The organism is Acidobacteriota bacterium (genome assembly GCA_020853395.1).
GTDB lineage: Bacteria > Acidobacteriota > Vicinamibacteria > Vicinamibacterales > SCN-69-37 > JADYYY01.
Genome location: JADYYY010000010.1, coordinates 57672 through 114939 on the forward strand (window position 1 = coordinate 57672; position 57268 = coordinate 114939).

Genomic DNA, 57268 nt, shown 5'->3' on the forward strand with positions numbered 1-57268 from the left:
ACGTCCGCGGCTCGAACACCGAGCCGATGCTGCGGCTGAACCTCGAGGCGCTGACGCCGGAGCTGATGGCACAGAGACGCGACGAGGTGCTCGGGGTAATCCGAGGATAGCTCGGGCCGGCCCCTGGACCTGCTATGATCGCGTGGCCCGAGCGGGCTTAGCATAGTGGTAATGCTCTGGCTTCCCAAGCCAGCTAGACGGGTTCGATTCCCGTAGCCCGCTCCACTCCGCCAGCCGAGAACACCAGCACGAACAGCAGCCCGCCTGCGACGAGAGTGACGCGGTCACACGCCGCTCGCCACGGGCGGGATCGACATCGCCGCCGGGCTCGGCGAGCGCTCTTTTCGGACTGTGTCGACGAGGTCGCGGATGACCGCGACGATCCATTCCGGCTCGTCGAGAGGGATCCAGTGTCCGCTTCGCTTCGCGATCAGGTGCGCGCCCTGCGACGACAGGCGCGCGAGCGCATCCTGCTGGTTGACACGATAAGGGGATGGATCGGCGGCTGACAACGTGATGAGCGGCAGGTCGCCGTAGCCCGAGGCGGAGGCCTCCAGCGCTTCGCGGGCGCTCGTCGCGATCGAGCCAATCTGGCTGCCAAGCGCCTCGAAGAATCTGCGCCGCGCCCAGAATCGGTGGAGCGGCCGGCGGACCTCGGCGGGCAACTTCCAGAACGGCGACAGGATGTAGTCGATCTCGCCGCCGAGGCCGCCACGCGCCAACGTGTCGGCCAGCGCCCGGGCCGGCCGCATGGCACCGAGCCCCACGAGGATCGCGACGAGGTGCGACAGCCTGAACCGCGCGGCCGCGACGCCGTAGCGGCACAGCAGCACGCCCTTGTCGATGCGCGCCTGCTCCTTGGGCGCGGGATCGGCCCAATCCTCGGGATGCGCGGGATCGACGAGCACTACACCCGCGACGTCGCGCCGGTAGCGCGCGGCGAAGATCCGCATGACCAACCCGCCGTACGAGTGGCCCACGAGCACGTACGGCGGCGGCACGCCGGCAACCCGGAGCGCGGTGTGCAGCTCGTCGGCCGAGCGGCCGGCCGTGCGAGGCAGCGGACCGGCATCGCTCCAGCCGAAGCCGGCCCGGTCGTACGCAGCGGTTCTCGCGAACCGGCTGACCGACGGCTGCACGAAGGTCCAACTGATCGAAGATCCGCCGAGCGCCGCATCGAACACGACGGCAGGCCCGCGAGTTCCTTCCGTCGCGACGTGCAACCGGAAGCCGCCGACGTCGACGAGCCGTCCCGGTGCGGGCGGCATCCATCCCATCCACCGATAGTGACAGATTCAGGAGATCGAATCATCCGCGCAGCGGTCGGCGGGATCGGCGCAGCGCGAGATCGCATCAGCCATTCGCTCGTGGTGCGAGAGGAGCAGACCGGCAACGTTCTGTTGAAGCTGCTTCAGCCGATGCAGCCGCTCGTCCGCGTGTTCCGCGCGCTGCTCTTCCGGACAGGCGAAGTGCCCCGTCACGTGCACGATCCGCCATCGGAGCCGAGCCACGGCGCCGAAGACGAAGTGCCGCCATCCCCATCCAAGCTCGGCCTCCGCGTGCCGCACGAGCGGCGCGAGCCGGCGGTTCAGAAGGAACGGGCCGTACGAGTAGTCGCCATCCGCTCCCAGCACGTGCCCGCACAGACGATTGATCGCCTCCTCTGTCGTCCGCTGGGTCTGGGGAAACGTCTCGAACGCCGGCGGCGTTCGACAGGCCAGCACCACGCCGACGTCGTCGTCGTCGGGCGCCGCGGCGAGGAACCCCGCGAGATGTTGCTGAAAGAACGTGGCCTTGTCGGGCTCCGTGTAGAGCACGAAGCGGCCGTGCTGGCGCGCCGCCTCGTCCATCGCACGCCTCACCTGCCCGACGAGCCCCGGGCCCTCGGGCTCGACCATCCGCAGCGTCCGATGCGATCGCAGGAACTCGCGGAACGACGGGACCGACGCCCCGTCAGCGACGATGGTTGGCCATCCGTGCGCGGTCAGCAGCTCGAGCGCGCGCGAGAGCAGCGCTGCCTCCTGCTCGGTACGCGCGAGCGTCATCGTCGCGACGGCCAGATCGTCGGTCCGCATCGTGTGCGCTATCGCGCCGGCCCAACGGCGCCACCGCCGCGCCGCGGCCGGACCGAAGACAGGCCGAGCAGGGCCCGGCGCACCGGTCGACGGCGCGTCGCTCGCCCGTACGCCACTCGATGTCCCACTCGGGCACGGACTGCAAGACACACGCCCTGAAAACGGCGTGAGTTCCTTGGCACGGGAACGGAGATTTTCGCTGATCCAGGCGCGGCTTCACCCCGCATGCCCAATAACGGTCGCGGAAGAGCGTACAAGACGTTGGCCCGAGGACTGCAGCGGCGTCGGGCATGGCACCTCGAATCCTCGACTCCGACGTCATCCTCCAGCATGCCGCGCCGCTCGGTAATCGTGAGCCGCACGAGATCCAGCCCTACGGGCACCTGATCAAGTCCCCGATCGCTCTGCCGGAATCGGTGTGCCGCCAGAGCGTCGAAAACCTGAACCAACTGCTCGCCGATACGATGACGCTGGCCAGCCTGTACAAGAAACATCATTGGCAGGTCACGGGCCCGACGTTCTACCCGCTGCACTTGCTCTTCGACAAGCACCACGAGGCGCAGGACGCGCTGATCGACGTCATCGCCGAGCGGATTCAACTGCTCGGCGGCATCAGCGTCGCGATGGCGCCGGACGTGGCCGAGCTGACGATCATCCCCCGGCCGCCGAAGGGACGCGAGCCGGTCTCGACGCAGATTTCACGCCTGCTGCACGCGCACGAGGTGATTCTGCGTGAGGCGCGGGCCATGGCGCACATGGCCGGCGAGCAGGGCGACGACGGTACGAACGACTTGATCGTGAGCAGCATCGTGCGCACGAACGAGATGCAGGTCTACTTCGTGTCCCAGCACGTCGTCGATGTGCCGCTCGTGGAGCACGAAACGCACCAGCACGCTCAGAAGTGACGCGTGCGCGGAGCGGGCACGTGGACCTCGCCAGGGTTCGCTCCCCGGCCCTGGCCAGGTCCTTGCCCGCCTCCGAGCGTGTCAGTCCGATCGTCACTGCCATCCTCGTATTGCCCAGGCTTGTTGGGCGGGCCCTGGACTCCCCGATCGCGATCTCGATACGCCGGGCTCGTCTTGCCCGCGCGGCGGCGCCGGCTGCGATTCGTGGACCTCCGCGGTTTCGGCCGTGTCATCGTTCCTCCTGACATCCCATCGTGAGCACGTGACGGCGTCCAATCCCCGGAACGTGCTTCCACAGAAGAGCCACCAGGCGATACAGCGCTGACGCGATGGATGCACAGCCCGTGTCGCGCTGACCTCGCTTCGGACGCGGCGAGGCGCCGCGTCCGCGTGCCGCCCTTCACGTCAGTCCTCCTCACCGCCCCCGGTTTCCTCTTCGCCACCTTCCTCCTCGTCTTCTTCGTCCTCATCCTCGAACTCATCGTCGTCCTCGTCCTCGTCGTCGTCAGCCTCCGGTTCGTCCGGCGCGGTCAGCACGATGGTCCCGACCCAGCCCTTGATGCTCTCCCAATCGATCGGTGTGTTGGTCATGCCTTGGCTCCTCCGGCCCAAGCCTTGGCAAGAGCAATACCAGCGGCGCGGCGAAGCTTTGGTTCGCGTGCCTCACGGACGCGCCCAGCCTGAGCAACAATCGTCTGTGGCGAGAGGCGTGCCCGACCTCAACGCGCTCATCAGCGGTCTGCTGCGCGACCTGGCGTCGGTGCAGGCGGACAAACCGAAGCAGTGGGGCTACAAGGGCGCCGCTGCCGTCATCCAAGAACTCGACGCACAGGTGACCGACCTCATCGATCGCGAAGGGCGGCTGCAGGCCATTCCGTTCGTCGGCCCGGCGTCGTTGCGGGTGATCAACGAGGTCATGGCGACGGGACGATCCGAGCTCGTCGAGCGGGCGGTCCAGAGCAGCGGCCGCACGGCGGACGTGGAGCGCCGCCGTGCGCTGCGCGGTGGCGTGCTCAGCCGCGCCGAAGTCGTGCGCGTGCTTCGCCTGCCGTTGCGCGGTGTCGTGCGCACCGCCGACTATCGTGGCGATCTTCAGATGCACTCGACGTGGAGCGATGGCGCCGAGCCGATTCGGGCGCTCGCCGGCGCCTGCGCAGCACGCGGCTACGAGTTCATGGCCGTGACCGATCACTCCAAGGGCCTGCCGATCGCCGGCGGGTTGTCCGACGCCGAGCTGCAGGCGCAGCATCGCGAGATCGACGCGCTGAACGGTGAGGATGCGCTGAGCTGCCGAATCCTCAAAGGGCTGGAAGCGAACATCCTGCTCGACGGCAGCCTCGATGTGTCGCGTGCGGACTGCCACGGCGTCGAAATCGTCCTGGCCGCCCCTCACGCCAAGCTCAGAACGCCGGCGGACCAGACGGAAAGGCTCGTGAACGCGGTTCGCACGCCGTGGGTACACGTGCTGGCGCACCCGCGCGGCCGGATGGCCGGCTCACGACCGGGCGTCACGGCCGATTGGGATGCGGTGTTCGAGACGGCCGCCCGCAGCCACGTCGCCGTCGAGCTCGACGGCGATCCCGCCCGGCAGGACCTCGACCACGCTCTCGCCGCCCGCGCTCTCGCGGCGGGCTGCACGTTCGCCCTCGACAGCGACGCCCACTCCAGCCGTCAGCTCGGCTATGCCGACACTGCCCTTGCGCACGCTCGCCTCGCTGGAATTCCCGCGGACCGCATCATCAACTGCTGGCCGCTCGAACGGCTCCTCGATTGGCTGGAACGATGAGGGCCTGGCCCACGTTTTGCTGACGTACGCCGCCATGGCAGCGCGCTCGAGCTGGAAGGGATCGCTGAAGCTCAGCCTGGTCACGATCCCCGTCCGTGCCTACCCTGCGACGAATCCCGGCAGCGACGTCTCGTTCCATCAGCTCCATCGGAAGTGCCACACCCGCATCCAGTTGAAGAAATGGTGTCCGCACTGCCATGAGGAGGTTGGAAAGGACGACATCGTGAAGGGCTACGAGTCGTCCAAGGGCCAGTACGTGATCGTCGAAGAGGAGGAGATCGCGCGGCTGCGGCCCAAGTCGTCCGGGCTCGTCGACGTCTCGCACGTCGTCGATGCCGCCGCGGTCGATCCGATCTTCATCGAGCGCGCGTACTACCTGGCGCCTGACGGCAAGGCGGCCGGGCCGGCGTTCGCAGTCGTTCGCGCCGGGCTCGACGGGCGCGCCGCGATCGGCCGGGTCGCGCTCCACGGCCGCGAGTACCTCGTCGCCGTGACACCGCGTGAGAGCGCGCTCATCCTGTACACCCTGCGGACCGCCGGCGAGGTTCGCGACATGGACGACGTCGAAGAGCTGTCGTCCGCAGCGAAGGCTCGGCCCGAGGAAGTGAAGCTCGCGCGGCAGATTCTCGACAGCTTCGAGTCCACCGCTGATCTCTCGACGTTCGTGGACAACTACGAGGTCGCGCTGAAGCAAATGCTCCGGACGAAAGGCACGAAGGCCGTTTCGGAACCCGAAGCGCCGGCCAAGCCGGCCCGCGTCGTCAACCTCATGGATGCGCTGCGGCAGAGCCTGGAGCGCGTCAGCGCCGGCAAGAAGCCTCCCGCGGTGGCGCGGCCGAAAGCCACCACGAGCCATGCGGCCCGTCCGGCCGGAAAGCACGTGGAGCGGCGTTCGCGGCGCGCCAGTTGAGCGCTTTCGCCCGCACGGCTATCCGGTCGCGCGTTCGTGCGCGGTCAACCGGTCGACCATGTCGCGAAGTGCGCGCGCGTTTCGTCGCAGCTCTGGATCCCGGCTACTGAACGATGCGGAATGGCAGCAGACGCCGTTCGGTGTCGTCCCCGCGGCCGGCGACGACCTCGAGCACGTAGTCTCCCGGCGCCAACTGGGTCAACGCAAACGTCGTGGACATCGTCGGCGTTCCGGCGGTCACGCCATCCGTGAGGGTCAAGGTCACGGGCGTCGGCTCGCCGGTACGTCTGAGCAGGCGCGCGGTGCGGCGATCGGCAGGCTGTACGACCGCCCATTCGACGAAGAGCCGTTCGGACCGCGAGAACTGGTACTCGGCGGTGGGTTGCAGGGGCGAGCGCGCCGATCCCTGCCCACGCCACACGCGGGCGGCACCGAGCCACGCCCCGCCCGTCGACGCCTGGGCGGCGTCCTCGAGCACTGCGCCCTCCGCCCGGATCTTCACGGCGGCACGGAACGGACCGCGGCTCGCCGGGAGGGGCTGGCCGGCGGCATCGTTCAGCGGAATGCCGACCATCACGGCCCTCGTGCCCTTCTCGATGCGGCCGGCCGCGGTGCCGACGAGGGCGCCGGCGCTGTCCGTAACCGCGACGTCCACGTCCGCGCCGGCCGTCCACTTCGCCGCGTATTCCCGCGACGAGATCTCGGCGACGACCGCAACGAAGCCGCGCTGCGCCGAGGCGCTCACGAACGTTCGCCGGCTCTCGAGCGCACGGCCGAGGGCGGTCACGGCGGCATCGACCGGCGCGTCGAAAGCCGGCGCTTCACCCTTGACCATGTCGGGCGGACCGGGCGCGACGTACGACCGCCGGAAGCGCAGGCTGACGCCGCCACGGCGCACCTTGACGTCGAGCTTGTGCGGCTTGCCATCGCGCGGCGCGGCCGGCTCGAACCCGATGAGATAGTAGGAAGCGTTCTCCGCAAGGACCTGGCGCACGCCACTCTCGAGCTGCGCGTAGCCGATCGCGCGGCCGCCCGTGTTCTCGGCGAGCGCCAGCAGCGTGCCCTGTCCGCTGCGGTCGACCGGGCCGCCGACGTCGAAGCCGAAGATGCCGATGCCCGCCGCCTGCGCCGCGCGGATGAGATCTTCGAGCCGATCGGCCGTCGAGGAGAGCCAGCGCCGCGCGAAGTCCACCTCCGGCGGCAGGCCCACGTACACCACCACCTTCTTCTGCTGCGGCATTTGGTCCATGTAGCCGATCACCTGTCGCAGCGTTGCGATCATGCCGACGCGGCCGCGCGCCGTCTGCATCAGCGCCATCGCCTCGGCTTCCCCGGGAGGACGGAACTGCTCGATGGCGGCCGTCAGCTTCGACGACATGTTCGTGAAATCGGGGTAGCCTCGCAGGTCCCGCGTCAGCACGACCGCGCCGAAGTCCTTCGGACCGAGCGACTGCACGATCTGCCGGGCGACCTTCTTGGCCTCGGGGATGTAGATCGAATTGCCGGCCGGCGTGCTCGCGTTGCCGAACGGCAGCCCGAAGTCGTCCAACACGATCGCGACGAGGCGGCGGTCGGCGAACTGCGGCGCGCTCAGATCGGGCGCCGCGATCTCGTCCGCCATCACGATCGGCCCATCGCGCGCCGGGACCTCGACTTCCGAGAACTGCACGATGCGCTGGGGCGTCCCGTCCTCGAGAAGCGTGAAGTCATCGGCCGACAGGCCACGGACCGGCTGCCGATTGCGGTCCACCACGGCGATGCCGAGCTCGATCAGCTCGACGCCGCTCCGGAACACCGGAGGACGCTGCTCGCCCTGCGCCAGAGCGATCGTGGCGCCCGCGGCCGCCAGCCCGATCGCGGCCCACGACGTCGAACGGCGCGGCATCGGCATCCCTTCCCTACCGCGGCGAGGGCACCTCGATCAGATCCTCGGCCGCCGCGGTACCCTCGAGGTAGCGCACGAAGCGGTTCTGATCGTTCACGACGATCATCTGCGGGTCGACCGGCTCATCGGTCAAACAGAACGCGGCGACGATGATCCGGTCGCCGGGACTGAAATGGTGCGCGGCCGCACCGTTGACGATGACGGCGCCGGAGCCGGCGGCGAGCGGGATCGCGTACGTCTCGATCCGCCGGCCGTTGTTGACGTTCCAGACGGCCACCTGCTCGCCGCGCACGATGCCGGTCAGGTCCATGAGCGTGGCGTCGATGCCGATGCTCCCCACGTAGTCCAGGTCCGCGGCCGTGACGATCGCGTGATGGATCTTGGACTCGCAGATGACCCGCAGCTTCATACCAGCCATTGTCCTACGGGACGCGCGCGACGCCACCCGGCGATGACGCGTCGAGCCGATCGCCTCGTATCGACGCCGCGAGGATCTCGATCGGATGCAGCACGGGGACCTTCGCGCCCAGGCTCGCGCAGGCGCCGCCGATCTGCATCGTGCAGCCGGGATTCGCCGTCGCCACGGCGTCCGGCGCCAGCGTCTGGATCTGCTGGCCCTTCCGGCGTCCGAGGTCCTCGGCCGCCCGCGGCTGGACGAGATTGTAGATGCCGGCGCTGCCACAGCAGATCTCGGGTTCCGGCAGCTCGAGCAGCTCGATGCCGGGAATCGACCGCAGCAGATCCCGCGGCTCGGCCCGGATCCCCTGCGCGTGCGCGAGGTGGCAGGCGTCGTGATACGCGACCCTCGCGGCGATCGGATGGCGCGCGGCGCGCGGCGGCCCCAGCTCCCCAACGAGCTCGGAGACGTCGCGCACCTTCGCCGCGAAGGCACGCGCGCGCACGGTCCACGTCGCATCACCCTCGAACAGCTCGCCGTACTCCTTCATCGACGACCCGCAGCCGGCCGCGTTGACGACGATGCGGTCGACGCCGGCTTGCTCGAACGTCTCGATGGTGCGGCGGGCGAACGCGCGCGCCTCCTCGAGCCGTCCCGCGTGGCGCGAGAGCGCACCACAGCATCCCTGCCCCGCTGGCGCGAGAACGGTGCACCCCTCGGCGGAGAGGACGTCGAGCGTCGCGCGATGGACCTGCGGAAACACGACACGCTGCACGCACCCGGTGAGCAACCCGACCGTGAGCCTCGGGCTCCCCGCGGCGGCCGTGCGTTCCGGGATCGCGCCCGTGATGCCGCTCCACGTGACGCTCGGGGCCAGCCGCAGGATCGCCGACACACGTGCCGGCAGCCACCGGATCTGGCCGATCGCCCGCACGAGGCCACCAGCCACAACGAGCGGCGCGAGCAGCAGGCGCATCACGCCGGGATACGGCAGCGTGCGGAACAGCGCGCCTCGAAACAACCGATCTGCCGTGCCGCGCTCGTAGTGCCGCTCGATCTGGGCGCGCGTGCGTTCGATGAGCGGGCCGTACTGCACGCCCGACGGGCAGGCGGTGACGCACGATAGACACCCGAGACACGCGTCGAAGTGTCCGACCATCGTGTTCGACAGCGTCGCGCGCCCGTCGAGCGCGCTCCGCATCAGGTAGACGCGTCCTCGCGGCGAGTCCATCTCCTCGCCCCACAAGACGTAGGTCGGACAGGTCGGCAGGCAGAACCCGCAGTGCACGCACGTGTCGAGCAGCTCGCGCGGAGGCGTGTCGACGCCGTGAAATGCCGGCCGCCCGACCGGCGCGGTCGTCGTTGCCATCAGATGGGCCCTCGCCCGGCATTCAGCACGCCGGCGGGATCGAGCGACTGCTTCAACAGCCGGCTCACCGCCGCGGTGCCGTCCGAGAGACCCCAGACGTCCACGGCACGCCGTACTTCGGCGGACGCGTGCACGAGCACGACGTTGCCGACGACCGCGCGGCGTTCGCGCAGCATGGCGATCGCACTTGGAATGCTGGCCCCCTCGCCGGCCAGCCGCAAAAGGCCCACTCCAAGCGCCGCACGTCCGGTCAAATGCACATCGTCGAATCGCTGGCCGGCCAACTCCTCGAGCAGCGCCAGGACCGCCGCCAGATCGTTCGGCATCCAGCTCAGCTTCACGACGGTCCCGTCATCGCGCCACACCTGCTCCGCGTGCTCTCGCCACCATCGATCGTCGTCGTCGCCGCTGAGCTGGCGCGCGTCCACGGGCGCCCACGCGTCGGCCAGCCGCACGGCGGAAGCGATCTGCGCGTCGACGGGCACCGCCATGCCGGCCATGCGCACGATCAGCCGATGCGTCGCGTGGCCCGCCCTCACTCGCGTCTCGACGTCGAGCGCGACGGGATCGAGCTGGCTCGCGGCAAGCTCGGCGGCTGCGGCCGCGATCGACTCGCGCGTCCCAAACGTCAACAGCAGCGTGGTCGCTGCCGCCGGCACCGGCGACAGCTTGAAGGCGGCGCCGACGATGACGGCGAGGCTGCCGAAGGATCCGGCGACGAGCCGGCCGAGGTCGTACCCGGCGACGTTCTTCACGACGCTGCCGCCAGCCGACGCGATGCGGCCGTCGGCAGTTGCGATCCGGATGCCGATGAGGACGTCGCGCGGCGCCCCGTAGCGATGCCGGAGTGGCCCGCTCTCGTTCGTCGCCACGACGCCGCCGATCGTCGCGGCCTCGCCGCGGGCGTCGAGCGGCAGCCACTGACGATGGCGCGCCAGCTCGGAGTTGAGATCGGCGATCCGCATCCCCGCTTCGACCGCGACCGTCAGATCGCCCGGTTCGTACCTCGTGAGCCTGTTGAGCGCGCGCGTGGAGAGCAGGACGTCCACGCGCTCGGGCGGCCGGCCCCAGGACAACTTCGTGCCGCCGCCGCGGGCCAGGACGGATCGCCGTTCGCGCGCGCACCACGAGAGCACCTCGCCGACCGCTTCGGCGGTGGCCGGCTCGACGACGACCGACGGCCGGATGCCGTCCACCAGATCCGCCGGCGCCGGATCGCGCACGCACGCCGGCCCGACGATCTGCGCGAGATCGATCACGGACGCGGCCGCGGAGCGCATCAGAAGCGCTCCGCCAGGCCGGCGGCTTCGACCGGGTGCTGCTTGTAGGGGCCCGGCACTTCGCCGCACAGCCTCGGCGTCGGCAGGACCTTGCCAGGATTGCAGATGTCCGTCGGGTCGAGCGCGCGCCGCACGTCGCGCATCACCGCGAGATCGATCGCACTGAACATCTTCGGCATCGAGTCACGCTTGTCGCACCCGACGCCGTGTTCGCCGGTGATCGACCCGCCGGCTTCGACGCAGTAGCCGAGGATCTCCGCGGCGACCTCGGCAGCGCGCTGCGACTGGCCCGGAATGCGCTCGTCGTAGCAGATGAGCGGGTGCAGGTTGCCGTCGCCCGCATGGAAGACGTTGCCGATCCTCAGGCCGGAGCGCACCTCCAGGTCGCGGATCCGGCCGAGCACGTGCGGGAGCTTCGTCCGGGGCACGACCCCGTCCTGCACGTAGTAGTTCGGCGAGATGCGGCCCATCGCGGCGAACGCCGCCTTGCGGCCCTTCCAGATGCGGGCGCGCTGCGCTTCGTGCTCCGCCACCTCGACGGCGCTCGCCCCGAGCGATCGGAAGATGCCCAGCACGACGTCGGAGAGCGCCCGTACTTCCGGGGCTGGGCCGTCGAGCTCGACGATCAGCACCGTGTTGGCTTTTGGAAAGTTCGGATGGACGGCCGCTTCGGCCGCCTCGATGGCCAGCGCGTCCATCATCTCGATCGCGCCCGGCACGATGCCGGCCGCGATGATCTCGGACACCGCCTGCCCGCCCGCTTCGATCGTGTCGAACGCCGCGAGGAACGTCTGCACCGCCTCGGGCTTCCGCACGATCCGCACCACGGCTTTCGTCGCGATGCCGAGCGTCCCTTCGGAGCCGACGACGAGCCCGAGCAGATCCGGACCAGGCGCGTCGAGCCGGCGATCGCCGATCGTGACCAGCTCGCCGTCCGGCAGCACGAGCTCGAGCGCGAGCACGTGGTGCACGGTGAAGCCATACTTGAGGCAGTGCGCGCCACCCGAGTTCTCCGCGATGTTCCCGCCGATCGAGCACACCTGCTGGCTCGACGGGTCCGGCGCGTAGTAGTAGCCGTAGGGCGCGACGTGCTTCGAGATCGACAGATTGGTCACGCCAGGCTCGACGGTCACGCGCCGGTTCGGGATGTCGATGTCGAGCACGCGGTTCAAGCGGCTGAGGCCGATGACCACACCGCCCGGCACCGGCAGCGCGCCACCCGACAGCCCGGTGCCGTGGCCGCGTGCGACGAACGGCAGCCCTTCGCGATGACAGAATCGGACGACGGCCTGGACCTCTGCGGCGCTCGACGGCAGCACGACGGCCGCGGGCGAGGCGCGAAGGTGTTCGAGCGCATCGCACTCGTAGGCGAGCAGGGCGGGCGGCGTCGACAGCACCGACCCCGGCGCGCACAGGCGCTCGAGCTCCGCAATCTGACGTGAGTCCAGAGTGGTACCCGTGAGTCCGCGAACTTCAGGGAGTATATCGTGGGCCCGCGCGGCCGGCATCCTGACGGCCGCCGTCGCGCTGCGCGCCGCGCACCTCGGCACCGAGAGCCTCTGGTTCGACGAGGCCTATTCGGTTCGGCTCGCGTCGCGGCCCGTGTCGGCCATCCTTGCCGAACGATGGATCGACATCCATCCACCGCTCTACTACCTGCTCTTGCACGCCTGGGTCGGCGTCGCCGGCACGTCCGAGGTCGCGGTCCGTTCGCTCTCCCTCCTCCTCGACGTCGCCGCCATCGTCGCGGCCTGGCGCGTCGCGTCGCGCCTGCTCGGCCGCGACACCGGCGCGCTCGCAGCCCTGTTGCTGGCGCTATCTCCGTTCCGCGTGGAGTACGCGCAGGAAACCCGGATGTACGCCCTGCTGGGGCTGCTGAGCACCGTGTCGATGGGAGCGCTGCTGTCGCTGATCGCGGCGCCGCGCCGCCGCACTCGAGTCGTGTACGCGGTGTCCACGGCGCTCATGCTCTACACGCACGCGTACGGCGCGTTCGTCGCGGCGGCCCAGCTCGTCGTGCTGGCCGGCGGGCGCCTCGCCGACCGTGCGCGCTTCGATCGCGCGTGGCGGCCCTGGCTCACCGCCGCTGCCGGCGCGGCGCTCCTGTACGCGCCGTGGCTGCCGACGCTGATCGACCAGGCCGGCCGCGTGCAGTCGGCGTTCTGGATCGATCGGCCGGGCTGGCTCGCGATCGCCGAGCCGTTTCGCGCGTACGCCGGGTCCAGCCTGCTGCTCGTGATCTCGGCGGGGCTGTGCGCCGCCGGCGTCTGGTCGCTGGCCCGCCGGCCCCAGCCAGACCGTGCACTGCTCCCCTGGATCCTGCTCGCCTGGATCGGCATGCCGACGATCGTCCCGTTCGTGCTCTCACGGCTCAGCGCACCGATCTTCCTCCCGAAGTACACGATCGCCGCGTCGGTGCCGTTCGCGATGCTGGTGGCCGCGGGCGTCATCGCGGCTCGCCGGCGCGCCTGGCGCGTCGTGCTCATCGGCGCGCTCGTGCTGCCGCTCCTGCCCGTGTATCGCTCGTACTACGGCACGCCGCAGAAGGACGGCTGGCGCCGTGCAGTCGCACGGCTGGAGGCCGACGCACGGCCCGGCGATCTCGTGGTGTTCTACCCGTGGTACAACCAGGTGCCGTACGACTACTATCATCGCCGCGACGATCTCACGCGCGAGCCGCTGATTCCCGACATCCACATCGTCCTCGCCGATCCGCGCGACGTTCCGGAGATCGTCGCGCGCGTCGCCGGCCATCAGCGCCTCTGGTTCGTCGTCCTCCAAGGCACGCCACGGCGCGACGTCATCGTCGAGGAGCTCTCGCGCGTCATGCGTCCAGCGGCGCATACCGTCGCCGAGCACGTGGAACTGTGGCGGTTCGAAGCGTCCGGCGCGCGACTTGGCACTGCCGCTCCCCGGTGATCTTTGTCTATAGTCATCGGATGGAATATCCAATCCTGATCTTCCTGCACGTCGCGGCCGGCATCCTCTGGGCCGGTGGAGCGGTTTCGACGGGGCTCTTCATCGTTCCCGCGCTGATCGAGGCCGGCCCGGCGGCCGGTGCCGTCATGGCCGGCGTGGCGCGACGGAAGTATCCGGCGTTGATGACCGCGCTCGGCATCGTCGCCGTCCTCACCGGCGCCCGACTCTACATGCTGCGGTTCAGCACCGCGTGGCTCGCCTCCCCCGCCGGCATCGTCATCACGCTCGGCGCGATCCTCGGGCTCGGAGGGTTGGCGATCGGCATGTTCGTGCAGAAGCCGTTGGCGCAGCGGCTCGGCCGGATGGCCGCGCAGGCCGCCGCCTCCGATCAGCCGCCATCACCGGCACAGATCGCGGAGATGCAGGCCATGCGCGCCCGGTTCCAGCGCGTCGCGCGTTTGACCGCGTTCCACCTGCTCGGCGCAGCGGTGCTGATGGCCGCGTATCGCCTCGCGGCCGCGATCTGAAGGGCGCCGGCCCGACACCCCGCCGCGTCAGAACAACGTCTGCGCGATGTGGGCGAGCTCGGCGATCCAGGGGCCCGGATAGATCCCGACGGCGACGACGCCGAACGAACAGATGGCGATCGCCACGCCGAGCGCGCGCGGTACTGCAATGGGCTCGGGTCGGACCGGCTCGTCGATGTACATCCGGCTCGCGACCACGAGGTAGTAGTAGAGCGCGACGACGGTGAGGAGCGCGCCGAGGAAGACCAGCCCGTACATCCCGCGATCGACGGCGGCCCAGAACACGTAGAGCTTCGCCCAGAAGCCCGCGACGAAGGGGATCCCGCCGAGCGAGAGCAGGAACAGGAGCATGGCCAGCGCGAGCACCGGCGACCGCTGGGCCAGGCCGCGGTACGCGTCGAGATGATCGGACTGCTCGGCCGTTCCGACGGCCTGCACGACGAAGAACGCGCCCATGTTTCCGAACAGGTACGCGACGAGATAGAAGAGCACCGTCGCGACGCCGGCGCTCGACATCGCGGCAAGGCCGATCAGCATGTAGCCGATGTGGGCGATGCCCGAGTACGCGAGCAGGCGCTTGATGTTCTGCTGGGGAATCGCCATCAAATTGCCGGCCACGATGGTCACGCCCGCCAGCGCGGCCACGACGGGCAGCCACACCAACACCGCGGATCCGACCCCTTCGACGTACAGCCGCAGGATGACGACGAACCCCGCCGCCTTCGGCGCGACCGACAGCCAGGCCACGAACGGCGGCGCGCCGGCCTCGTAGGCGTCCGGCACCCACATGTGGAACGGCACCGTCGCGATCTTGAACCCGAGGCCGGCCAAGACGAGCGCCATGCCGAGGCGCATCAGCGGGCTGCCGTCCTCGAGCGCACGCGGGATGGCGTCGACCGCCGTCGTCCCGGTGACGCCGTACACGAACGAGAAGCCGTACAGCACGATCGCCGACGACACGGTACCGACGACGAAGAACTTCAACGCCGCCTCTGCTGCGACGTCCTCCCGCTTCCGGAAGCCCGTCAGGAAGTACAGCGGAATCGACATCAGCTCGAACGAGACGAACAACAGGATCAGCTCGCGTGACGACGCGAGGACGAGCATGCCGAGAAGTGACGCCAGCAGCGCGAAATGGTACTCAGGCGCGCGGCGCACGAAGGGCCCGCGGTCGAAGGCCATCGACGCGAGCACGCTGACGGCCGACGACGCCAGGAAGAGGCGCTTGATGAACAGCGCGAGCGCGTCCACCACGAACGCGCCGCCGAACGCGGTCTGGCCCGGCTCGATCCAGCACGAGCCGACGAGCAGCGCCGCCAGGCCCGCCACCGTGATCCCTGCCACGGCGCGGCCGGCCCGTACTCCCGCGATGCCCAGAATCAACGCGAGCAGCGCCAGCGCGAGGACCCCGATCTCGAGCCAGAGCGGCGCGAGCCATGCCGATGCCGCGGTCACGGAGCGCCTCCCAGACCGCGAAGCAGCGGGACCGTCGCCGTGTCGATCGGGTCGATCGCGAGGCTGGGCACGACGCCGAACACCACGATGACGACGACGAGGATCCCGAGCGCGACCCACTCGGTGCCCTGCGCATCCGGCAGGTGCTGGAAGTGCGGGTCGGCGCTCTTCGGTCCCCAGAAGATGCGTTTGGTCACGCGCAGCACGTACACCGACGTGAGGAACGCTCCCGCGACGGCGGGAAAGAGCCACCAGCCGTGAGCCGACTGCCAACTGCCGAGGAACGTCAGGAACTCCGCCACGAACCCCGCAGTCGCCGGCAGCCCGAGCGACGACAGGCCGCCGATCGTGAACGCCGTCGCGATCCCCGGCATCATCGTCGCGAACCCGCCCATCTTCAGAATCTCGCGCGAGTGCGCCTTCTCGTAGACGAGCCCGACCAGCGCGAAGAAGAGGGCCGTCATGACGCCGTGGGCGAACATCTGGAACACGGATCCGTTCAGCCCCGACTCGGTGAGCGTCGCCGCCCCGAGCATGACGACGCCCATGTGCGAGACGGACGAATAGGCGATGACGTACTTCAAGTCCGTCTGGGCCATCGCGCTGAGCGCGCCGTAGACGATGTTGACGCAGGCGATGGTGCCGACGAGCCACGCCCAGTCCACGGTGCCCTCCGGCAGCAGGCCCATACCGAGCCGGACGACGCCGTACGCGCCGAGCTTCATGAGGACGCCGGCGTGCAGCATCGACACCGCGGTCGGCGCCGAGGCGTGGCCATCGGGCGACCACGTGTGGAGCGGCCAGATGCCGGCCAGGATGCCGAAGCCGACGTAGAACGCCAGGAACACCCACGACTGGAGCGCCGGATCGAACCGAACCATCCGGAGCGCACCGAACGAGAACGTCGTCGATCCGTTCGCCACGAAGAGCGCCAGGATCCCGACCAGGATGAAGGCAGACCCGAAGAGCAGGTACAGGGTCAGCTTCATCGCGGCGTACTCCTTCGTGCCGACGCCGGTACGTCCGAACGCCCAGCCGAAGAGCCCCTGCGGCCTGACGTGGCCGCTCGATCCCCAGATCCCGATCAGCAGGTACATCGGGAGCACGGCGATCTCGTAGAACAGGAAGAACAGAAAGAGATCGAGCGACACGAACACGCCGAAGACGCCCGTGACGAGCACGAGCAGCAGCGCGTAGAACTCCTGGCCGCGCGCCTTGATCGTCCACGAGGCGAACGCGCCGGCGAACATGATGATGGCCGTGAGCAGCACGAGCAGCAGGCTCATGCCGTCCACCGCCAGTTCATACGAGATGCCGAGCGTCGGAACGAGTGGAAACACCTCGCGGAACTGGAAGCCCGCCACCGTCCGGTCGTAGGCGGCGTACAACCAGAGCGACAGGACGAGCGACACGCCGGTACCGGCGACCGACGTCCAGCGCACGAGCTGCGGCCGATGGCGCGCGGCGAACATGATGACGAGCGCGCTCACGAACGGCGCCCACGTGATGATCGACAGCACCGGCAGCCCGCTCATCGCGCCCACCCGAGCCAGACGATGACGGCGAGCACGCCGAAGGCGACGGCGTACACGTAGTCCTGCACCCGTCCGGTCTGCACGCGGCGCAAGCGGTCGCCGGCCACGAGCACCCAGGCGCTCACCACGTTGAGCAGCCCGTCCACGAGATACCGATCGATCCAGCCAACGACACGCGAGCCACCGAGCAACACGCGCGAGTAGAACGCGATCGCCATGTCGTCGATCCAGAAGCGATGGAGGGCGGCCGTCCGCAGCGGTCCCATCGCGAGGGCAAGGGCCCGAGGCTGGACGAGACGACGCTGATAGGTCGACCATGCCAGCCCGATGCCGCCCAGGGCGAGGCCGATCGCCAGCGGCGTGAGCCACGCCGGCGCCGGCTGCTCTTCGATCGGCGCGTGGTGCCACGTGAAGAACAGGCCGATCGCCAGCGAGAGCAGCGCGAGAACCCAGAGAGGTCCGCCCATGACAGCCGGCGCGTCGTGCGCGCCATGAGACGCGCCGTGCGCATCGGCGCCGTTGTCCACGGCGGCAACCACGGGCGCGCCGCCGAAGAACGTGAGAAACACGACACGGAACATGTAGAAGGCCGTGAGGAACGCCGCGATGGCCAGCAACGCGAACGGCCCCGGCAACCCGCCAGCCCACACGCCGCCGAGAATCTCTTCCTTGGACAGGAACCCGCCGAAGAACGGCACGCCGGCCAGCGACAACGTGCCGATCAGGAAGACGGCCGTCGTCTGTGGCATGCGGCGGCCAAGGCCGCCCATCTGCCGGATGTCATTGGTCCCGACGGCGTGGATCACGGCGCCGGCCGCCAGGAACAGGAGCGCCTTGAAGACGCCGTGCGTCAGCAGGTGGAAGAAGCCGGCGTCGGCGGCGCCGGCGCCGATGGCCGTCATCATGAAGCCGAGCTGCGAGACGGTGGAGTACGCGAGCACGCGCTTGATGTCGTCCTGCGCGCAGGCGAGGATGGCGGCGACGAGCGCCGTTCCGGCGCCGATCCAGCCGACGAGATGCAGAATCTCCGGCGTGAGCGCGAACAGCCAGGCCGTGCGGACCAGCAGGTACACGCCCGCCGTCACCATCGTCGCCGCGTGGATCAACGCGGAGACCGGCGTGGGCCCTTCCATCGCATCCGGCAGCCAGATGTGGAACGGGAACTGAGCCGACTTGCCCGCCGCGCCGAGGTACAGACAGAACGTGATTGCCGACAAGCCTGCGAGCGGGACGAGCCCGGCTCCAGCCAGGCGCTGCAACTCGCCGAGATCGTACGTGCCGGCGTGCTTCCACAGGAGGACGAGACCGATCAGCAGGCCGACGTCGCCGGCCTTGGTGATCCAGAACGCCTTCACCGCCGCACGCGCGGCCTCCGGCTTCTGATACCAGTAGCCGATCAGCAGGTACGAACAGAGGCCGACGAGCTCCCAACAAAGGAACATCTGCAGGAGGTTCGGCGCCAGCACGAGGCCCATCATCGAGAACGCGAACAGCGACTGATAGGCGTAGTAGCGGCCGAGCGAAGCCGGCGGTTCGTGATCGAGATAGCCGAGCGAGTAGACCTGCACGAGCGTCGCGACGAGCGCGACGAGCACGAGCATGATCGAGGACTGGCCGTCGACGAGCACGCCCACCGTCGCGATCGCGCCGTGCGACGACGGCAGCCAGTCCACCGCCAGCCGCCGGGCGTCGTCCGCGTCTCCGGCGAGGCGGACAGCGGACAGCGCCGCGGCGAGCGCGCCCAGGGCGCAGAGCGCCGAGAACAGGCCCGCGGGGCGGCCGAGCCGTCTGAACGGCGCGAGGATCGCGAGCACGAGGAACGCCGCCGCGGGCAGCAGCAGCGCGATCAGCGCGGGGGTCGCCGGGTCGCCCATCATCCCTTGAGCAGGTCGATGTGGTCGGCCAGCACGGTCCGGCGCGTCCGGAACAGCAGGATGACGATCGCCAGGCCGAGCGCCACCTCGGCCACGGTCACGGAGATGGCGAACAGCGTGAAGACCATGCCGTCGGTGTCGCCGTGGAACCGCCCGAACGCCACGAAGTTGATGTTCACCGCGTTGAGCATCAGCTCGATGCCGAGCAGCATGCCGACCGTGTTCCGCCGGGTGATGACGCCGAAGAGCCCGATGGCGAACACGACGGCCGCCAGCACGAGATACGCCGAGAGCGCCACTCAGTCCTCCGGACGCGCGAAGTAGATCGCCCCGACGAGCGACACGAGCAGCAGCACGCCGAGCAGCTCGAACGCGAGCGCGAAGCGCGTCAACACCGCATCGCCAAGCTCGCGCGTGACGTCGCCGGTCAGCGCCGGCGACGCGCCGCCGAACGCGCTCCGCGCGACCACGTTCACGATCAGCAGGCCGAGCGCGACGGAAGCCACCGCGCCGAGACCGATGCGCCGGTTGGTCTGCGACAGGCGCTCCCCCACGAGCCGCTCGGTGACGACGATGGCGAAGACGACGACGGTGACGACGCCGCCGGCGTACAAGAGCAGTTGCACGGCGGCGAGAAACTCCGCGTCGAGCGACAGGAAGATCCCGGCCGTACCGGTGAGGGCGAGCGCCAGCCACAGCACGGAATGGAACAGGTTCTTCGACAACACGACCGCCAGCGCCGAACCCACCAGCACCACGGCAAGGCCGCCGAACACGACCGGCGATCCGATCACGCGCCGCCTCCGTGTTTCGGCGCGCTTTCGCCTTTCTCTTTCTTCGGCGGCGCCTGCATGTCGCGCAGCCGGTTGCCGGTCGCCCACGACGGCAGGAACTGCCTGCCGAGCGCGTGCAGCCGGTCCTTGTCGAGCAGGAGCTCCCGGCGGTCGGCCGTCGCCAGGTCGAACGATCGGGTCATGACGATCGCATCGGTCGGGCAGACCTGAACGCACAGCTCGCAGAACTCGCAGGCGTACAGCTCGAGCGTGAAGGTCTTCGCGTAGTTCCGCTTCTCGCCCTTGAGCATCTCGACCTTGATGACCGCCGGCGGACAGACGTACTCGCAGAGGCGGCAGCCGATGCAGGCCTCCTCGCCGGTGTCCGGTTCGTAGACGAGCGCGAGCAGCCCGCGGTACCGGTCGGGGTAGGGTCGCGGCCGATCCGGGTAGTGCACGGTGACCGGCGCGCGGAACAGGTTCACGAGCGTGACTCGCATCGCGCGCAGCACGGCGAGCAGCACCGACACCGGCGTCTGGTCCGCCCCACGCACCGCCGGGGTGCGGGTCATCGTCCCCTCCCGACCACGTAGGTCGCCGTCGCAACGAGCAGCAGCAGCGTGCCGGGCAAGAGCAGCTTCCACGACACGGCGAGGATCTGATCGACGCGGATCCGGATGAAGCTCCAGCGAATCCAGGTGAGCAGCAGGAAGAGGAGCAGCGCCTTCAGCAGGAACCACGCGGGCCCGAGCCATGCCGGGCCAGGGCCCGCCCAGGCGCCGAAGAACAGCAGCGCGCCGAGAAACGACGTGCCCAGCACGTGCGAGTACTCGCCGAGCTGGATGAGCGCGAACTTCATCCCGGAGTACTCGATGCGGAAGCCGGCGACCAGCTCCGACTCGGCCTCGAGGATGTCGAACGGCACGCGGTTCTCGCCGGCCACGGCGGCGATCACGAATGCCGCGAAGGCGAGCTGTCCGAGCACGGGCACGAACACGAACCAGAGCCCGGCCTGCGCGGCCGCGATGTCGGACATGCGCAGCGACCCGGCGAGCAGCACCGGCACGAGCGCGGCGAAGATGAGCGGCAGGTCGTAGGAGATGATCTGATTCACGGCGCGCATGGCCGAGAGCAGCGCGTACTTGTTGTTCGAGCCCCAGCCGGCCATGAACAGCCCGACGATCTCCATCGACGAAACCGCGAGGAAGAACAGCACGCCGATGTTCAGGTCCGCGACGCCGAGGCCGGGCGCGAACGGGATCGACGCGAAGATGAGCATGCAGGGCACGAGGAAGACGATCGGCGCCAGGTTGAACACGCGGCGATCCGCCGCGCGCGGCACGACGTCCTCCTTCATCATCAGCTTGAGCGCGTCGGCGATCGGCTGCAGCAGGCCGTGCGGGCCGACGCGATACGGGCCGACGCGCGACTGCATCCGCGCCGCGAACTTCCGCTCGAGGAGCGTCACGTACGTCACGACCGCGATGAGCGCGTTCAGCACGATGAAGCCGGCGATGAACGCCACGGCCGCCGGCGGCAGGGCCATCAGCGTCGCGGGCATCTCGGCCATCAGCGGTCCACCTCGCCGAAGACCGGGTCCACCGAGCCGATGATCGCGACGACGTCGGCCACCTTGTGCCCCGGGATGATGTGCGGCAGGACCGAGAGGTTGGAGAACGACGCGCCACGCCACTTCATCCGGTACGGCTTCGGCCCACCGTCGCCGATGAGGTAGCACCCGACCTCACCGCGCGGCCCTTCGGCCCGCGCGTACGCGTCGCCCTTCGGGATGCGAACCTGCGCGACCGACTTCAAGCCGGGCCGCGACGAGATCGGCCCCTCGGGCAGGCCGTCGAGAACCTGCCGGACGATGCGGATCGACTCGCGAAACTCGACCATGCGCACGCGGTAGCGCGCGAAGCAGTCGCCGGCCGTCTCGACCGGCACCGTGAAGGCGAAGTCCTCGTACGAGGAGTAGGGCGCGGCGCGGCGGATGTCGAACGCGACGCCCGAGCCGCGCAGCAGCGGCCCGCTCACGCCCACCGTCCCGGCCACCTCGCGCGAGATCACGCCCACGCCCTCCGTGCGCATGCGGAAGAACGGGTTCTCGCCGAGCATCGCCTCGTACTCGGCCACGCGCGCCTCGATCACGTCCATCGTCTCGCGGCACTGATTCGTCCAGCCGGCGGGCACGTCGTACCGGACGCCGCCGACCTGATGGAAGCCGTACAGCAGGCGGGCCCCGACCAGCGACTCGAACAGGTCCAGCACGAGCTCGCGCTCGCGGATGCAGTACAGGAAGATCGTCGCGCCGCCGCCGAGCGCGCCGCCCATGTCCATGCACCACGTGCCCAGCCACAGGCAGTGCGAGGCGATCCGCTGCAGCTCGGCCACGAGAACCCGGAGGTACTGCGCCCGCTTCGGCACGTCGATCGCGCCGATGCGCTCGGCCGCCATCACGTACGCCAGCTCGCTCGTCATCGCCGCGACGTAGTCCGTCTTCGACGCGATGGTGGGGTACTGCGCGTAGGTCAGCGTCTCGGCGAGCTTCTCGTGGCAGCGGTGCAGGTAACCGAGCACCGACTCGACGGCCACGACGGTCTCGCCTTCGAGCGTGAGCACCGCGCGGAACACGCCGTGCGCCGACGGGTGCTGCGGGCCCATGTTCATCGTGAGCCGCTCGCTCCCCGTGTAGTCGAGCACCCGGACGACGCGGTCGGCCACGGACGCGTCGGGCAGCAACTGGGAAGGCTCGTGGAGGGCCATGGTCAGCGATACGGCGGATGCGGCGTGTCCACCGCGTAGCTCTTCAAGAGAGGATGCCCGACCCAGTCGTCCGGCAGCAGGATCCGCCGGAGATCGGGATGACCGTCGAAACGGATCCCGAACAGGTCGAAGCACTCCCGCTCCATCCAGTCGGCGCCGCGGTAGACCGGCACGATCGATGGACAGACGGCCTCGGCCGCCGGCCCGACGCGCGTGCGCATCATCACCGCGAAGCCGGCGTCGCACGATTCCACGCGGGCGACGACCTCCAGCCCGCCATCCTTCCAGTCGACGGCCGAGAGGAACGAGAAGAAGGCACACCCGAGCGTGTGGCGGGCGAACTCGCCGAACGCGGCCCACCGCTCGACCGGCACGTCGACCTCGAGCGTGGCCGGCGTCGCCGCGGCGACGGTGGGCGACACGCCGACGTGCTGCTGGATGAGCGCCGGCGCCTGATCGAGCGTCACGTCAATCCACCTTGGGGCCGGGCGGCGGCCGCTGCCCGGTGCGGCGGAAGTGCCCGATCTGATCCTGGAGCAGCAGCAACCCGTTCAGCAGCGATTCGGGCGGCGGCGGACAGCCCGGCACGTACACGTCGACCGGGATGATCCGATCGACGCCCTTGACGACGTGGTAGCCGTGGCGAAAGGGCCCGCCGGAGTTGGCGCAGGAGCCCATCGACAGCGCCCATTTCGGATCCGGCATCTGGTCGTAGATGCGCGTGAGCATCGGCGCCATCTTGATCGTGACGGTCCCGGACACGATCATCAGGTCCGCGTGACGCGGCGAAGCCCACGGCACCATGCCGAGCCGCTCGACGTCGAAGCGCGACGCGAACGTCGCCATCATCTCGATCGCGCAGCACGCCAGGCCGAACGTCAGCGGCCACACCGACGACTTGCGCGCCCAGTTCAGGAAGCCGTCCGCGACCGTCGTGACGAGGAACCCGCCGGGAAACGCGTGGATGCCCTCGGTCAGCGCCTCGAACGTCCGCGAATGCCTGTCACCCGAGTCCGGCCGCCGGCGATGATGGGTTTCCCATTCCTGCAGGTCTTTCAGGTCGCGCCAGACCGGAGCCGGCACGACCGGCGCCTTCACTTCCAATCGAGCACCCCCTCACGACGCGCGTACAGCCATCCCAACGACAGCACCGCGAGGAACGCGAGCATCACCAGCAGCCCCCACACGCCGAGACCGCCGAGCGAAAGCGCCCAGGGAAAGAGGAACACCGCGAGCGCGTCGAACAGGAGGAAGACGAGCGCCACGAGGTAGAACCCGACGGGAAACTGCACCCACGCCTCGCCGATCGGCTCGGCGCCGCACTCGTAGGTGTCCAACTTGGCGGGATAGGGGCGGGACGGGCGCAGGAGCCACGCCGCGGCCAGCGACACCACGGCGAAGGCGACGATCAGGGCGAGGAAGATCAACACGCCAAGGTATCCGCTCATCGCTGTGTGGGCCCCCCGACCGCGCGGCCGGGCCGAGTATACAGCACGGCGGTCCTCAGTCTCGGGTCCCGAGCCTCGTCCGACGCCGCGAACCGCAAGCCGTCACGCGGCCGGTGTCTGCGCTGCGCGCTTTCATCTGCCGAACGTGAGGCCGCCGTACAGCGCTCGACCCGCCGACGGTTCGTAAAATCGATCGCCGAAGGCATTCGGCACGATCGACCCGTTGTACCGCTCGTCGAAAAGGTTGTCGATCCCAAGGAAGGGCCGCGCGCCGAGCCAGCCGATCCCGCGCGTCCAGGCGAGCCGCACGTCCACGACCGTGAATGCCCAGTTCGAGAACGTGTTCGCGTTGTTCGCCGGATACGCGTCCACCCACCGTGCGTCCGCGGTGGCGCGCAGCCCCCACGCGGCTTCGTAGGAGAGGCTGCCGAAGAGCTGCTGCGGCGGCGCGCCGGGCTCGCGGTGACCCGAGTAGTCGCCGGCGTCGGTCGCGAACCGCACGAACCGGAACCGTTGATACGTGTAGGCGATTCGCGCCGCCAGCCGCGGCGCCGGCCGCCACTCCAGCACGAGCTCGACGCCCTTGCGCGACGACTCGCCGGCGTTCCGGTAGAAGTCCTGCTCGTCTTCGCGCTGGTACTGCACGAGCGCGTTCTTCAGCGTCGAGACGTAACCGGCCACGTCGAACCGCAACCGCCAGCGCGGAACGAACCCGCGCACGCCGCCCTCGTAGGAGACGAGATCCTCAGGCTCCAGCTCCGTGTTGAAGCCGCCCTCCCCCGTCGGCCGGTTCGACAGCTCCTGCGTCGTCGGCGTTTCGTAGGCGGTCGCGGCGTTGCCGTAGACGTTGAGCCCCGACATCGCCGCGTAGGTGACGCCCACGGTCGGGCTGAACGCGTCGAGCGTGCGGCCGCCCGACTGGTCGCCGTTCGCCAACAGATGATCGTCCGCCTCGAACCGGTAGTTGTCGTAGCGGAGACCCGCCGTGATCGTCCAACGGGCGTGCGGCGCCAGCGTGACTTGCCCGAACGGCGCGAGCGATCGCACGCGCTCGAGCTGATCGACGAGCAGGTCGCCGGTGCGCGTGCGGCCGCCGCCGGCGACGCCCTCGTTGGCGAGCTCGAGCGAGTCGTCGCGCTGGAGCGACGTGTCGATCCCGGCGATCCACGTGATCGGCACGGCGGTGCGCGTGGTCGATCCGCCGAGCTCCGTACGGAATCCTCCGCCAGTCCGCCAGAGATCGACCACGCGACCGGGGATCGGATTCCAGACGTCTCGCCACATGCCCCAACCGGTCGCGCGCAGCACACCTCCCGCGGCAAAGCGATGTTCCATCGTCAGGCCGCCCTGCCCTTGTGTGGACGCTTCGCCGAACCCCTGGTCGATCGCGATCTGCCGGACGGCTCGCGGCCGAAGGCGCGCGTCCTCGAGACCGACGGTGCTGGGGCTCTCGGCAAACGGCATGTCGAAGAGGTTGAACACGCCTCGCACGTCGGTCGACGCGGACATCGCCGCGCGGACGACGACGTTCGCCTGGCGGGACTCGGCATGGCTGTGCTGCCGGAAGCCATCGGTCTCCATGCGGCTCGCGTTCACGAGATAGCCTACCCGGCCCGACGTGCCGGCCAGCTTCACCTGCTGCCGCTGATAGCCCTCGCTGCCGAACTGGAGATCGGGCTGCACGAGGAGCGCGCGGGCCGGTGGGATCTCGCTCGACAGCGTCACGACGCCGCCCGCCGAGTTGCCGTAGAGCACGGCGCTCGGACCGCGGATGACTTCGATGCGGCCCGCAGATCCCAGGTCGATGTTCGTCGGTTGCGTCGTTCCGTCCGCCAATGTGAGCGGCACACCGTCCTGCACCATCTGGACGCCACGCACGCCAATCCCGACGCCGCGCACCGGTGCGCGCAGCGACAGCCTGACGCCGAACGACTCGCTGTAGTTGCCGCGGTCGTGAGCGAACACGCCAGGGATGCCACGCAGGCTTTCGCTGAGCGATACGCGACGCTGCCCCGGCTGCACGTCGACCTCGGTCACGACGTCGATCGCCTGAGGGACGACCGCCAACTCCTGATCGGCGCGCGTGACCGTCACGGTTTCGGCGACCGACGCGACCGCAACGGTGAGGTCGAGCGTGCGTGACTCGGCGGCACCGATCGAGATCCGCATCGGCTCGCTGCGAAAGCCGGGGCGGCTAGCCTCCACCACGTAGTCGCCCGCCACGAGCGCAGGCACGCGGTACGCCCCTCGACCGTCCGTGACGGCCGTCGCCGCCACGCCGGAAGCGACCGACCGGACGGTGACGACGGCGCCAACGACTGCCCCACCGCTGTCGTCCCTGATCGTGCCGGCAAGCTCGGCCTGACGCGGCTGCGACAGCGCCGGGCCCGCGATCGCAAGGCAGCACATCAAGAGAACGGCACCGGCGCGAATCCTCATGACGAGCCTCCGTGAACGAGCCAGAGGTGGGGACTCGATCGCCTGTCGGGGTGCAAGAAGCGCACCTCGCCGCAACCGCGCGCGCCTTGCGCCGGCAGCACGCCTGCAGCGCGGACTGCGGGGTTTCACGCGGTCGTCCAGCCAAGGAGCGTGGATGCCTGGCTGCGCGAATGGCGTCGGTCAGGTTGAGGACCTCGCCGTCGGCGGCCAGAAGTCGGACGTATGATTCGGGGCCGTGAAGATCGACTTCAGCGATGTCCGTCTCGTCGCCGCGACGCCCGGCGATGCGGAGGCGATTGCGGCGCTGCACACGGAGAGCTGGCGCAGCGCCTATCGCGGGCTCGTCCCGGACGCCTACCTCGCCGGTCCGATCGTCGAGGACCGGCGGCAGGTCTGGACGGCGCGCCTGGCCGTGCCGGACGCCGCGCAGTTGGTGCTGAAGGCCGTCGAGGACGACCAGCTCGTCGGCTTCACCTGCGTGCTGCGCGACGCCGATCCGGCCTGGGGACCCCTCCTCGACAACCTGCACGTGCGCCCCGGCCGCCGCGGCCGCGGCATCGGCGCCGCGCTTCTCCACGCCGCACGCCAGTGGTCGGCCACCGTCTCGCCGGGCCAGCCCATGCACCTCTGGGTCATCGAAGGGAACGTCCGCGCGCGGCGCTTCTACGACCGCGAGCACGGTCGCGTCGTGGAGCGCCGCGACATCGAGCTGACTGCCGGCATCGTCACGCCGGCGCTGCGGTATGTGTGGGAGTGAGCACGCGCTGGCGCCCCGGGCGCCCTACTTGCAGACGGTCCCGGTGGCCAAGATCGTCGTCGTGGTCGTGACGGAACCGGCGCCGTAGTTCTGGAGCAGCGTCACGGGGTTGCCGTTGGCGTCGTACGTCGCCACCTGAACACCGAGGCCCGTGATGGTCGTCGTCGCCGTGCGCGCGGCGTCGTTGTAGACAATCGTCAGCGCCCCAGTGGCCGAGCCGCTGCCGGCCGTGGGACGGCCCGACGAATCCCACGCTGTGTACACCGTGTTGATCGCACCGCCGCTGCTGCTGTTCGTGAAGCCGGTCAGCCGACGCTGGCCGTCGTAGCCGTTCACCAACGAGAACGCCGTGCCTCCGCTCGCGGTCGTGCCGATCGACAGCGTCAACGGCGGCACGACCTTCACTTCGTCCACGAACTCGGCGACCGAACGGTAAGACGTCACCTGCGTGTAGGAGAACGCCGGTCCGGCGCTGTCCACGTAGCTGGTGTTGAGCGTCGTCTGCATCGACGAGGTATTGAACGTACCGGAATACGTGAGCGTGACGACGGAGCCGCCCCCCGTGGTGATGTCCCTGCCCGACGTGATGTAGGTACGACAGGTGCTGCCGCCCGGACCGGTCGGATTGTTCGTGTTCGAATTCGTTCCGGAAGTGCTCTTCTTGCTGCAGCCGGCCACGGCTGTCAGCGCGATCAGCACGATGCCAAGAGCTGACCGGCAGGCATTCGATATCGCGCTCGCGACCGATCTCCGTCCTGCAGCCATCCTGAACCCCGTCTTGCCGTCGTGGGAGCACGTCGCCAGACGCCGCATCGGCGAGGCGCCTGAGTCGTGGAGACAGGCCGACATTCTACCCAGATCCGCTGCGGGCCGCGAAGCAGCGGCCGTATCGAGCCTCCTCGCAGGACTCCGGAGAGCGTCAGCGGGCTTGGTGAGTCAGCACTTCGCAAGCGCACGTTCCTCGCGGTGACTGCAGCGGCGGCGCGGCGCCTTCGATCACCCCGATCACCCCAGCGTGTCGCCCAGCACGTTCGCAATCCCGGATCGTGTTCCAGTTGCGGGTGGTGACCGGCGTTCCGAAGAGCCGATCGACTCTGCCCAGGTAGCGGACAGCCTCTGGGTGTCGTCGATAGAGCCGAGCGGCGATCTCGGTGCGCAAGGCGGTTCGTCCGGTCGGCTGGCGAACGACGAAGGTACCGGCGGCGCCGATGCTGACGACGTCGAGGTGCGGAAGCTGCTCTCTCAGCTTCGACGGCCGGAACGCTCTCCGGCCGCCGATGTTGACTCCCCATAGAAAGACCACCAGTGCCATGGTGCGGTGGCGATTGATCGCGTTGCCGTTCGGAAGCCCGCCGATGCTCGCCGTACTGTTCCTACACGACGTGCAGCACACCGGCGGACGGGCGCCGTCGCCGCAAGACGATCAGCAACAGGGCGCCGAGCAGCCCGCCGACGAACCCGGCAAGATACGCCGCCGTGAGCAATCGGTACTGCACGACGACGACAGCGGCGGCCATGACGAGCCCGAGGCCGCCGACACCGGCGACCCGGACGTGCGCGATGTTGACGACGTCCAAGAGCCGGAAGTCGCGCGCGAACGGATCCGGCACGACGAGCCGTGACGGCGACCACCCCGCCCTGAAGGCTGCGGCGACGAGCGCGCCGGCAGCTCCACCGATCGGTCCGATCAAGAACAGCGCGTCCGTTGCCGTCATCACGCCTCCTTTGCCTGGCTCGCAGGCTTGTTCTCGACCCCCGTCACGACGTCGCCGCCCGTGAGCGTCGCCTGCCGCAGCGCCGCCGCGCCCATCAGGCCGCCCATCCCCATGGATTCGACCGCGCTGCTCGGCACCAGCATCAGCGCGCCCTTCTCCTTCAGCCCTTCGTACAGCATGTTCATGGCCCTGAGGTGCAGGGCGGTGGGGTTCTCGTGGTACGACTTGGCCGCCTCGGCGAACGACTGGGCGATCTCGAGCTCGGCCTGGCCGAGAATGATGCGGGCCTGCTTCTCGCGTGCGGCCTGAGCCTCGCGCAACATCGCGTCCTGAAGCGCGCCCGGAATCACGACGTCGCGCATTTCGACCGACGACACGGTGACGCCCCACGGATTGGAGCGCGTGTCGATGAGCTGCTGCAGCTCGCCCTCGATGCGCTCGCGGCCGCGCAGCAGATCGGTCAGGGTCGTGCGGCCGATGATGTCGCGCAACGCGGTCTGCGCGGCCCAGCTCACCGCCTGCGAGTAGTCCTGGACTTCGAGCGCCGCCTTCTCGGCATCGTGCACCATCCAGAACAGCACCGCGTCGACGTTGACCGGTACGGTGTCGGACGTGAGCGTCTGTTCGGCGGCGAAGCTCGTCGTGATCGTACGCTGATCGATCCACGTCGGCACACGATCCACGAACGGCGCGATCCAGAACAACCCGGGGCCGCGCAAGCCGACGAACCGCCCCAGCCGCAGCACCACGGCCCGCTCCCACTGTGAGGCGACCTGCGGCGACTGCATCAGCACGAGGCCGAGCGCTGCGAACACCAGGATCGGCAGCGGGGTACCGGCCGCCAACGACCAGGCACCGCCGGCGGCGACCGTGAGCATCAGGATTGCGACGCCGATGACGTTGACTCGCGGGCCGGCCGGTCGATCCTCGGCGCGACGAAGCAGCACAGTCGGAAGCATCTACGTCCCTTCCTTTCGGTGAGAGTCGAGCGTCGCCATCAGCTCGTCGATCGTGAGGCCGGCGCGATCGGCGTCGGCCAGCACGCGCGTGACGAACGCATGCAGCCGGCGCTGGTGCTCGCGCGGCGGATGGGCCTGCGCCGGCGTCGCGGCGACGAACGAGCCGACGCCCCGCCGCGTCTCGATCACGCCCGCCCGCTCGAGGTCCACGTAGACCCGCGCGACCGTGTTGGCGTTGATGCGCAGCTCGACGGCGAGCTGCCGGACGGTTGGAAGCTGGTCGCCAGGCCGGAGCCGGCCGGTGGCGATCGCCGCGCGCAACCCGCGTTCGAGCTGCGCGTAGATGGGCGTTCGGTCGCCCGGATCCAGCGTGATCAGCGCCACGCGACCTATTATACTAGTTCATTAGTACAAGTCAACAGCGCGAGGCGTGTGAGGCTTTCGAGGGCTTGCTGGCTCCGCGCCTACACCCACCGCCGATGCACGACCAGGAAACCGGCACCGACGACGAAGATGCTGATCGGCAACGCCTGCGGCCAAGGGCCGAGATGCCCGAGCAGCCAGTGCGCCGCGATGGCCGTGAGCAGCGCCAGCCCGAGGCACGCCAGGCCGGCGAACCAGAGGCCGCGCCGGACTTCCGCGCGCTCGGCGACGACCGCATCTCTGGCCTTCGTCGCATACTGCAGCCGGATGATCCAGAGCACGCCTGCGCCGATCACCAGGATGAAGAGCCCACCGGAGATGAACGCGGGCGCGAGGTTCCGCGCCTGCACCTGATGGCGCTGCCATGCGGGCTCCGGCACGGCGCCGCGCTGGATCTCGAACTGCGCCATCAGGGTCGCGCCTTCGCCTGGCGGCAGGCTGTCGCGCGCGGCGAACAGTCCCCGCGGACGCCGCTCGACCGTCCACCCCGCCTCGGCCACGCCGGACCCGTCGAGCGGCTCGATGCCGATTGGCAGCTCGAGCGTCCCCGTCACGTGCCCGATCGCTTCGCGCCGATCGGCGCGAACGATCGGCAGCGTCAGCAGGCCGCGCGGCCCCTCCAATCCGACACCGCCCTCGACTCGGTACCGAAGCGCGATCTCGCGCGCCACGGTGGACGGCCCGCGCGCCGTCACGCGGACGCCCAGCGCTTTGCCGGCCGACGCCGCGAACTGCACATCGCCGGCTGCGGCAAGCGGCGCGCCGTCAATCGTCGCGGACATGAGCGACATCTCGTCGGCCCACGTGCCGTCGATGGCCCGCTCGAACACCGCACCCGCGACCGGGAATCGGGCCGTCGCGGTCTCGACGACCTCGACACCGCCATCGGCAGTGACGCCGACGTGCACGTCGAGCCGCTCGAGGAGCGCCGCGGGCGCGGGGCGGCACGCGACGGCACCCAGCGCGGCGAGCATCGCCGCGCGGCCCACGCAACCAAGCTGGCGGATCATCGGCCGGGCCGGCCGTCTTTCGGCGTGGTCGGACCGCGCGGCCGCGCTTTCACCTGACGTTCGGGCGTCTCCCGCGCGCGCTCTTCGCGGCGGCGCTCGATCTCGGTCTGCTCGGCCTGCAGCTTCAGGAAGTTGGCGTAGCGGTGTGCGTCGAGCGCGCCGGCTTCGACGGCCGCCTTGACGGCGCATCCCGGCTCACGGTCGTGCCGGCAGTCGCGGAAGCGGCACGACGCGGACAGCTCGGCCACGTCCTCGAACGCATCGGCGACGCCTTCCGGATCCCAGAGCTGCAACTCGCGCATGCCGGGCGTGTCGATGATCAGCCCGCCAGCCGCCCGCCGCACGAGCTGCCGGTGGACGCTCGTGTGGCGGCCGCGCGCGTCCCAGGTGCGGACGTCGCCGGTCGGCAGCATCTCGGCGCCGACGAGGCGGTTGACGAGCGACGACTTGCCGACGCCCGATGGCCCGAGGAGCGCCGCGGTCCGACCGTCGACCAGGTACGCCTCCAGCGCGTCCAGCCCGGCGCCTGTCCGAGCGCTGACCGTGCAGACTCGCACGTCACCGACGGTGCGACGCACGTCGTCGCGCAACGCGGCTGGATCGCCGGCGAGATCGGCTTTGTTGAGCACGATCACCGGCACGGCACCGCTGAGACGCGCCGCGACGAGGTACCGTTCGATCGCGCGCACGCTGAACCGCTCGTCGAGCGCGAAGACGACGAAGACGGTGTCGATGTTGGCGGCCACGATCTGCGCCTCCGTCGTGCGGCCGGCGCTCTTGCGCGCGAAGGCGCTCGTGCGCGGCAGCACGGCGCGGATCTGGCTGCGCGGTCCGGCCGGCTCGAGACGGAGCGCGACCCAGTCGCCGACGACCGGCAGGTGCGCGCGCGCCTGCGCCTCGTGTTTGAGCCGCCCGGCCGCCTCCGCCAGGACCTCGCCGTCCGCCGTCAGCACCCGGTAGACATGGTTGTGTTCGAGCGAAACCCGACCGGGCACGAGCTCCTCGCGCCGCCACGGCTCGAACGCCTCGGCCCGCGCCGCCGTCCAGCCGAGCGGGCCCAGGGCGTCGTCAGCCATCGAGCACGGAGATGTCCGGGAGGTTCCGGAAGCGGCTGTCGAAGTCCATGCCGTAGCCGACGACGAAGCGGTCCGGGATGACGAAGCCGACGTAGTCGACGTGGACGTCCACTTCGCGGCGCGATCGTTTGTCGAGCAGACACGCCGTGCGCAACGATCGCGGCCCCCGCGCCCGCAGCGTCGCGAGCAGGAACGACAGCGTCCGCCCCGTGTCCACGATGTCTTCGACGATGACGACGTCGCGGTCCTCGATCGACTGGTCGAGGTCCTTCGTGATGCGGACTTCTCCCGACGATCGCTGCCCCGCGCCGTAGCTGGCGACCGCAAGGAAGTCACAGGTCACCGGCCCGTCGCACGCCCGCATCAGATCCGCGAGGAAGATGAACGCACCGTTCAGCACCGCCACGCAATGGACCGGACCGCCGATGTCGCGGCACATCGCCGAGGCGATGGCCGACACGCGATCAGCGATCGCCGCGCGGGAGATCAGCAGGTCGGGCATACGACGGGTACGACGGGTACGACTGGTACGTCGGGTACGACTGGTCCCAGGAACGAACTGACGCAGTCGTCTTCTTCGACGGGTACGACCGGTTCGTCGGGTACGACGGGTTCAAGGAACGAACTGACGCAGTCATCTTCTTTCGACAGGTACGACAGGTACGACCGGTACGACGGGTCCGAGGAACGAACTGACGCGGTCACCCTCTTTGGAATGGGCACAACAGGTACGGACGGCGCTGCTGGATGACGGCGGCGGACGGTGGGTTCCACGGGGGAACTCATGGCGTCGCGCTCTCTCGAGAGAAGAAGATGGCCAGCGGCGCCCCTGTCGTGGACCCGTCGTCCTTGGTGTCCTGTCGAGCCAGAAAGGTTGGTGGGCGCTAGTGGACTCGAACCACTGACCCCCGCCGTGTGAAGGCGATGCTCTACCAACTGAGCCAAGCGCCCAACCGTTCGCGAAGCGGTCCCAGCTTATCGTAGTCGCCGCGTCTCGGCCAAGCCGTGGCGAAGCCACGGCGACCCATCACGAGGTGGCGAAGTCGCGGCCAGCCATCACGACGCGGCGAAGCCACGGTCAGCGATCACGGCGAGGCCAGCCATGGCGGCCAATCACGATGCCGCAACGCCGCGGCGGGCCGATGAAGACGAAGCGACGCCGCGGTCAGCCGACGAACAGCGTGTCTTCGTCGTCGTGCCGGCCGCGGCCGGCCGGCGCCGGCGTGCGGCGCAGCGCCGAGAGGATCGCCTTGATGGCCATGACGACGGCCGCGCCCTGACGAATCGGGCCGCCCATGGCGGCGCGGAGGACCGTGGCGGCCTCGTCGACGCGGGCGGCCGTGGCCGCCATCGCCTGGTCGATGCGCTCGACCTGCAGCGTCGCGAGCGAGGCCGCCTTCGCCGCGTCGTCGGCGATGCGATTGACCTTGTCGAGCAGGGGCCGGAGCTCCTTGCGGGCATCCTCGATCGTCGCCGACATCCGGAGGACCAGCCGGATGCCCGCGGCGATCAGCGCGATCTGGATGATCGCCATGAGCGCGAGCGACACCGCCATGACGCCCAGCCAGACCACCGCCCAGTCGGTCACAGGCTCTCCTTCCGCACCTTCTCGTACGCCTCGCGGCCACGCTCGACGGCGGACGCGATCGTGTCGCGCTGACGATCGAAGAACTCGCGCCCTTCCTCGGCCAGCGCCTCGGCTCGCTCCCGGCCTTCGCGGGCTTTCTCGGCGAGCTTCCGCCGCAGATCCTCGCCGGCGGCCGGCGCGTACAGCAGCGCCACCGCTGCGCCGGCAATCGCGCCGAGGACGAACGAGACGAGCACCGTCCCTGCGGAACTTCCGTGGTTCGACATGGTCACCTCTCAGCGGCTCTCGTGCCGTCAGAAGATGCTGACGTTGACGCGCAGGTATTTCCGCGGATCCTTCTTGATCTCCCCGAGCAGATCTCGCAACTCGGTGACCGCGCGGTTCATGTTCTCATAAAGGGCCCGGTCCTGCAGCAGTTGGCCGGCCGTGCCGCGCCCCGCGTTGAGGCCGTTGACGACCTCGTCCACGCGGCCGGCCATGCTGTTGAGCCGGTCGTACAGTTGCTGGTCGGTGAGCAGCTTGCCGGCCGTCCCTTCGCCCCGAGTCAGCCTGCCGGTGATCTGCTCGACGTTGGACGAGGCGGCCGACATCGACCGTCCCATCGCCTCGTCGTTCAGGAAACGGCCGAGCGCGCCCTGCCCGCTGTTGATGCGCGCGGTCATGGTCTGGACGTTGGCGAGCGAGGCGCGCAGCGTGTCGTGCACGGACGGGTCCTTCAGGAGCGCCCCGAGCGTCCCCCGCCCGCTGTTGAGCGTCCGCGTGAGGTCACCGGCCGAGGTGACGAACGCCTGCATCTCGTTGTACAGCGCATCGTCGGCCACGAGCTTGCCGAGCGTGCCGCGGCCCGCGCGCGCGTCGGCGAGCAGTTGGTTCAACTGCTCGAGGCTCGCCGACGCCGTGCTCGTCAGATCCGCCATCGATGCGGCCGACGCGCTCGCCTTCACGTACTCCCAGTCGTTCAGCGGCCGGCCGCCTGGCCGTCCTTTCAGATCGATGATGGGCTCGCCGAGCAGGCTGAGCGATCCGACGGCCGCCGTGGCCTCGGTCGTCACGAGCGGCCGCACTGCCTCGAGCAGCTCGAAGACCGCCTCGAGCTGCGTGCCGGCGAACTCCACGCTCGTCACGGTCCCCACCTCTTTGCCGTTGAGCCGGACCACGGCACCGGCCTTGAGGCCGGCGATGTCGGTGAACCGCGCCTTCAGGGGATAGCGGCTCTGCCAGAATCCTCCCTCACCGCCCACCTGGAAGATCAGGAAGCTGGTGAGCGCGAAGGCAACGACCCCGATGATGCCGACTTTCAACTGGGACCAGGCGATGGAACGTGTGCGTGGCATGTGCGCGTCCTACTCCCGGAACGTCCTCAACGTGATATGGGCGATGGCGCCGGCGCGTGCGCTCGCCCGGCGCGCTCCGGCGCGTTGGTCCCACATCATCGCCAGCGACCTTCCGTCTAGCTCAAGAACTCCCTCAGGTACGTGTCGGTCGTGGCCCGCAGCTCGCCGGCGGTTCCCTCGAACGCAATGCGGCCGTCGCGCAGCACGATGAACTCCGAGCGCTCGGCGTGGTCCGGCGCCACGGGCACGATCGCAATCGCGTCGCCGCGCCGAACGGCCTCGTGCGTCGCCACGAAGAACGCATCGCGCAACTGGTGCGTGACCACGATCGAGCTGACGCCCTCGAGATCGCGGAGCTTGATGATCTCCTGGTCCACGGTGAGCGCCGTGATCGGATCGAGGCCGGTCGTCGCCTCGTCGTACAGCATGATCTGCGGCCGCGAGGTCATGGCGCGGGCGATCGCCACACGTCGCCGCTGGCCGCCCGACAGCTCCGACGGCATCCGGTCGGCGAACTCCGCGAGCCCGACGAAGCCCAGCACCTCCATGACGCGCGCGTCCACCTCGGCGAGCGGCTGATCGGTCTCCTCGTACAGCCGGTAGCCGACGTTCTCGCGCACGGTGAGCGAGTCGAAGAGGGCGCCCTCCTGAAAGACCATGCCGAGCCGCTGGCGCACGGCCATGAGGGCCGACTCGCTCAGCTCGTCCACGCGTTCGCCATGGACGAAGATGCGCCCGGCGTCCGGCCGCAGCAGGCCCAGCAACAGCCGCAGAATCGTGGACTTCCCCGCCCCGCTCGCGCCGAGAATGACCTTCAGCCGGCCGGGCAGCAGCGTGAAGCTCACGTCGCGAAGGATCACCTTGTCGTCGAAGGCCAGCGTGACGCGATCGAACCGGACGGCCGGAATCGGCGCGTCGTCGGCTGCCGGTGCGGCCACGGCGGCGGCGCGAGGCGCGGACGTCATCAGTACAGGACCGCCATGAGGAACTTCGTGATCAGGAAGTCGAGCACGAGCACGGCCACCGACGCCGCGACCACCGCTTGCGTCGTCGCCCGGCCGACGCCCTGGGTGCCGCCGTGCGCGCGCAGGCCGAGGTAGCAGCCGATCGACACGAGCGCGAACCCGAAGATCACGGGCTTGACCAGCCCCATCCAGATGTCGTCGAGGTACAGGCCCTCGTAGACGTTCGCCCAGTAGATGCTCGCCGCCACGCGAAGCTGCATGACCGAGATGACCATCCCGCCGATCATCCCCACGGCATCGCTGACGACCGTGAGCACCGGCACCATCACGAGCCCGGCCACGACGCGCGGCACGACGAGCTTGCGGATCGGATCGGTGCCGAGCGACCGCAGCGCCGCGATCTGCTCGGTCACGACCATCGACCCGAGCTCCGCTGCGATGCCGGACCCGACGCGGCCCGTGACCATCAGGGCCGTCAGCACCGGGCCGAGCTCGCGCAGCATGGACGCGCTCACGAGCTGGCCGACGACCGACCGGGCGCCGAACCGGTCGAGCGTCATCCCGGTCTGGAGCGCCAGGACCATGCCGGTGAACAAGCCCGTCAGGACGACGACGGTGAGCGAGCCGATCCCGATCGTGTCGAGCTGCTCGACGATGTCACGCGCGTAGATCGGCCGCGTGACGAGCGCGCGGCCCACCTGCCCGACGAGCAGCAGGTACTCCTGCACCTCCAACACGGCACGCTTGAGCCAGCCGCCCGCCGTCGCCACGGGGCTCACGCGCGCGGCTCCTCGACCACCGCCCCCGCCGCGACGACGGCATCGGGGCTGCGCAGTTTCCTGAGCCGATCGCGGATCTTCGCCGCCCGCTCGAACTCGAGGTTCGCCGCCGCCGCACGCATCTCGGCCTCGAGCGACGCGATGAACGCCTCGAGATCCGCCGGCGTGCGGAAGCGCTCGCGCTCGTCGGCGACCGTCGGGATGGTGACGTAGTCGCGCTCGTACACGCTCGACAGCACGTCGTCGATGTGCTTGACGATCGACGCCGGCGTGATGCCGTGCTCGTCGTTGTAGGCCTGCTGCACGCGGCGACGCCGGTCGGTTTCCGCCATCGCCTGCCGCATGGAGTCGGTCATGACGTCGGCGTAGAGGATGGCGCGGCCGCGGACATGGCGCGCGGCGCGCCCCACGGTCTGGATGAGCGCACCCGACGAGCGGAGGAACCCTTCCTTGTCGGCGTCGAGCACCGCGACGAGCGACACCTCCGGCAGGTCGAGGCCCTCGCGGAGCAGGTTGATGCCGATGAGCACGTCGAAGTTGCCCAGCCGGAGGTCGCGCAGGATCTGCACGCGCTCCAGCGTGTCGATGTCGGAATGCAGGTACCGTACCCGGACGCCGAGCTCCTGATAGTACTGCGACAGGTCTTCGGCCATCCGCTTGGTGAGGGTCGTGACGAGCACACGCTCGCCGCGTGCCACGGTCGCGCGGATCTCGGCCAGCAGATCGTCGACCTGGCCCTTGACGGGGCGCACCTCGATCGCCGGGTCGACGAGGCCCGTCGGCCGGATGATCTGCTCCACGACGACGCCGCCCGCCTGCCGCAGCTCGTACGGCCCGGGCGTGGCGCTCACGTAGACGACCTGGCCGACGCGACCTTCCCATTCCGCGAAGCTGAGCGGCCGGTTGTCGAGCGCCGATGGCAGCCGGAAGCCGTAGGAGACGAGCACCTCTTTGCGTGCCCGATCGCCGTGGTACATGCCTCGCAACTGCGGGACGGTCTGGTGGCTCTCGTCGACGATGATGAGCGCATCGGACGGCAGGTAGTCGAGCAGGGTGGGCGGCGGCTCACCCGGCGCCCGGCCGGAGAAATGGCGCGAGTAGTTCTCGATGCCGTGGCAGTAGCCGATCTCCTTGATCATCTCGAGGTCGAACATCGTCCGCTGGTGCAACCGCTGCGCCTCGAGCACGCGGCCTTCGCGTTCGAGCTCGGCGAGGCGCTCCGCGAGCTCCGCCTTGATGGCATCCACGGCTTGCGTTGCGCGCGCGCGCGGCATGACGAAGTGCGACTTGGGGTACACCGCGAGCCGCTCGTGCCGGCGCAGCTCGCGGCCCGTCAGCGGATCGAACGACACGAGCTCGTCGATCTCGTCGCCGAAGAACCCGATCCGGATCCCGATGTCCTCGTAGGCCGGATAGACCTCGACGATGTCGCCGCGGACGCGGAACGTCCCGCGGACGAACTCATGGTCGTTGCGCTCGTACTGGATCTCCACGAGCTTGCGGAGCACCTGGTCGCGCTCCATGCGCACGCCCCGCTGCAGCGCCAGCATCAGCCCGTAGTACGCCTCCGGCGACCCGAGGCCGTAGATGCACGACACGCTGGCGACGATCAGCACGTCGCGGCGCTCGAACAGCGAGCGCGTCGCCGACAGCCGCAGCCGGTCGATCTCGTCGTTGATGATCGCTTCCTTCTCGATGTACGAGTCGGTGGCCGGCATGTAGGCTTCCGGCTGGTAGTAGTCGTAGTAGCTGACGAAGAACTCGACGGCGTTGTGCGGAAAGAAGCGCCGGAACTCCTGGAAGAGCTGCGCGGCGAGCGTCTTGTTGTGGGCCAGGACGAGCGCGGGACGGTTCACGCGCGCGAGCACCTGCGCCATCGTGAAGGTCTTGCCCGATCCGGTGACACCCAACAGGACCTGCGCCCGGTCTTCGCGCTCGAGGCCGGCCACCAGCTCGTCGATCGCGCGCGGCTGGTCGCCTTTCAGCTCGAAGTCGGTTTCGATGAGGAAACGATCGGCGGCTCCGGCGCGCATATCCAGAACATTCAATGGTACTACGAGCCCCCGGGAGCCCGGCCGCCCGGCCGCGGCCCGGTCCGCCGGACGTCCGCGTATAATCGGGGATTGTGCGTGCGCTGGCTGTCTGCCAGGACGAGCTGGTCATCCGGCTGTTGCACCGGGTGCTGGCGTCATCGTTCGACCTCGAATTCCTCGTCGAGAGCCGCCCGCTGGCGCGGCGGCTCGTCGACGACGGCATCGCCGCGACGTTCGGGGATCCCCGCCGGGTCGACGCCTATCTGCGCGTCGATCTCACGCCGAACACCTGCGTCATCGTCGAGGACAACGCGCGCCGTGGCCTGAAGCGGATCCTGACCTCGATCCGCGACGCCGGCGGCAACCTGATCTACCTGCTGCACGTCGACGGGCACGCGGCCCGCCGCGGCGCCGACGAGCTGCGCGCCGTCGTGCCGGAGCTCGCGCACCTCGATCTGGCGGAGCTGCTCGCGCCGACGCTGACGTCCGAGCTCGGGCGGTCGCTGACGCGTGCGCGCGTCCAGCAGTACCAGCGGTACTTCGCGGACGCCGACCGCGTGCTGATCCTGCTCCACAACGAGCCGGACCCGGACGCGCTGGCCGCCGGCCTCGCGCTGCGCAACGTGCTGCGCCGCACGCGGACGACCGCCATCATCGGCGCGCTCCAGGGCATCACGCGCCCGGAGAACCTCCGCATGGCGGACCTGCTCGACATCCAGCTCGAGACGATCACGGCCGACGAGTTCCCGAGCTTCGACCGCATCGCGACCGTCGACGTGCAGCCGCACTACTTCGGCGGCCTGCTGCCGCGCGTCGATCTCGTCGTCGACCACCATCCCGAGCAGCCCGGCTACACCGCGGTGTTCAAGGACATCCGGGCCGATTACGGCTCGACCTGCACGATCCTGACGGAGCACCTCCGGGCGGTCGACGTGAACATCTCGGAGCGCACGGCCACCGCGATGCTCTACGCGATCAAGTCGGACACCCTGTTCTTCGCCCGGCAGACGAACCGCGTCGACCTCGAGGCGTTTTCGTTCCTGTATCCGTTGGCCGATGCCGCGCTCATCCGCAAGATGGAGGGATCGGACCTCACGCTCGAGCGGCTCGAGCACGTCACGCGCGCGTTGTCGGCCAGCCGCCTGAAGAACCAGGTCTTCTCTGCGTTCCTCGGCGAGACGTCGCGCGAGGACTTCATCCCCTACACCGCCGATTTCCTGCTGCAGGTCGACGACGTGAAGTGGACGATCGTGTCGGGGATCGTCGGCGGCCAGCTCATCGTGAGCGTGCGGAACCTGGGCTACAGCCGCAACGCCGGCGAGTTCGTGAAGGCCTGCTTCTCGGACATCGGCAACGCCGGCGGCCATCGCGCCATGGCCAAGGCCGTCGTGCCGATCGATCGGTTCCGCGCCAAGTTCGGCGATCTCTCCGCGGTCGGCATCGCGGCGCGCATCGGGGACCTCGCCGAGGAGTTCCTTCGCGAGCCGGCACCCGAACGCAAGGCCGCCGTCAAGCTCGCTGAGTGAGCTCCTCGAGGCTGAACCGTTCGCCCGCCGCCACGGTGGGCTCGATGAACGTCCGGTACGCGTCGGCGTAACCCTGCGCGGTCAGCTCCCCGATCGTGCGCTGCCGGTCCGACGCCTCGTCGTACACCGCGCCGAAGTCGAACGGCCCGATCGGATTGTGGTCCGGCCGGACGACGAAGACGCCGGAGAACCGGCCCGCGGCAAAGGCCACCGCATCCGACAGCGCGGCCGTTTCGAGCGATCGCAACACCTCGCCGAGCCGGCCGCGCAGGTCCGCACGGCGGGCGCGCATGGCGTGCGGCCCGGCGGGCGCGGGCGCCGCGGCGACGATGACGACCTGCTCGACGCCGATGGCGGCCAGCTCCTCGACGAGCCGCACGGCCAGCTCGGGCCGATCGCAGAGGTGATGACGCTCGCCGCGCCAGTAGCTGTCGCTCGCGAACTGCACGGGCGCCGGCAGCGTGGCGACCGGCAGACGCAGCGCGCCCTGCAGCACGCCGACCAGCAGCTCGCGCTGAGGGCCGGTGAAGTCGAGGATCTCGGCCTCGCGCGGCGCGCCGCGCCGCCGGCCCTCGAACGCGCCGCGGGCCGGCGCGGCCAGCACCGCGCCGACCAGATCCCGGCGGCTGTCGAGGTCGTGCGCGCCGACGAGCACCTCGTGAAAGCCGGGCTGACCGAAGTTGTCCGACAGGATCTCGACGTACCGGCGCCCGATGTCGGCCGCCGCCGGCCGCGGCTCGTGCGACGCGCCGCGGACGAGCGTCCACAGCGTCTCGACCATCGTCGCGCCCGGCTCGGCCGCATCGAGCGGCGCGCCCACGAGGTGCCACCAGAAGGTGCCGCGCCGGCGCCGCGGGGATCGCTCCTCCCGCGCGGCCCGGATCGCGGCGAACGCGAGCACGGCCACGATCGCGCCGACGGCCAGCACCAGCGCGCGCGGCAGCATCGTCGGCAGAATCGGCGGCGTGAAGAGCGACTGGACGAGCGTCCCGTAGAGCGCGACGAGCCGCGCGGAGACGTCGACGAGATTGACGAGCGCCGCGAGGAAGCTGAGCGCGTAGACGACCGCGGCCGCGGCGAGCATCAGCAGCGGCGACGCGAGGAGCAGCACGACGGCCGCACCGCCCCAGGCGGCGATTCGCAAAGAGCGGCGCCAGCGGTAGGCGCGCGCAAGCCGCGGCGACGCCCAGACGCTGTCGGGGCCCCAGACGCGCGGGCCGCCGTCGATGGCGGCCGCGAGCGCCGTCATGACGCCGGCGCCGTGCGCCGCGACGACATCGATCTTGATGCCGGCTTCGGTGAGCGCCTGCAGCACGCCGGCGTGGTACGCGCCGGCGGTGCCGCTGCCGCACAGCACGACGCCGGTGCGCAGCTTCGGCGAGTACGTGGACTGCGGCATCGGCGGCGCCGGGCTACTCGTCCTCGTCGTGCACGGTCACCAGCTTGACGATCTCCAGCGTGCGCGAGCCGCCCGGCGTCGGGACGACGACCTCGTCGCCGGCTTCCTTGCCGACGAGAGCGCGGCCGATCGGCGAGGCCACCGAGACGAACCCGGCGTCGGGATTCGCGTCCTCGGGCAGCACCAGCTCGTACACGAACTGGCGGTCGCCCTCGCGCAGCGTCAGCTTCGCGCCGAATCCCGCCCGATCCTTCGGGATCTTGTCGAGGTTCATCAACTGGATCTGCGACACGCGCGTACGCAACATCGACACGCGCGCCTCGACGAAGCGCTGCCGCTCCTTCGCGGCCGCGTACTCGGCATTCTCGCGGAGATCGCCCAGCTCGCGGGCGCGCTGGATCTCCTTCGGCAGCTCCATGGTGAGCTCGCGCTCCAGTTGCACGATCTCGAGTTCGAACCGCTTGATCAGTCGAGCTTTCATGAGGGCACGCCAAGAATAGCAAAAGTAAGATAGGCGTGTGCGGATCGCCAGCCGACAGCATCCGGTGATCGCGCGGTTCCGCGCGCTCGCCACGCGCACGCCGGCGGGCATCGCGCTGCTCGACGGCGACCATCTCGTCGCCGAGGCCCTCGCGGCCGGCGTGCCGCTCGAGGTCGTCCTGGGCGACGAGCGGGCGGCGCCGTTGCTCGCGCGGGCGCGCGCCGCGGGCGCCGCCACATTCGAAGCCTCCGCCGCGGTGCTGAGCGCCGCGCGGCCAGTGCGCGGCGCGGCCGGCGGCGCGGTCGCGCTCGCGGCCTGGTCGGCGCGGTCGCTCGACGCGGTGTTCCGCACGACACCGCCGGTCGTGCTCGGCTTGGTCGACGTGCAGGATCCCGGCAATCTCGGCAGCGCGATCCGCAGCGCCGACGCGCTCGACGCGGGCGCGGTGCTCGCGCTCGGCGACTCGGCTCACCCGGGCGGCTGGAAGGCGTTGCGCGGCGCGATGGGCAGCACCTTTCACCTGCCGGTCGGCCGCGGCTCGACGGCCGACGCCCTGGCGCTCGCGCGCCAGCACGGCCTAGCCGTGGCTGCCACGGTCGCTGAAGGCGGAACGCCGATCGAGGAAGCCAACCTCACGCAGCCGCTTCTCGTCCTCGTCGGCAACGAGGGCGCCGGGCTGCCGGCCGAGATCGTCGGCCACGCCGACCTCCGCCTCACCATCCCGATGCGCCCGAGCGTGAACTCCCTGAACGTCTCGGTGACCGCCGCGCTCGTGCTCTGGGTGCGCCGTCACCAGGCGCAACGTCGCGCCAGGACGCCGCTGTGAGCGAAACGCTCTTCCCGGACGACGAGGTTCCGGCGCGAGCGCCAGCGGCGTCCACACCGCTCGCCGAGCGCATGCGCCCGCGCACGCTCGACGAGTACGTCGGGCAGGCGCAGATCGTCGGCGAGGGCCGCCCGCTGCGGCAGGCGATCGATCGGGGCCGGCTGCACTCGCTGATCCTCTGGGGACCGCCAGGCACCGGCAAGACGACGCTGGCGCGGCTGCTGGCGTCGACGGCCGGCGCCGACTTCGTCGCCTTCAGCGCCGTCACGTCCGGGATCAAGGACATCAAGGACGTCATCGCCGCGGCCGAGCGACGCCGCCGGTACGACGGGCGGCAGACCATCCTGTTCGTCGACGAGATCCATCGCTTCAACAAGGCGCAGCAGGACGCCTTCCTGCCGCACGTCGAGGGCGGAACGATCATCCTCATCGGCGCGACCACCGAGAACCCCTCGTTCGAGGTCAACTCGGCGCTGCTCTCGCGCGCGAAGGTGTACGTCCTCCAGCCGCTCACGACCGAGGACGTGGTGGCAATCCTGAGGCGGGCGTTGACGGACTCCGATCGCGGGCTCGGCCGCACGGGGCTCACGGCCGGCGACGACGTGCTGAGCGCTCTGGCCGTGCATGCGAACGGCGACGCGCGCGTATCGCTGAATCTGCTCGAGCAGCTCGCCACGGCGCTCGCCGATCCGGCCGGCGCCCCGAAGACGGTCGACCACGCGATGCTCGCGGCGTTTCTCGAACGGCGCACGCTCGTCTACGACAAGTCCGGCGAGGAGCACTTCAACCTCGTCTCGGCGCTTCACAAGTCGATCCGCAACAGCGACGCCGATGCGGGTCTCTACTGGCTCGCGCGGATGATCGAAGCCGGCGAAGATCCGCTGTACGTCGCCCGGCGGCTCGTCCGATTCGCGTCGGAGGACGTGGGCCTGGCGGACCCGCGCGCGCTCGAGATCGCGCTCGCGGCGAAAGACGCGGTGCACTTCCTCGGCATGCCAGAAGGCAACACGGCGCTGGCGCAGTGCGTGGCGTACCTCGCCGCCGCGCCGAAGAGCAACGCCATCTACGTGGCCTACGGCGCGGCCGCCGCCGACGCGCTCGAGGACGTCGCGTCCCCGGTGCCGCTTCACCTGCGCAACGCGCCGACCTCGCTCATGAAAGGGCTCGGCTACGGCCGGGGGTACAAGTACGCGCACGACGAGGCCGAGGGCGTCGCAGAGATGACGTGCCTGCCCGAGCACTTGAAGGATCGCCGCTACTATCGACCGACGGATCGAGGCGTGGAAGCCCGCGTCAAGGCCGCGCTGGAGCACGCGAGCCGGAAACGGCGGCCCGATCCCTCTTCTTGATGGGAGCGGCCGCGCAGGCGGCCGCCGCGATCAGGTCCGCTCGAAGCTCCGCTCGATTTCGCGCCGGGTGAGCCGCAGCACCACCGGCCGCCCATGCGGGCAGACGGACGAGTGCGCGGTGCGGCGCAACTCGTCGAGCAGGTACTGCATCTTCTCGCGGGTGAGCGGGTCGTTCGCCTTGACGGCGGCGTGACACGCCATCGTCGCCGCCAGCCGCCGCAGCAGCGCGTCGACGCCATCTCCCGGCGACAGATCGTCCAGGTCGATCGCCGCGGCACGCAGCGCCGCTTCGCTCCTGCGCCAGTCGAGGATCGCCGGCACGGCCGCGACCGACAGCGACGTGCCGCCGAAGTCGTCCAGATCGAATCCGAACCGCGCCAGCGCGGCGCGATGGCCCAGGAGCGTCTGATGCTCGCCGGCCGTCAGCTCGAGCACGACCGGGCTCAGCAGGCGCTGCGACTCGAGGGCGCGCGACGTCAGACGCTCCGAGATCTGCTCGAACAGGATGCGTTCGTGCGCGACGTGCTGATCCACGATCGCCATGCCCTCGTCGTCGACCGCGACGATGAACGTGTTGCGGAACTGCCCGAGCGGCGTCATCGGCTGGATGAGCGTCGCGACCGACACGTCGCCGGGCGCGGTGCGCAGGTGGGGATCCGGCGCGAACGCCGGCGTGCCGGCCAGCGGCGGCGGCGCGGGATCCGGCGTCGGCCCGGCGCTCCAGACGTGCGCCATGCCGAGCGGCAGCGCCGGCGCCGTCGCGTCCGAGGAGCGAGGGGGCACCGCCGGCGCGAGCACGAGTTGAGGCGCCCCGGTGGCGCCGAGCGCGTCGATGACGGCGCGGCGCAGGATCTCGTGGACGAGCCCCTGATCGAGGAAGCGCACTTCGGCTTTCGTCGGGTGCACGTTGACGTCCACGCGATCGGGCGCGATGTCGAGGAACAGGTGGACCTCCGGGCTGCGCTCCTTGATGGTCGCGACGCTGTAAGCCTGCTGGATCGCGTGGGCGATCGTCCGGTCGCGGACGATCCGGCCGTTGACGAAGACGTGCTGCGGGCCGCGCACCGGGCCCTGCTCGCCGAGCGCCGCGACGTAGCCCTGCACCGAGATCCCCGCGGCGTGCTTCTCGACGCGCAGCAGATCCGGCCGATCGCCGTAGATCTGATAGAACCGCTCGTCGAGCGACGCGGCCGGCGGCGCCTCCAGCAGCAGCCGGTCGGCGCTCCGCAGCGTGAAGCCGATCTGCGGTGCGCCGAGCGCCAGTTGCGTCACGAGGCGCGAGACCTGGGCCGCCTCGGCCGTGTCGGCCTTGAGGAACTTCCGCCGTGCCGGCAGGTTGTAGAAGAGATCCGCGACCTCGACGAGCGTGCCCTCCGGCGCGCCGACCTCCCGCACCGAGGCGAGGGCGCCGCCCTCCACGCGCACGTCGGTCCCGACGAGCGTCCCGCGCGCCCGCGTCCGCAGGCGAAACCGCGACACCGAGGCGATCGACGGCAGCGCCTCACCGCGGAACCCGAGGGTGCGAATGGCGGCGAGGTCGGTCGCGCTCGCGATCTTGCTCGTCGCGTGGCGCTCGATCGCGAGCGACGCGTCCTCGCCCGTCATGCCTTCGCCGTTGTCCTCGACGGCCACGAGCGTCTTGCCGCCGAACGCGATCGCGATCGCCACGCGCGTGGCGCCCGCGTCGATCGCGTTCTCGACGAGCTCTTTGGCGACCGACGCCGGCCGCTCGACGACCTCGCCCGCCGCGATCTGATTGGCGAGCGCGGGCGGCAGACGATGCACGCGGTTCACAGCCATCGCATCCTGCGGAACACCCACAGCATGACACCGCCGAGCGTGCCCATGATCGCCATCACCCACCAGAACTGCGCGGCCTCGCCGCCGGGCAGGTGCGGCAGCGGCACGTTCATGCCGTAGAGCCCGGTGAGCACGGTGAGCGGCATGAAGATCGTCGCGATCACCGTGAGCACCTTCATGACCTGGTTCATGCGGTTGGACTGCGTCGACAGGTGCGCGTCGAGCAGGCCGGTGAGCCGATCGTGGAAGAACGCGCTTTCTTCGGTCAGCCGCACGAGATGGTCGTACACGTCGCGGAACCGGTAGGCGATCGGCTCGGGGATCTCCGCGAACTCGCGCCGCGCCAGCCGCGAGACGACGTCGCGCTCCGGCACCGCCACGCGCCGCAGCGCCGCGACGTCACGTTTGAGCGACAGAATCGCGCGCAGCGGGTCGGTGCTCGGGTCCTCGAACACGACTTTCTCGAGAGCTTCGAGCCGCGCCTCGAGAACGTCGACGACCGGCTGATAGGCGTCCACCATGTCGTCGACGATCCGGTGCATCAGCGCGACCGGCCCTTCGGCGAGCACGAGGTGATGCCTGAGGCAGACGGCCTGCTGCGCCTCGATCGCCGCGGAGCGGGCGGTGTGCACCGTCACGAGCGCGTTGGCCGTGACGAAGAAGTCGACGTCGCGCGTGCCCGGCCCCGACAGCTCCTCGAACGGCACCATCTCGTGCAGGATCACGTAGAGGAACCCGTTGTAGCTCTCGATCTTGGGGTGGTGGATCGCCGCGAGCGCGTCCTCGACCGCCAGATCGTGGAAGCCGAACGTCTCCTGCAGCAACGGCCGATCCTCTTCGGTCGGACCGTCGATGTTCACCCACACGCGCTCGGGCGCGCCCGGAGCGAGCCACGCCGGATCCAGCGAATCCACTCGCCGCGTGACGCCGTTGGCGTGGACGAGGATGCTTCTCATCGAGCGCGGCGCGATGCCTGACGCGTCCGATCGGCGCCGGCGGCGTCAGCCCCCTGATCGCGGGGCGCACGCCCCGCGATCGGGAGCCGGGCCGCCCGCGCGCGGACGGCGGCTCGACGCCATCAGCCTCGAGCCCGTCTCAAGGCCGCCTGCGCGGCCGCGAGCCGGGCCACCGGCACGCGGAACGGCGAGCAGCTCACGTAGTCGAGCCCGACCTTCTCGAAGAACTCGATCGAGGCCGGATCGCCGCCGTGCTCGCCGCAGATGCCCAGCTTGATGCCCGGCCGGGCGCGGCGGCCCTTCTGCACGGCCATCTCGACGAGCTGCCCGACGCCCGCGGCGTCGATCGTCGCGAACGGGTTCTTGGTCACGATCTCGAGCTCGGCGTACTGCGGCAGGAACGACCCCGAGTCGTCGCGCGACATGCCGAGCCCGGTCTGCGTGAGGTCGTTCGTACCGAAGCTGAAGAACTCCGCCGACTGCGCGATCTCGTCCGCCGTGAGGGCGCCGCGCGGCACCTCGATCATCGTGCCGACCATGTAGCTCAGCTTGACCTTCTGCTCCGCCTGGACCTCGCGGGCCGCCTGATGCACGACCTCGAGCTGCAGGTCGAGCTCCTTCTTGAACCCGACGAGCGGAATCATGATCTCGGGCCGGACCTTGATCCGTTCCTTCTGGACGATGGCCGCGGCCTCGAACACGGCGCGCGCCTGCATCGCCGAGATCTCCGGGTAGCCGATGCCGAGCCGGCAGCCGCGGAAGCCGAGCATCGGGTTGAACTCGTGGAGCTGCTCGACGCGCGTCTTGATCCGGTCGACCGGCATCTTCAGTTTCTTGGCGAGGTCCGCCTGCTGCTCCGGCGTGTGCGGCAGGAACTCGTGCAGCGGCGGGTCGAGGAAGCGGATGGTCGCGGGATAGCCGTTCAGCGCGCGGAAGATCCCCGCGAAGTCCTCCCGTTGGTACGGCAGCAGCTTCGCGAGCGCCGCCTTGCGCGCCTCGAGCGTCTCGGCGAGGATCATCTCGCGCATCGCGTCGATGCGATCGCCCTCGAAGAACATGTGCTCCGTGCGGCACAGCCCGATGCCGATCGCCCCGAAGGCGATCGCGTTCCGCGTCTGCTCCGGCGTGTCGGCGTTCGTGCGAACCGACATGCGGGTCGCCTCCGAGCACCACTTCATGAGCTGCTGGAAGTGCCGGAACTTCTCGGTCCGCTTCGCGGGCTCGTCGCCCTCGATCAGGCCCGCGACGATCTCCGACGGCGCGGTCTTCACCTGGCCGGCATAGACGGCGCCGGCCGTGCCGTCGATCGACATCCAGTCGCCTTCCTTGAACGTCTGGCCGTCGACCCGCACGGTCCGCGCCTGGTAGTCGATCTCGAGCGCCGCGGCGCCGCACACGCACACCTTGCCCATCTGCCGGGCCACGAGCGCGGCGTGCGACGAGACGCCGCCGCGCGCCGTCAGGATGCCTTCGGCCGCGATCATCCCGCGCAGGTCCTCGGGCGACGTCTCCACGCGCGCGAGCAGCACGGCCTGGCCCTTGTCGGCCGCCGCGACCGCGCGATCCGCGTTGAGGTAGATCTGCCCGGACGCTGCGCCCGGCCCGGCCGGCAGGCCGGTCGCGATCACCTTCGCCTTCCTGACCTCCGCCGCGTCGAACACCGGCGCGAGCAACTGGTCGAGCTGATCGGCCGGATTGCGCATCACCGCCGTCTGCCAGTCGATGAGCTTCTCGCGGTGCATGTCCATCGAGAACTTCAGCGCCGCCATCGCGGTGCGCTTGCCGTTGCGCGTCTGCAGCATGTAGACGACGCCGTCCTCGATCGTGAACTCGAAGTCCTGCACGTCCCGGAAGTGCTTCTCGAGCACCTGCCGGATCCGCTCGAGCTCGTGATACGCCTTCGGCATCTCCGCTTCGAGCTGGGCGACCGGCTCCGGCGTCCGCACGCCGGCGACGACGTCCTCGCCCTGGGCATTGATCAGGAACTCGCCGTAGAACTCCTTGACGCCGTTGGCCGGGTTCCGCGTGAACGCCACGCCCGATCCCGACGTGTCGCCGGTATTGCCGTACACCATCGCCTGGACGTTGACGGCCGTGCCCCACTCGGTCGGGATGTTGTACTTGCGGCGGTAGACGATCGCCCGGTCGTTCATCCACGAGCCGAAGACCGCGCCCACCGCGCCCATGAGCTGATCCCACGGCGAGGACGGGAAGGCCTTGCCGACGCGTTCCTGCACCAGCGCCTTGAACCGGGCGACGAGCTCCTGGAGATCCTCCACGGTCAGCTTCGTGTCCTCGATGTCGCGGTGATAGCGCTCGTGCTTCAGGGCGTGGATCACGGTCTCGAACGGCTCGTGGTCCTCGTCCGGCCGCTTCTGCACGCCCAGCACGACGTCGCCGTACATCTGGACGAATCGGCGATAGCAGTCCCAGGCGAACCGGGGGTTGCTCGTCTTGCGCGCGAGCGCGCCGACCGTCTGGTCGTTCAGGCCGAGGTTGAGGATCGTGTCCATCATCCCGGGCATCGAGTCGCGCGCGCCCGACCGCACCGAGACGAGCAGCGGGTTCTTCAGGTCGCCGAACGCCTTGCCGGTCTGACGCTCGATGGCCGCGACGCCCTCCTGCATCTGCGCTTTCAGTTGCGCGGGATAGGTGCGGCCGTGCGCGTAGTAGTACGTGCAGACCTCGGTCGTGATCGTGAACCCGGGCGGCACGGGCAGGCCGATGCGGCACATCTCCGCGAGATTGGCGCCCTTGCCGCCGAGCAGCGGCTTCATCTGGCCGTTGCCGTCGGTCTTCCTGCCGAAGAGATAGACGTACTTCGCCGCCCCCGCGCTCGCCGCCTTCGCGCCTGCGCGCGTCGACGTGGCCGTGCTCCGTGCCTTCGCTGCCGACTGCTTTCCTGATTTCGCCATCTGCCTCTCTACTCCGATGCCACGATCTCCGAGATGTCACCCAGCCGCAGGATCAACGTTTCCAGCCGCTTCAACAGCCGTAGCCGCGCCTGCCGCAGCCGCATATCATCGCTCATCACGAACACCTCTTCAAAGAAGCGGGCGACGACCGGCTCGAACTGGGAGGCTTCGACGTAGGCTTCGCGGAACCTGGTGCCGCTCGACACCGCGCGCTCGATCACGCCGCGGCGGCGCTCGATCTCCTCGAGCAGCGCCCGCTCGGCGGGCTCGGTGAGCACCGTCTCGAGCGCGGGCCCGGTCCGCTCGTCGTCGGCGAACGTCTCCGGCCGGTACTCGCGCCCGATGTTGCGCACGCGCTTGAACGCCGTCGCGAGCTGGCGGAACGGGGCGGACCGCGCGAACTCCGGCAGCGCCCGCGCATTCTGCTCGAGGTCGGCGAGCGGGCGCTCGAGCGCGGCGCTCGCGTCCGGCACGGCGGCCCGCAGCGCGCTGCGCTCGGCGCCGCGCGTCTCGAGCACGTTGTGCAGCCGCTCGAACAGGAACTCGCGCAGGCTGGCCTCGCCGTCGGCCGCCGGCTCGAGCCCGCCGGCCAGGCCGGCGAACCCTTCGCGGGTCTTGGCGATCAGCGCCGCGAGCGGCGTGCGGATCCGGACGCCGGCGAGCGGCTCGGCGTCGAGCAGGATGCGCAGAATCCCGTGCGCCTGCCGCCGCAGGCCGTACGGATCGCGCGATCCGGTCGGCCGTTCGCCGGCGAGCAACAGCCCCACGAGCGTATCGAGCTTGTCGGCGAGCGCCACGGCCGCCCACGTCACGGCGCCGCCCCCGAGGCTCGCGGTCGACGGCGCGCCGTTCGCTTCGACGGCCGTCGGCAGGTACTGGCAGTAGATCGCCTTCCACACCGCCTCGGGCTCGCCGGCACCGCGCGCGTAGATGCCGCCCATCGTGCCCTGCAGCTCCGTGAACTCGCGCACCATGTCGGTCGCCAGATCGGCCTTGGCCAAGCGCGCCGCCCGCGCGGCATCGGCGGCCGCGTCCGGCCGTCCCAGCACGTCACGCGCAATCCAGTCGGCGAGCTGCTCGATGCGCGCCGCCTTGGCTCCGTACGATCCAAGCTGCTTGTGGAACAACACCGTCTCGAGCCGGGGCAGCCGCGCCTCGAGCGGGATCTTGCGGTCCGCGTCCCAGAAGAAGCGCGCGTCGCGCAGCCGCGCGGCGACGACGCGCTCGGCGTTCGTGCTGATCGCGCGCTCGTTGCTCGTCTGCGTGTTCGTCACCGCGAGGAACGCCGGCATCAGCGCGCCCGACGGTGCGAGCACGGGGAAGAACTTCTGATGATGAATCAGCGTCGTCGTCAGCACCTCCTCGGGCAGCTCGAGGAACTCGGCGCTGAACGCCCCGGAGACGACGGCCGGGAACTCGACGAGATCCGGCACTTCATCGAGCAGCGCTTCGGCCTGGACGCGCTGCTGCAGCATGGCACGGCCGCCGAGACGGCGCGCGTGCGCCTCGAGGTCGCGCAGGATCCGGTCGTGCCGTTCGATCCGCGAGAGCACGACGAAGTTCTCGGCGAGCTTGCGCCGGTACTCGTCGAAGCTCCGCACTTTGATCGCGCGGCCGGCGCGGCCGCTCGTCGCGAGGAACCGGTGGCCGTACGTCACGGCGCCGGACGTCACGTCCTGGACGCGCGGGCTCGACGCGAGCGCCTGCCGCGCGATCGTGAATGGCACGACGCGGCCGCCGTACAGGAAGAGGAGCCAGCGAATCGGCCGGCCGAACACGAACTCCCCTTTCCCTTCGAGCTCGGCGTCCCAGTGCATCTGCTTCGGGAAGGCGAGGTCGCGCAGCACGCGGCCGAGAATCTCCGGCAGCACGTCGACGGTGGCCTTGCCGCGATGCCGGCGCGTGTACGAGAGGTACTTCCCTCGAGGCGTGTCGACCTGGACGAGGGCGTCGAAGTCCACCTCGAGCTTGCGCGCGAAGCCCAGCCCGGCGTTCGTCGGATGCCCCTCGGCATCGAACGCCGCCGAGACCGGCGGGCCCATCAGCGTCTCGTCGCGATCCTCCTGGCGATCGACGAGGCCCGGCACGCACGCGGCGAGCCGCCGCGGCGTCGAATGCCCTTCGATCGGCAGCTTGATCGGCAGCCCTGCCTCGGTCAGGCGCGCGTGCAGCTTCGTGGTCAACTGCTCGGTCAGGCCGGGCAGCCACGAGGCCGGCATCTCCTCGACGCCGATCTCGAGCAGCAGTTCACGATCCATGCTGAGCTCCCTCCGCCGCCTCGGCGCCGACCCAGGCTTTCGCGATGTCGACGGCCAACTGCCGCACGCGCAGAATGTAGGCGGTGCGTTCGGTCACACCGATGCTCCCGCTCGCGTCGAGCACGTTGAACAAGTGCGAGCACTTGAGACAGTAGTCGAGCGCCGGGAGCACGAGGCCCGAGTCGACGAGCGCGCGCGCGAAGTCGTAGTGCTTCGTGAACATCTCGCGGTGGAATTCCGCGAAGCGTCCGGGCGGCAGGTTCACCTGTCCGAAGGCGTATTTCGACTGCTCGATCTCGTCGCGCAACCGCACCTCCCGGTAGGACACGCCCGGCGCCCACTGGAGGTCGTACACGTTGTCCACCCCTTGCAGCGCCATCGCGAAGCGCTCGAGCCCGTAGGTGAGCTCCACCGAGATCGGCGAGAGATCCTGGCCGCCGGCCTGCTGGAAGTAGGTGAACTGCGTGATCTCCAGGCCGTCGTAGAGGACCTGCCACCCGATGCCCCAGGCCCCGAGCGTCGGCGACTCCCAGTTGTCCTCCTCGAAGCGGACGTCGTGCGCGCGAAGGTCGATGCCGCAGGCTTCGAGGCTCTGCAAGTAGAGGTCCTGCACGTCGTCGGGCGCCGGCTTGAGGATCACCTGGAACTGGTGATGCTTGAAGAGCCGGTTCGGGTTCTCGCCGAATCGGCCGTCGGCCGGCCGGCGCGACGGCTGCACGTAGGCGACGTTCCAGGCCTGCGGCCCGAGCACCCGCAGGAACGTCTCCGGGTGCATCGTCCCGGCGCCCATCTCGATGTCCAGCGGCTGCTGGACCAGGCAGCCCTGCGCGGCCCAGTAGTCGGACAGCTTGCCGATCAAGTCCTGCAACGTCACGATTCCGCCCTCAGTTCTTTGAGCACCCTCGCCGACCGCACCTCTTTGTCGAGGTGGAGCGCGATGAGCGCCTGATGTGCCTGCTCCAGCTCCCGCAGCGCTCCCGCGGGAACGTCGGCCGCGCCGGCCTCGGCCGGCGTTCGCCGTCCGGCCTGCCGCAAGAACGCCATCGCGGCGGCCGAAACGCGGCCCCCTCCGTCGGCGCAGCGGTCGCAGACGTAGGCCCGGTCGCGCGCCGCCAGCACGGCACCGGCCGCCAGGCGGCCATCGCCGCAGCGAGGACAGCGATCGACGGCCGGGTACACGCCTTCGAGCCGCAACAGCCAGTACTCGAAGTACCGCGCCAGCGCGTCCACCGACGCCGCGCCGCCGAGCGCGCCGGCGACGCCGGCCCCCAGCCGGAACAGCCGCTCGTTCGGCTGATCGTCCGGCGCCCATTCGTCGATCAGCTCCGCGAAGTACGCCGCGTGCCCGAGCATCCGGGCCCCGTCGCCACCGGTCGCGGCGTCGAGCCAGCGCAGCGGGCTGTCGTGCGGCTCGATCCGATCGAGCCGCACGAGATCACGGCGCTCGCGCTCGAGGTACGTGACGCGGCCGCGCGTCAGCGATTCGAGCGCCGCGCCGAACCGGCGCCGCGACGCCGTCGCGTTGAGCGCCACGCCCCGCTTCTTGCCCCGGTCCTCCGTTAGGAACACCACAATCCGGTTCGCTTCGCCGTAGCGATACGAACGCAGCACCAGGGCATCAGCGACATGGACGGGCATGGCATGTCAACCCGCGGCAGGGGAACGGAGGCCGCTGGCCCGCGATTTGCCCGATCATCATACCTGTAAATGCAGGATGGACGCGCGCGGCGGCCTATCCGTGAAGCAGGAAGCGCACGAACACCGTCGCGAGGCCGAGGAACGACAGGAACCCGAACACGTCGGTGAACGTCGTGATGAAGACCGAGGACGCGAGCGCCGGATCGACCTTCAGCGCGCGCAGCCCGAGCGGAATCATCGTGCCGGCGACGGCGGCCACGAACATGTTGATGATCATCGCGGCCATGAGGATCAGCCCGAGCGGCCAGTTGCCCCGCGTGATGACCGTGACGACGAGCGCGCCGACCACGCCGACCGCCAGGCCGTTGGCCAGCCCGACGATGCCCTCCTTGAACAGCGCCTGGCGGGCGTTGGTCCACGTCAGCTCGCCGAGCGCGAGACCGCGCACGATGACGGCGAGCGTCTGCGTCGCCGCGTTGCCGCCCATGCCGGCGACGACGGGCATGAACGTGGCCAGCGCGACCACCTGGTTGATCGTACCTTCGAAGAACGCGACCACCGACGCGGCGAGGAACGCCGTCACGAGGTTGACGAGCAGCCAGGGCAGCCGCCGCCGCAGCGAATCGCGTGGCGGCGTGAGCACGCCATCGTCGGCCGACACGCCGGCGAGCCGGTAGACGTCCTCGGTGGCCTCGTCCTTGATGACGTCGATCACGTCGTCGACGGTGATGACGCCGACGAGCTTGTTCTCGGTGTCCACGACCGGGATGGCGAGCAGGTTGTAGGACGCCACTTGGCGCGCCACTTCTTCCTGGTCGGTGTCGGCGCGCACGCTGTAGACGTCCGACGTCATGATGCGCTTGAGCGGCGTGTCGGGCGGGACGAGGAGCAGCCGCCGGAGCGAGACGACGCCGACGAGGTGACGCCGCTCGTCCACGACGTAGAGGTAGAACACCATCTCGACGTCGCGCGCCGCCTGCAGCGCCGTGATGGCTTCGCCGGCCGTGAGGTCCTCCGGCAGGGCGAAGACGTTCGGATTCATCAGGCGGCCGGCGGTCTGCTCGTCGTACTCGAGCAGCTCGCTGACGCCGCCGCCGGGTTTCGGCCGGATCAACTCCAGGACCGCCGCCGACAGCTCCGCCGGCAGGTAGTCGATCAGCGCGGCCGCGTCGTCGGACGGAATCTCCTGCGTGAGGCGCGCGATCTCCTCGGCGGATCGCAGCGCGAGCAGCTCGGCGCCTTTCTCTGCGCCGAGCTCGCTCACGGCCTCCATCGCGAGCTTGCCGTTCTTCTCGACGAGCAGATTGAACGCGGCGTGCCGTTCCTTCTCGGGCAGCTCGGCGAAGATCTGCGCGAGGTCGGCCGGATGCTGCTTCTGGAGCAGGTTGAGCAGGTTCGGCATCGCGCCCATGCGCATCAAGCGACGCACCGACTCGAGGATGAGATCGATTCTTCGCTGGGTGGCCATGGCGCTCCTCGCGCGCGGACCGTCCCGTCAGATCCGGCGGACGCCGGGACGAGAACGAGACAGACGAACCGTTATTAGTAGCACACTAGCCGCGGTCTCCGAGGCCGAGTTCGTCGAGCAGACGGTCGTCGTCGCGCCATCGCTCCCGCACCTTGACGTGCAGATCGAGGAACACGCGGCCACCGAGCATCTCCTCGAGATCGTGCCGCGCCTCGGTGCCGATCCGCTTGATCATCTCGCCGCGTTCGCCGACGACGATCGGCTTCTGCGAGTCGTGATCGACCAGGATCGACGCGTAGATCCGCGTGAGCGCGCCCTCCGCCTCCGGCTCCTCGAACCGGTCGACGATGACGGCCGTGGAATAGGGCAGCTCGTCGCGCGTGTGCCGCAGCACCTTCTCCCGAATCAGCTCGGCGGCCAGCACGCGCTGCGTCTGATCGGTCAGGTACTCCTCGGGGTAGAGCGGTGGTGCCTCGGGCAAGTGCCGCACGATCTCGCCTTCGAGCGCCTCGACGCCGTCGCCGGTGAGCGCCGAGATCGGCACGATGGCCGCGAACACGCCGGTGGCGCCGTAGCGTTCGAGGATCGGCAGCAGGCGTGGCTTGCGGACGAGATCCACTTTGTTCAGCGCCAGCACTGCGGGGGTCTTGGCCCGGCCGATGAGGTCGAGCACGAACTGGTCGCCGCGTCCCGTCGGCAGGCTGGCGTCCACGACGAGCACGACCAGGTCCACGTCGCGCAGCGTGCTCGTGGCCGTCGCCACCATCCGGCGGTTCATCCGGTGCATCGGCTTGTGGATGCCGGGCGTGTCGATGAAGACGAGCTGCGCGCCGGGCACGTTGCGCACGCCGAGAATCCGGTGGCGCGTGGTCTGCGGCTTGTCGGACACGATCGCGAGCTTCTGCCCCGCGAAGCGGTTCAGGAGGGTGGACTTGCCGGCGTTCGGACGGCCGAGCAGGGCGACGAGCCCGCTTCTCACGGCGTCACGTCCGCCGGCGAGGGCTGCCGTCGGCGGACCCGCACCTTGTGGATGCGCCGCCGCTCCGCCTCCAACACCTCCACCTCGAGGCCGTCGGCGTCGACGCGCTCACCGACGGCCGGCACGCGCCCGGCCCGCGCCAGCACGTAACCGCCGACCGTCTCGAAGCCGCCGTCCTCGATCTCGATGCCGAGCCGGTCGGTCATCTCGCCGATCCCGACCTTGCCGCTGAACACGTACGCGTCCTCGCCCTCGCGGACGATCGGCTCGGCGTCGCTGTCGTACTCGTCGCGGATCTCGCCGACGAGCTCCTCGACCACGTCCTCGACGGTGACGAGGCCGGCCGTCCCGCCGTACTCGTCCACCACCATCGCGAGCTGGAAGCGCCCCTGCCGGAACTCGCGCAGCAGGTCGGCCACGCGCTTCGTCTCCGGCACGAACGCCGCCGGACGCATCATCTCGCTGACCGGGCGGCTGCCGTCGGGCTCGGCCGTCATCTGGATGAGATCCTTCACGACGACGAGCCCGACGATGTTGTCGAGGTTGTCGGTGTAGACCGGCAACCGCGAGTACTCCTGCTCGCGGACGAGCTGCCGCAGCTCGTCGATCGTCGCGTCGGCCTTGATCGCGACGATGTCGGGACGCGGCGTCATCACCTCACGGACGAGCGTCTGGCCGAAGTCGACCACCG

55 protein-coding genes and 2 tRNA genes (2 of these 57 only partly in view) are annotated in these 57268 nt (G+C 69.8%); 11 read left to right on the forward strand and 46 right to left on the reverse strand.

Going from position 1 to position 57268, the window contains the following annotated elements; genetic code table 11:
- Together IT184_08910 and IT184_08915 are read left to right on the forward strand one after the other, a co-directional pair.
- Nucleotides 1-110: the 3' end of a phosphomannomutase/phosphoglucomutase gene (locus IT184_08910; protein MCC7008922.1), read on the forward strand. It extends 1246 nt beyond the left edge of the window; the window shows 110 of its 1356 coding nt (coding positions 1247-1356); its start codon lies beyond the left edge, outside the window; the stop codon is at nt 108-110.
- A gap of 41 nt (nt 111-151) precedes the next feature.
- A tRNA-Gly gene (locus IT184_08915) sits at nt 152-225 on the forward strand.
- Between the two features lie 59 nt (nt 226-284).
- Here IT184_08915 and IT184_08920 read toward each other — a convergent pair.
- Both IT184_08920 and IT184_08925 read right to left on the reverse strand, forming a co-directional pair.
- The gene (locus IT184_08920) at nt 285-1268 is read right to left on the reverse strand and encodes an alpha/beta hydrolase (protein ID MCC7008923.1); all 984 of its coding nucleotides are present in this window, start codon (nt 1266-1268) and stop codon (nt 285-287) included.
- A gap of 27 nt (nt 1269-1295) precedes the next feature.
- Nucleotides 1296-2075: a hypothetical protein gene (locus IT184_08925; GenBank protein MCC7008924.1), complete on the reverse strand. Its 780-nt coding sequence runs from the start codon at nt 2073-2075 to the stop codon at nt 1296-1298.
- Between the two features lie 290 nt (nt 2076-2365).
- Here IT184_08925 and IT184_08930 point away from each other — a divergent pair, with 290 nt between their 5' ends.
- The gene (locus IT184_08930) at nt 2366-2980 is read left to right on the forward strand and encodes a DNA starvation/stationary phase protection protein (GenBank protein MCC7008925.1); all 615 of its coding nucleotides are present in this window, start codon (nt 2366-2368) and stop codon (nt 2978-2980) included.
- Nucleotides 2981-3385: 405 nt separating this feature from the next.
- Here the strand turns inward: IT184_08930 and IT184_08935 are convergent, their stop codons facing one another.
- Nucleotides 3386-3571, reverse strand: coding sequence for a hypothetical protein (locus IT184_08935; GenBank protein ID MCC7008926.1), 186 nt, complete (start codon nt 3569-3571; stop codon nt 3386-3388).
- A gap of 106 nt (nt 3572-3677) precedes the next feature.
- Here IT184_08935 and IT184_08940 point away from each other — a divergent pair, with 106 nt between their 5' ends.
- The gene (locus IT184_08940) at nt 3678-4766 is read left to right on the forward strand and encodes a PHP domain-containing protein (GenBank protein ID MCC7008927.1); all 1089 of its coding nucleotides are present in this window, start codon (nt 3678-3680) and stop codon (nt 4764-4766) included.
- Between the two features lie 34 nt (nt 4767-4800).
- Entirely contained in the window at nt 4801-5676 is an 876-nt protein-coding gene (locus IT184_08945) for a Ku protein (GenBank protein ID MCC7008928.1), read from the forward strand.
- A 103-nt stretch (nt 5677-5779) separates the two neighbouring features.
- Here IT184_08945 and IT184_08950 read toward each other — a convergent pair whose 3' ends face one another.
- The 5 genes from IT184_08950 to IT184_08970 are packed head-to-tail and all read right to left on the reverse strand — an operon-like array spanning nt 5780 to nt 12115.
- Nucleotides 5780-7561 carry a VWA domain-containing protein gene (locus IT184_08950; GenBank protein MCC7008929.1) on the reverse strand — a complete coding sequence of 594 codons (1782 nt, stop codon included), beginning with the start codon at nt 7559-7561 and terminating at the stop codon, nt 5780-5782.
- A gap of 13 nt (nt 7562-7574) precedes the next feature.
- Nucleotides 7575-7970, reverse strand: a complete 396-nt coding sequence (locus IT184_08955) for an aspartate 1-decarboxylase (GenBank protein MCC7008930.1) — start codon at nt 7968-7970, stop codon at nt 7575-7577.
- A gap of 13 nt (nt 7971-7983) precedes the next feature.
- Nucleotides 7984-9327 carry a 4Fe-4S dicluster domain-containing protein gene (locus IT184_08960; protein ID MCC7008931.1) on the reverse strand — a complete coding sequence of 448 codons (1344 nt, stop codon included), beginning with the start codon at nt 9325-9327 and terminating at the stop codon, nt 7984-7986.
- Entirely contained in the window at nt 9327-10607 is a 1281-nt protein-coding gene (locus tag IT184_08965; protein ID MCC7008932.1) for an FAD-binding oxidoreductase, read from the reverse strand. The genes IT184_08960 and IT184_08965 overlap by 1 nt, the downstream gene beginning before the upstream one ends.
- On the reverse strand, nt 10607-12115 hold the full coding sequence (locus IT184_08970; GenBank protein ID MCC7008933.1) for an FAD-binding protein: 1509 nt from the start codon (nt 12113-12115) through the stop codon (nt 10607-10609). The genes IT184_08965 and IT184_08970 overlap by 1 nt, the downstream gene beginning before the upstream one ends.
- Between IT184_08970 and IT184_08975 the strand changes: the two genes are divergently transcribed.
- Nucleotides 12066-13526 carry a glycosyltransferase family 39 protein gene (locus IT184_08975; protein ID MCC7008934.1) on the forward strand — a complete coding sequence of 487 codons (1461 nt, stop codon included), beginning with the start codon at nt 12066-12068 and terminating at the stop codon, nt 13524-13526. The two genes, IT184_08970 and IT184_08975, sit on opposite strands and share 50 nt — an antisense overlap.
- A 20-nt stretch (nt 13527-13546) precedes the next feature.
- Nucleotides 13547-14053: a hypothetical protein gene (locus tag IT184_08980; GenBank protein MCC7008935.1), complete on the forward strand. Its 507-nt coding sequence runs from the start codon at nt 13547-13549 to the stop codon at nt 14051-14053.
- A gap of 27 nt (nt 14054-14080) precedes the next feature.
- On the opposite strand, the gene IT184_08985 is transcribed toward IT184_08980, so the two are convergent.
- The 12 genes from IT184_08985 to IT184_09040 all read right to left on the reverse strand — a co-directional run bounded on the left by IT184_08985 (nt 14081) and on the right by IT184_09040 (nt 26343).
- Nucleotides 14081-15508 carry an NADH-quinone oxidoreductase subunit N gene (locus IT184_08985; protein ID MCC7008936.1) on the reverse strand — a complete coding sequence of 476 codons (1428 nt, stop codon included), beginning with the start codon at nt 15506-15508 and terminating at the stop codon, nt 14081-14083.
- Nucleotides 15505-17043, reverse strand: a complete 1539-nt coding sequence (locus tag IT184_08990; protein ID MCC7008937.1) for an NADH-quinone oxidoreductase subunit M — start codon at nt 17041-17043, stop codon at nt 15505-15507. Before IT184_08990 ends, IT184_08985 begins: the two co-directional genes overlap by 4 nt.
- Nucleotides 17040-18920, reverse strand: coding sequence for an NADH-quinone oxidoreductase subunit L (gene nuoL / locus IT184_08995; protein ID MCC7008938.1), 1881 nt, complete (start codon nt 18918-18920; stop codon nt 17040-17042). Before nuoL ends, IT184_08990 begins: the two co-directional genes overlap by 4 nt.
- Nucleotides 18917-19216, reverse strand: coding sequence for an NADH-quinone oxidoreductase subunit NuoK (nuoK, locus tag IT184_09000; protein ID MCC7008939.1), 300 nt, complete (start codon nt 19214-19216; stop codon nt 18917-18919). The genes nuoL and nuoK overlap by 4 nt, the downstream gene beginning before the upstream one ends.
- On the reverse strand, nt 19217-19711 hold the full coding sequence (locus IT184_09005) for an NADH-quinone oxidoreductase subunit J (protein ID MCC7008940.1): 495 nt from the start codon (nt 19709-19711) through the stop codon (nt 19217-19219).
- Entirely contained in the window at nt 19708-20262 is a 555-nt protein-coding gene (locus tag IT184_09010) for an NADH-quinone oxidoreductase subunit I (GenBank protein MCC7008941.1), read from the reverse strand. The genes IT184_09005 and IT184_09010 overlap by 4 nt, the downstream gene beginning before the upstream one ends.
- Nucleotides 20259-21260 carry an NADH-quinone oxidoreductase subunit NuoH gene (nuoH, locus tag IT184_09015; GenBank protein MCC7008942.1) on the reverse strand — a complete coding sequence of 334 codons (1002 nt, stop codon included), beginning with the start codon at nt 21258-21260 and terminating at the stop codon, nt 20259-20261. The genes IT184_09010 and nuoH overlap by 4 nt, the downstream gene beginning before the upstream one ends.
- Nucleotides 21260-22360 (reverse strand): NADH-quinone oxidoreductase subunit D, encoded by a 1101-nt coding sequence (locus IT184_09020; protein ID MCC7008943.1) that lies wholly within the window; start codon nt 22358-22360, stop codon nt 21260-21262. The genes nuoH and IT184_09020 overlap by 1 nt, the downstream gene beginning before the upstream one ends.
- A gap of 98 nt (nt 22361-22458) precedes the next feature.
- Complete coding sequence (locus IT184_09025) at nt 22459-22923, reverse strand: NADH-quinone oxidoreductase subunit C (protein MCC7008944.1); 465 nt, start codon at nt 22921-22923, stop codon at nt 22459-22461.
- Between the two features lies 1 nt (nt 22924).
- A complete protein-coding gene (locus IT184_09030) occupies nt 22925-23434 on the reverse strand; it encodes an NADH-quinone oxidoreductase subunit B (protein MCC7008945.1) in 510 nt (169 codons plus the stop codon).
- Nucleotides 23435-23550: 116 nt separating this feature from the next.
- A complete protein-coding gene (locus IT184_09035) occupies nt 23551-23904 on the reverse strand; it encodes an NADH-quinone oxidoreductase subunit A (protein ID MCC7008946.1) in 354 nt (117 codons plus the stop codon).
- 132 nt (nt 23905-24036) lie between these two features.
- Entirely contained in the window at nt 24037-26343 is a 2307-nt protein-coding gene (locus tag IT184_09040; protein ID MCC7008947.1) for a TonB-dependent receptor, read from the reverse strand.
- A 235-nt stretch (nt 26344-26578) separates the two neighbouring features.
- On the opposite strand from IT184_09040, the gene IT184_09045 reads away from it, so the two are divergent.
- A complete protein-coding gene (locus tag IT184_09045) occupies nt 26579-27100 on the forward strand; it encodes a GNAT family N-acetyltransferase (GenBank protein ID MCC7008948.1) in 522 nt (173 codons plus the stop codon).
- Between the two features lie 24 nt (nt 27101-27124).
- On the opposite strand, the gene IT184_09050 is transcribed toward IT184_09045, so the two are convergent.
- The 15 genes from IT184_09050 to uvrB all read right to left on the reverse strand — a co-directional run bounded on the left by IT184_09050 (nt 27125) and on the right by uvrB (nt 38982).
- Complete coding sequence (locus IT184_09050) at nt 27125-27799, reverse strand: hypothetical protein (protein ID MCC7008949.1); 675 nt, start codon at nt 27797-27799, stop codon at nt 27125-27127.
- Between the two features lie 220 nt (nt 27800-28019).
- Complete coding sequence (locus IT184_09055) at nt 28020-28412, reverse strand: hypothetical protein (GenBank protein MCC7008950.1); 393 nt, start codon at nt 28410-28412, stop codon at nt 28020-28022.
- Between the two features lie 61 nt (nt 28413-28473).
- The gene (locus IT184_09060; protein MCC7008951.1) at nt 28474-28815 is read right to left on the reverse strand and encodes a hypothetical protein; all 342 of its coding nucleotides are present in this window, start codon (nt 28813-28815) and stop codon (nt 28474-28476) included.
- Nucleotides 28815-29693 (reverse strand): slipin family protein, encoded by an 879-nt coding sequence (locus tag IT184_09065; protein ID MCC7008952.1) that lies wholly within the window; start codon nt 29691-29693, stop codon nt 28815-28817. The genes IT184_09060 and IT184_09065 overlap by 1 nt, the downstream gene beginning before the upstream one ends.
- Nucleotides 29694-29774: 81 nt before the next feature.
- Complete coding sequence (locus IT184_09070) at nt 29775-30158, reverse strand: GntR family transcriptional regulator (GenBank protein MCC7008953.1); 384 nt, start codon at nt 30156-30158, stop codon at nt 29775-29777.
- A gap of 80 nt (nt 30159-30238) precedes the next feature.
- Complete coding sequence (locus IT184_09075; protein MCC7008954.1) at nt 30239-31207, reverse strand: DUF2207 domain-containing protein; 969 nt, start codon at nt 31205-31207, stop codon at nt 30239-30241.
- Nucleotides 31204-32283 carry a ribosome small subunit-dependent GTPase A gene (gene rsgA / locus IT184_09080; GenBank protein MCC7008955.1) on the reverse strand — a complete coding sequence of 360 codons (1080 nt, stop codon included), beginning with the start codon at nt 32281-32283 and terminating at the stop codon, nt 31204-31206. Before rsgA ends, IT184_09075 begins: the two co-directional genes overlap by 4 nt.
- Nucleotides 32276-32785 (reverse strand): hypoxanthine phosphoribosyltransferase, encoded by a 510-nt coding sequence (gene hpt, locus IT184_09085; protein MCC7008956.1) that lies wholly within the window; start codon nt 32783-32785, stop codon nt 32276-32278. Before hpt ends, rsgA begins: the two co-directional genes overlap by 8 nt.
- Nucleotides 32786-33158: 373 nt before the next feature.
- Nucleotides 33159-33234: transfer RNA gene (locus tag IT184_09090), tRNA-Val, on the reverse strand.
- A gap of 214 nt (nt 33235-33448) precedes the next feature.
- Entirely contained in the window at nt 33449-33871 is a 423-nt protein-coding gene (locus IT184_09095; protein ID MCC7008957.1) for a hypothetical protein, read from the reverse strand.
- A complete protein-coding gene (locus IT184_09100) occupies nt 33868-34137 on the reverse strand; it encodes a YtxH domain-containing protein (protein ID MCC7008958.1) in 270 nt (89 codons plus the stop codon). Before IT184_09100 ends, IT184_09095 begins: the two co-directional genes overlap by 4 nt.
- Nucleotides 34138-34164: 27 nt before the next feature.
- Nucleotides 34165-35205, reverse strand: coding sequence for an MCE family protein (locus tag IT184_09105; protein MCC7008959.1), 1041 nt, complete (start codon nt 35203-35205; stop codon nt 34165-34167).
- Nucleotides 35206-35321: 116 nt separating this feature from the next.
- Nucleotides 35322-36170 (reverse strand): ATP-binding cassette domain-containing protein, encoded by an 849-nt coding sequence (locus IT184_09110; GenBank protein MCC7008960.1) that lies wholly within the window; start codon nt 36168-36170, stop codon nt 35322-35324.
- A complete protein-coding gene (locus IT184_09115; GenBank protein ID MCC7008961.1) occupies nt 36170-36940 on the reverse strand; it encodes an ABC transporter permease in 771 nt (256 codons plus the stop codon). Before IT184_09115 ends, IT184_09110 begins: the two co-directional genes overlap by 1 nt.
- A gap of 5 nt (nt 36941-36945) precedes the next feature.
- Nucleotides 36946-38982 (reverse strand): excinuclease ABC subunit UvrB, encoded by a 2037-nt coding sequence (uvrB, locus tag IT184_09120; protein MCC7008962.1) that lies wholly within the window; start codon nt 38980-38982, stop codon nt 36946-36948.
- A gap of 92 nt (nt 38983-39074) precedes the next feature.
- On the opposite strand from uvrB, the gene IT184_09125 reads away from it, so the two are divergent.
- Nucleotides 39075-40508, forward strand: coding sequence for a DHH family phosphoesterase (locus tag IT184_09125; GenBank protein ID MCC7008963.1), 1434 nt, complete (start codon nt 39075-39077; stop codon nt 40506-40508).
- Here IT184_09125 and IT184_09130 read toward each other — a convergent pair.
- Both IT184_09130 and IT184_09135 read right to left on the reverse strand, forming a co-directional pair.
- Nucleotides 40492-41907, reverse strand: coding sequence for a hypothetical protein (locus IT184_09130; protein ID MCC7008964.1), 1416 nt, complete (start codon nt 41905-41907; stop codon nt 40492-40494). The two genes, IT184_09125 and IT184_09130, sit on opposite strands and share 17 nt — an antisense overlap.
- 13 nt (nt 41908-41920) lie before the next feature.
- Nucleotides 41921-42388, reverse strand: coding sequence for a transcription elongation factor GreA (locus IT184_09135; GenBank protein ID MCC7008965.1), 468 nt, complete (start codon nt 42386-42388; stop codon nt 41921-41923).
- A 37-nt stretch (nt 42389-42425) separates the two neighbouring features.
- Between IT184_09135 and IT184_09140 the strand changes: the two genes are divergently transcribed.
- Nucleotides 42426-43214 carry an RNA methyltransferase gene (locus IT184_09140; protein MCC7008966.1) on the forward strand — a complete coding sequence of 263 codons (789 nt, stop codon included), beginning with the start codon at nt 42426-42428 and terminating at the stop codon, nt 43212-43214.
- 71 nt (nt 43215-43285) lie between these two features.
- Entirely contained in the window at nt 43286-44563 is a 1278-nt protein-coding gene (locus IT184_09145) for a replication-associated recombination protein A (GenBank protein ID MCC7008967.1), read from the forward strand.
- A 30-nt stretch (nt 44564-44593) separates the two neighbouring features.
- On the opposite strand, the gene mutL is transcribed toward IT184_09145, so the two are convergent.
- The 9 genes from mutL to IT184_09190 form a co-directional block, all read right to left on the reverse strand.
- Nucleotides 44594-46363 (reverse strand): DNA mismatch repair endonuclease MutL, encoded by a 1770-nt coding sequence (gene mutL / locus IT184_09150; protein ID MCC7008968.1) that lies wholly within the window; start codon nt 46361-46363, stop codon nt 44594-44596.
- A complete protein-coding gene (locus IT184_09155) occupies nt 46354-47319 on the reverse strand; it encodes a magnesium transporter CorA family protein (protein MCC7008969.1) in 966 nt (321 codons plus the stop codon). The genes mutL and IT184_09155 overlap by 10 nt, the downstream gene beginning before the upstream one ends.
- Nucleotides 47320-47441: 122 nt before the next feature.
- On the reverse strand, nt 47442-50234 hold the full coding sequence (locus tag IT184_09160) for a pyruvate, phosphate dikinase (GenBank protein MCC7008970.1): 2793 nt from the start codon (nt 50232-50234) through the stop codon (nt 47442-47444).
- Nucleotides 50235-50242: 8 nt separating this feature from the next.
- Nucleotides 50243-52492: a glycine--tRNA ligase subunit beta gene (locus tag IT184_09165; protein MCC7008971.1), complete on the reverse strand. Its 2250-nt coding sequence runs from the start codon at nt 52490-52492 to the stop codon at nt 50243-50245.
- On the reverse strand, nt 52482-53366 hold the full coding sequence (locus tag IT184_09170) for a glycine--tRNA ligase subunit alpha (protein ID MCC7008972.1): 885 nt from the start codon (nt 53364-53366) through the stop codon (nt 52482-52484). The genes IT184_09165 and IT184_09170 overlap by 11 nt, the downstream gene beginning before the upstream one ends.
- The gene (gene recO / locus IT184_09175; protein ID MCC7008973.1) at nt 53363-54103 is read right to left on the reverse strand and encodes a DNA repair protein RecO; all 741 of its coding nucleotides are present in this window, start codon (nt 54101-54103) and stop codon (nt 53363-53365) included. Before recO ends, IT184_09170 begins: the two co-directional genes overlap by 4 nt.
- Nucleotides 54104-54224: 121 nt before the next feature.
- Complete coding sequence (mgtE, locus tag IT184_09180) at nt 54225-55598, reverse strand: magnesium transporter (GenBank protein ID MCC7008974.1); 1374 nt, start codon at nt 55596-55598, stop codon at nt 54225-54227.
- An 85-nt stretch (nt 55599-55683) separates the two neighbouring features.
- The gene (gene era / locus IT184_09185; GenBank protein MCC7008975.1) at nt 55684-56577 is read right to left on the reverse strand and encodes a GTPase Era; all 894 of its coding nucleotides are present in this window, start codon (nt 56575-56577) and stop codon (nt 55684-55686) included.
- On the reverse strand, nt 56574-57268 hold the 3' portion of the coding sequence (locus IT184_09190; protein MCC7008976.1) for an HlyC/CorC family transporter. The gene runs 535 nt beyond the window's last position; only the last 695 of its 1230 coding nucleotides appear in the window; its start codon lies off the right edge, out of view; the stop codon is at nt 56574-56576. Before IT184_09190 ends, era begins: the two co-directional genes overlap by 4 nt.

What these genes read in the sequence shown, in the direction of transcription:
- IT184_09155 (MCC7008969.1), bottom strand. Translation starts at nt 47,319, where the DNA reads ATGAGAAGCATCCTCGTCCACGCCAACGGCGTCACGCGGCGAGTGGAT.
- IT184_08950 (MCC7008929.1), bottom strand. Translation starts at nt 7,561, where the DNA reads ATGCCGCGCCGTTCGACGTCGTGGGCCGCGATCGGGCTGGCGGCCGCG.
- IT184_09105 (MCC7008959.1), bottom strand. Translation starts at nt 35,205, where the DNA reads ATGCCACGCACACGTTCCATCGCCTGGTCCCAGTTGAAAGTCGGCATC.
- IT184_08945 (MCC7008928.1), top strand. Translation starts at nt 4,801, where the DNA reads ATGGCAGCGCGCTCGAGCTGGAAGGGATCGCTGAAGCTCAGCCTGGTC.
- mgtE (MCC7008974.1), bottom strand. Translation starts at nt 55,598, where the DNA reads ATGGCCACCCAGCGAAGAATCGATCTCATCCTCGAGTCGGTGCGTCGC.
- IT184_08990 (MCC7008937.1), bottom strand. Translation starts at nt 17,043, where the DNA reads ATGAGCGGGCTGCCGGTGCTGTCGATCATCACGTGGGCGCCGTTCGTG.
- IT184_09145 (MCC7008967.1), top strand. Translation starts at nt 43,286, where the DNA reads ATGCGCCCGCGCACGCTCGACGAGTACGTCGGGCAGGCGCAGATCGTC.
- IT184_09135 (MCC7008965.1), bottom strand. Translation starts at nt 42,388, where the DNA reads ATGAAAGCTCGACTGATCAAGCGGTTCGAACTCGAGATCGTGCAACTG.
- IT184_08920 (MCC7008923.1), bottom strand. Translation starts at nt 1,268, where the DNA reads ATGCCGCCCGCACCGGGACGGCTCGTCGACGTCGGCGGCTTCCGGTTG.
- IT184_09065 (MCC7008952.1), bottom strand. Translation starts at nt 29,693, where the DNA reads ATGCTCACGGTCGCCGCCGGCGGTGCCTGGTCGTTGGCGGCCGGTACC.
- rsgA (MCC7008955.1), bottom strand. Translation starts at nt 32,283, where the DNA reads ATGGCTGACGACGCCCTGGGCCCGCTCGGCTGGACGGCGGCGCGGGCC.
- IT184_08970 (MCC7008933.1), bottom strand. Translation starts at nt 12,115, where the DNA reads ATGCCGGCCGCGCGGGCCCACGATATACTCCCTGAAGTTCGCGGACTC.
- IT184_09010 (MCC7008941.1), bottom strand. Translation starts at nt 20,262, where the DNA reads ATGACCCGCACCCCGGCGGTGCGTGGGGCGGACCAGACGCCGGTGTCG.
- IT184_08925 (MCC7008924.1), bottom strand. Translation starts at nt 2,075, where the DNA reads ATGCGGACCGACGATCTGGCCGTCGCGACGATGACGCTCGCGCGTACC.
- uvrB (MCC7008962.1), bottom strand. Translation starts at nt 38,982, where the DNA reads ATGCGCGCCGGAGCCGCCGATCGTTTCCTCATCGAAACCGACTTCGAG.
- IT184_09130 (MCC7008964.1), bottom strand. Translation starts at nt 41,907, where the DNA reads ATGCCGCAGTCCACGTACTCGCCGAAGCTGCGCACCGGCGTCGTGCTG.
- hpt (MCC7008956.1), bottom strand. Translation starts at nt 32,785, where the DNA reads ATGCCCGACCTGCTGATCTCCCGCGCGGCGATCGCTGATCGCGTGTCG.
- IT184_09020 (MCC7008943.1), bottom strand. Translation starts at nt 22,360, where the DNA reads ATGAACATGGGCCCGCAGCACCCGTCGGCGCACGGCGTGTTCCGCGCG.
- IT184_08960 (MCC7008931.1), bottom strand. Translation starts at nt 9,327, where the DNA reads ATGGCAACGACGACCGCGCCGGTCGGGCGGCCGGCATTTCACGGCGTC.
- IT184_08965 (MCC7008932.1), bottom strand. Translation starts at nt 10,607, where the DNA reads ATGCGCTCCGCGGCCGCGTCCGTGATCGATCTCGCGCAGATCGTCGGG.
- nuoH (MCC7008942.1), bottom strand. Translation starts at nt 21,260, where the DNA reads ATGGCCGAGATGCCCGCGACGCTGATGGCCCTGCCGCCGGCGGCCGTG.
- IT184_09040 (MCC7008947.1), bottom strand. Translation starts at nt 26,343, where the DNA reads ATGAGGATTCGCGCCGGTGCCGTTCTCTTGATGTGCTGCCTTGCGATC.
- nuoL (MCC7008938.1), bottom strand. Translation starts at nt 18,920, where the DNA reads ATGATGGGCGACCCGGCGACCCCCGCGCTGATCGCGCTGCTGCTGCCC.
- IT184_09165 (MCC7008971.1), bottom strand. Translation starts at nt 52,492, where the DNA reads ATGGATCGTGAACTGCTGCTCGAGATCGGCGTCGAGGAGATGCCGGCC.
- IT184_09100 (MCC7008958.1), bottom strand. Translation starts at nt 34,137, where the DNA reads ATGTCGAACCACGGAAGTTCCGCAGGGACGGTGCTCGTCTCGTTCGTC.
- IT184_09055 (MCC7008950.1), bottom strand. Translation starts at nt 28,412, where the DNA reads ATGGCACTGGTGGTCTTTCTATGGGGAGTCAACATCGGCGGCCGGAGA.
- IT184_08935 (MCC7008926.1), bottom strand. Translation starts at nt 3,571, where the DNA reads ATGACCAACACACCGATCGATTGGGAGAGCATCAAGGGCTGGGTCGGG.
- IT184_09060 (MCC7008951.1), bottom strand. Translation starts at nt 28,815, where the DNA reads ATGACGGCAACGGACGCGCTGTTCTTGATCGGACCGATCGGTGGAGCT.
- IT184_08980 (MCC7008935.1), top strand. Translation starts at nt 13,547, where the DNA reads ATGGAATATCCAATCCTGATCTTCCTGCACGTCGCGGCCGGCATCCTC.
- IT184_09160 (MCC7008970.1), bottom strand. Translation starts at nt 50,234, where the DNA reads ATGGCGAAATCAGGAAAGCAGTCGGCAGCGAAGGCACGGAGCACGGCC.
- IT184_08955 (MCC7008930.1), bottom strand. Translation starts at nt 7,970, where the DNA reads ATGAAGCTGCGGGTCATCTGCGAGTCCAAGATCCATCACGCGATCGTC.
- IT184_09110 (MCC7008960.1), bottom strand. Translation starts at nt 36,170, where the DNA reads ATGACGTCCGCGCCTCGCGCCGCCGCCGTGGCCGCACCGGCAGCCGAC.
- IT184_08930 (MCC7008925.1), top strand. Translation starts at nt 2,366, where the DNA reads ATGGCACCTCGAATCCTCGACTCCGACGTCATCCTCCAGCATGCCGCG.
- mutL (MCC7008968.1), bottom strand. Translation starts at nt 46,363, where the DNA reads ATGGCTGTGAACCGCGTGCATCGTCTGCCGCCCGCGCTCGCCAATCAG.
- IT184_09035 (MCC7008946.1), bottom strand. Translation starts at nt 23,904, where the DNA reads ATGAGCGGATACCTTGGCGTGTTGATCTTCCTCGCCCTGATCGTCGCC.
- IT184_09075 (MCC7008954.1), bottom strand. Translation starts at nt 31,207, where the DNA reads ATGATCCGCCAGCTTGGTTGCGTGGGCCGCGCGGCGATGCTCGCCGCG.